Annotated in this window: 46 protein-coding genes, 1 tRNA gene and 1 pseudogene (2 of these 48 cut by a window edge); 18 read left to right on the plus strand and 30 right to left on the minus strand. The window is 34.4% G+C overall.

Annotation, left to right across the window (positions count from 1 at the left end; all coding sequences use genetic code 11):
• From Q0K76_RS01720 to vgrG, 3 genes are all read right to left on the minus strand, one after another.
• On the minus strand, positions 1-240 hold the 5' end (the start) of the coding sequence (locus Q0K76_RS01720; protein ID WP_294610297.1) for a hypothetical protein. Its footprint begins 1,566 nt before the window's first position; 240 of the gene's 1,806 nt are visible here — the first part of the coding sequence; it begins with the start codon at positions 238-240; the stop codon falls past the left edge of the window.
• Between the two features lie 11 nt (positions 241-251).
• The gene (locus Q0K76_RS01725) at positions 252-1,373 is read right to left on the minus strand and encodes a hypothetical protein (RefSeq protein WP_294610300.1); all 1,122 of its coding nucleotides are present in this window, start codon (positions 1,371-1,373) and stop codon (positions 252-254) included.
• Positions 1,374-1,439: 66 nt separating this feature from the next.
• The gene (vgrG, locus tag Q0K76_RS01730) at positions 1,440-3,968 is read right to left on the minus strand and encodes a type VI secretion system Vgr family protein (RefSeq protein ID WP_294610303.1); all 2,529 of its coding nucleotides are present in this window, start codon (positions 3,966-3,968) and stop codon (positions 1,440-1,442) included.
• A 336-nt stretch (positions 3,969-4,304) separates the two neighbouring features.
• On the opposite strand from vgrG, the gene Q0K76_RS01735 reads away from it, so the two are divergent.
• Both Q0K76_RS01735 and folA read left to right on the plus strand, forming a co-directional pair.
• Entirely contained in the window at positions 4,305-5,369 is a 1,065-nt protein-coding gene (locus Q0K76_RS01735) for an MJ1255/VC2487 family glycosyltransferase (RefSeq protein ID WP_294610306.1), read from the plus strand.
• A gap of 9 nt (positions 5,370-5,378) precedes the next feature.
• A complete protein-coding gene (gene folA, locus Q0K76_RS01740; RefSeq protein ID WP_363322367.1) occupies positions 5,379-5,873 on the plus strand; it encodes a type 3 dihydrofolate reductase in 495 nt (164 codons plus the stop codon).
• 51 nt (positions 5,874-5,924) lie between these two features.
• On the opposite strand, the gene relA is transcribed toward folA, so the two are convergent.
• The 3 genes from relA to coaD are packed head-to-tail and all read right to left on the minus strand — an operon-like array spanning position 5,925 to position 10,025.
• Complete coding sequence (gene relA / locus Q0K76_RS01745; protein ID WP_294610309.1) at positions 5,925-8,180, minus strand: GTP diphosphokinase; 2,256 nt, start codon at positions 8,178-8,180, stop codon at positions 5,925-5,927.
• A gap of 6 nt (positions 8,181-8,186) precedes the next feature.
• Positions 8,187-9,521: a 23S rRNA (uracil(1939)-C(5))-methyltransferase RlmD gene (rlmD, locus tag Q0K76_RS01750; protein WP_294610314.1), complete on the minus strand. Its 1,335-nt coding sequence runs from the start codon at positions 9,519-9,521 to the stop codon at positions 8,187-8,189.
• 15 nt (positions 9,522-9,536) lie between these two features.
• Positions 9,537-10,025 (minus strand): pantetheine-phosphate adenylyltransferase, encoded by a 489-nt coding sequence (gene coaD / locus Q0K76_RS01755; protein ID WP_294610318.1) that lies wholly within the window; start codon positions 10,023-10,025, stop codon positions 9,537-9,539.
• A 367-nt stretch (positions 10,026-10,392) separates the two neighbouring features.
• Here coaD and Q0K76_RS01760 point away from each other — a divergent pair, with 367 nt between their 5' ends.
• Together Q0K76_RS01760 and Q0K76_RS01765 are read left to right on the plus strand one after the other, a co-directional pair.
• The gene (locus Q0K76_RS01760; RefSeq protein WP_294610322.1) at positions 10,393-11,262 is read left to right on the plus strand and encodes a hypothetical protein; all 870 of its coding nucleotides are present in this window, start codon (positions 10,393-10,395) and stop codon (positions 11,260-11,262) included.
• Positions 11,263-11,551: 289 nt separating this feature from the next.
• A complete protein-coding gene (locus Q0K76_RS01765) occupies positions 11,552-12,382 on the plus strand; it encodes a hypothetical protein (protein WP_294610326.1) in 831 nt (276 codons plus the stop codon).
• Between the two features lie 633 nt (positions 12,383-13,015).
• On the opposite strand, the gene yedE is transcribed toward Q0K76_RS01765, so the two are convergent.
• The 14 genes from yedE to Q0K76_RS01835 form a co-directional block, all read right to left on the minus strand.
• Positions 13,016-14,092: a YedE family putative selenium transporter gene (gene yedE / locus Q0K76_RS01770; protein WP_294610329.1), complete on the minus strand. Its 1,077-nt coding sequence runs from the start codon at positions 14,090-14,092 to the stop codon at positions 13,016-13,018.
• 405 nt (positions 14,093-14,497) lie between these two features.
• Positions 14,498-16,711, minus strand: a complete 2,214-nt coding sequence (gene fdhF / locus Q0K76_RS01775) for a formate dehydrogenase subunit alpha (protein ID WP_294610332.1) — start codon at positions 16,709-16,711, stop codon at positions 14,498-14,500.
• A gap of 99 nt (positions 16,712-16,810) precedes the next feature.
• Positions 16,811-17,311, minus strand: a complete 501-nt coding sequence (locus tag Q0K76_RS01780; RefSeq protein WP_294610335.1) for a 4Fe-4S dicluster domain-containing protein — start codon at positions 17,309-17,311, stop codon at positions 16,811-16,813.
• The gene (hycI, locus tag Q0K76_RS01785) at positions 17,289-17,798 is read right to left on the minus strand and encodes a hydrogenase maturation peptidase HycI (protein WP_294610338.1); all 510 of its coding nucleotides are present in this window, start codon (positions 17,796-17,798) and stop codon (positions 17,289-17,291) included. The genes Q0K76_RS01780 and hycI overlap by 23 nt, the downstream gene beginning before the upstream one ends.
• 1 nt (position 17,799) lies before the next feature.
• Entirely contained in the window at positions 17,800-18,207 is a 408-nt protein-coding gene (locus tag Q0K76_RS01790) for a formate hydrogenlyase maturation HycH family protein (protein WP_294610342.1), read from the minus strand.
• Positions 18,200-19,003, minus strand: a complete 804-nt coding sequence (locus Q0K76_RS01795; protein ID WP_294610345.1) for an NADH-quinone oxidoreductase subunit B family protein — start codon at positions 19,001-19,003, stop codon at positions 18,200-18,202. The genes Q0K76_RS01790 and Q0K76_RS01795 overlap by 8 nt, the downstream gene beginning before the upstream one ends.
• The gene (gene hyfH / locus Q0K76_RS01800; RefSeq protein ID WP_294610348.1) at positions 18,987-19,553 is read right to left on the minus strand and encodes a hydrogenase 4 subunit H; all 567 of its coding nucleotides are present in this window, start codon (positions 19,551-19,553) and stop codon (positions 18,987-18,989) included. The genes Q0K76_RS01795 and hyfH overlap by 17 nt, the downstream gene beginning before the upstream one ends.
• 11 nt (positions 19,554-19,564) lie before the next feature.
• Positions 19,565-21,310, minus strand: a complete 1,746-nt coding sequence (locus Q0K76_RS01805; protein WP_294610351.1) for a hydrogenase large subunit — start codon at positions 21,308-21,310, stop codon at positions 19,565-19,567.
• Positions 21,307-22,929: a hydrogenase 4 subunit F gene (locus Q0K76_RS01810; RefSeq protein WP_363322373.1), complete on the minus strand. Its 1,623-nt coding sequence runs from the start codon at positions 22,927-22,929 to the stop codon at positions 21,307-21,309. Before Q0K76_RS01810 ends, Q0K76_RS01805 begins: the two co-directional genes overlap by 4 nt.
• A 6-nt stretch (positions 22,930-22,935) precedes the next feature.
• Positions 22,936-23,586 carry a hydrogenase 4 membrane subunit gene (hyfE, locus tag Q0K76_RS01815; protein WP_294610359.1) on the minus strand — a complete coding sequence of 217 codons (651 nt, stop codon included), beginning with the start codon at positions 23,584-23,586 and terminating at the stop codon, positions 22,936-22,938.
• 11 nt (positions 23,587-23,597) lie between these two features.
• On the minus strand, positions 23,598-25,052 hold the full coding sequence (locus Q0K76_RS01820) for a hydrogenase 4 subunit D (protein WP_363322375.1): 1,455 nt from the start codon (positions 25,050-25,052) through the stop codon (positions 23,598-23,600).
• A gap of 18 nt (positions 25,053-25,070) precedes the next feature.
• A complete protein-coding gene (locus tag Q0K76_RS01825; protein WP_294610367.1) occupies positions 25,071-26,009 on the minus strand; it encodes a respiratory chain complex I subunit 1 family protein in 939 nt (312 codons plus the stop codon).
• Between the two features lie 8 nt (positions 26,010-26,017).
• Entirely contained in the window at positions 26,018-28,048 is a 2,031-nt protein-coding gene (gene hyfB / locus Q0K76_RS01830) for a hydrogenase 4 subunit B (protein ID WP_294610370.1), read from the minus strand.
• Positions 28,048-28,662 (minus strand): 4Fe-4S dicluster domain-containing protein, encoded by a 615-nt coding sequence (locus tag Q0K76_RS01835; RefSeq protein WP_294610372.1) that lies wholly within the window; start codon positions 28,660-28,662, stop codon positions 28,048-28,050. The genes hyfB and Q0K76_RS01835 overlap by 1 nt, the downstream gene beginning before the upstream one ends.
• A 645-nt stretch (positions 28,663-29,307) precedes the next feature.
• Here Q0K76_RS01835 and hypA point away from each other — a divergent pair.
• From hypA to selB, 10 genes are all read left to right on the plus strand, one after another.
• Positions 29,308-29,655, plus strand: a complete 348-nt coding sequence (gene hypA, locus Q0K76_RS01840) for a hydrogenase maturation nickel metallochaperone HypA (RefSeq protein WP_294610375.1) — start codon at positions 29,308-29,310, stop codon at positions 29,653-29,655.
• A 227-nt stretch (positions 29,656-29,882) separates the two neighbouring features.
• Positions 29,883-30,770: a hydrogenase nickel incorporation protein HypB gene (gene hypB, locus Q0K76_RS01845; protein ID WP_294610378.1), complete on the plus strand. Its 888-nt coding sequence runs from the start codon at positions 29,883-29,885 to the stop codon at positions 30,768-30,770.
• Positions 30,761-31,039: a HypC/HybG/HupF family hydrogenase formation chaperone gene (gene hypC / locus Q0K76_RS01850; RefSeq protein ID WP_294610381.1), complete on the plus strand. Its 279-nt coding sequence runs from the start codon at positions 30,761-30,763 to the stop codon at positions 31,037-31,039. The genes hypB and hypC overlap by 10 nt, the downstream gene beginning before the upstream one ends.
• Before the next feature lie 3 nt (positions 31,040-31,042).
• Positions 31,043-32,158, plus strand: a complete 1,116-nt coding sequence (gene hypD, locus Q0K76_RS01855) for a hydrogenase formation protein HypD (protein WP_294610385.1) — start codon at positions 31,043-31,045, stop codon at positions 32,156-32,158.
• Between the two features lie 2 nt (positions 32,159-32,160).
• Complete coding sequence (gene hypE, locus Q0K76_RS01860) at positions 32,161-33,171, plus strand: hydrogenase expression/formation protein HypE (protein WP_363322377.1); 1,011 nt, start codon at positions 32,161-32,163, stop codon at positions 33,169-33,171.
• A gap of 33 nt (positions 33,172-33,204) precedes the next feature.
• Positions 33,205-35,508 (plus strand): carbamoyltransferase HypF, encoded by a 2,304-nt coding sequence (hypF, locus tag Q0K76_RS01865; protein WP_294610391.1) that lies wholly within the window; start codon positions 33,205-33,207, stop codon positions 35,506-35,508.
• 275 nt (positions 35,509-35,783) lie between these two features.
• Complete coding sequence (locus Q0K76_RS01870; protein ID WP_294610876.1) at positions 35,784-37,868, plus strand: sigma 54-interacting transcriptional regulator; 2,085 nt, start codon at positions 35,784-35,786, stop codon at positions 37,866-37,868.
• A 13-nt stretch (positions 37,869-37,881) separates the two neighbouring features.
• Positions 37,882-39,234 carry an L-seryl-tRNA(Sec) selenium transferase gene (gene selA / locus Q0K76_RS01875; RefSeq protein ID WP_294610394.1) on the plus strand — a complete coding sequence of 451 codons (1,353 nt, stop codon included), beginning with the start codon at positions 37,882-37,884 and terminating at the stop codon, positions 39,232-39,234.
• Positions 39,235-39,280: 46 nt separating this feature from the next.
• Positions 39,281-40,330 (plus strand): selenide, water dikinase SelD, encoded by a 1,050-nt coding sequence (selD, locus tag Q0K76_RS01880; protein ID WP_294610397.1) that lies wholly within the window; start codon positions 39,281-39,283, stop codon positions 40,328-40,330.
• 61 nt (positions 40,331-40,391) lie between these two features.
• Positions 40,392-42,179, plus strand: coding sequence for a selenocysteine-specific translation elongation factor (gene selB / locus Q0K76_RS01885; protein WP_294610400.1), 1,788 nt, complete (start codon positions 40,392-40,394; stop codon positions 42,177-42,179).
• Positions 42,180-42,257: 78 nt separating this feature from the next.
• Here the strand turns inward: selB and Q0K76_RS01890 are convergent.
• The 3 genes from Q0K76_RS01890 to Q0K76_RS01900 all read right to left on the minus strand — a co-directional run bounded on the left by Q0K76_RS01890 (position 42,258) and on the right by Q0K76_RS01900 (position 44,345).
• Positions 42,258-42,348: transfer RNA gene (locus Q0K76_RS01890), tRNA-Sec, on the minus strand.
• A gap of 105 nt (positions 42,349-42,453) precedes the next feature.
• Positions 42,454-43,233, minus strand: coding sequence for a class I SAM-dependent methyltransferase (locus tag Q0K76_RS01895; protein ID WP_294610403.1), 780 nt, complete (start codon positions 43,231-43,233; stop codon positions 42,454-42,456).
• A 266-nt stretch (positions 43,234-43,499) separates the two neighbouring features.
• The gene (locus tag Q0K76_RS01900) at positions 43,500-44,345 is read right to left on the minus strand and encodes a flagellin (RefSeq protein WP_294610406.1); all 846 of its coding nucleotides are present in this window, start codon (positions 44,343-44,345) and stop codon (positions 43,500-43,502) included.
• A gap of 684 nt (positions 44,346-45,029) precedes the next feature.
• Between Q0K76_RS01900 and glnD the strand changes: the two genes are divergently transcribed.
• Together glnD and Q0K76_RS01910 are read left to right on the plus strand one after the other, a co-directional pair.
• Positions 45,030-47,684 carry a bifunctional uridylyltransferase/uridylyl-removing protein GlnD gene (gene glnD / locus Q0K76_RS01905; protein WP_294610409.1) on the plus strand — a complete coding sequence of 885 codons (2,655 nt, stop codon included), beginning with the start codon at positions 45,030-45,032 and terminating at the stop codon, positions 47,682-47,684.
• 24 nt (positions 47,685-47,708) lie between these two features.
• Positions 47,709-48,632: an AEC family transporter gene (locus tag Q0K76_RS01910; protein ID WP_294610411.1), complete on the plus strand. Its 924-nt coding sequence runs from the start codon at positions 47,709-47,711 to the stop codon at positions 48,630-48,632.
• A gap of 43 nt (positions 48,633-48,675) precedes the next feature.
• Here Q0K76_RS01910 and Q0K76_RS01915 read toward each other — a convergent pair whose 3' ends face one another.
• The 7 genes and pseudogenes from Q0K76_RS01915 to Q0K76_RS01945 form a co-directional block, all read right to left on the minus strand.
• Entirely contained in the window at positions 48,676-49,518 is an 843-nt protein-coding gene (locus Q0K76_RS01915; protein ID WP_294610414.1) for an aldo/keto reductase, read from the minus strand.
• Positions 49,519-49,594: 76 nt separating this feature from the next.
• Entirely contained in the window at positions 49,595-50,275 is a 681-nt protein-coding gene (locus Q0K76_RS01920; protein WP_294610417.1) for an HD domain-containing protein, read from the minus strand.
• Between the two features lie 299 nt (positions 50,276-50,574).
• Positions 50,575-51,471, minus strand: a complete 897-nt coding sequence (locus tag Q0K76_RS01925; protein WP_294610420.1) for a DMT family transporter — start codon at positions 51,469-51,471, stop codon at positions 50,575-50,577.
• A 1,008-nt stretch (positions 51,472-52,479) separates the two neighbouring features.
• Positions 52,480-52,632: pseudogene (locus tag Q0K76_RS01930) on the minus strand (IS3 family transposase); the annotation flags it as partial.
• Between the two features lie 18 nt (positions 52,633-52,650).
• Complete coding sequence (gene rimL, locus Q0K76_RS01935; protein WP_294610423.1) at positions 52,651-53,202, minus strand: 50S ribosomal protein L7/L12-serine acetyltransferase; 552 nt, start codon at positions 53,200-53,202, stop codon at positions 52,651-52,653.
• A gap of 232 nt (positions 53,203-53,434) precedes the next feature.
• Positions 53,435-54,136 carry a response regulator gene (locus Q0K76_RS01940; protein WP_294610424.1) on the minus strand — a complete coding sequence of 234 codons (702 nt, stop codon included), beginning with the start codon at positions 54,134-54,136 and terminating at the stop codon, positions 53,435-53,437.
• Between the two features lie 17 nt (positions 54,137-54,153).
• Complete coding sequence (locus Q0K76_RS01945; RefSeq protein ID WP_294610427.1) at positions 54,154-55,743, minus strand: sensor histidine kinase; 1,590 nt, start codon at positions 55,741-55,743, stop codon at positions 54,154-54,156.
• 234 nt (positions 55,744-55,977) lie between these two features.
• On the opposite strand from Q0K76_RS01945, the gene Q0K76_RS01950 reads away from it, so the two are divergent.
• Complete coding sequence (locus tag Q0K76_RS01950; RefSeq protein ID WP_363322379.1) at positions 55,978-57,315, plus strand: 2-hydroxycarboxylate transporter family protein; 1,338 nt, start codon at positions 55,978-55,980, stop codon at positions 57,313-57,315.
• A gap of 104 nt (positions 57,316-57,419) precedes the next feature.
• Positions 57,420-57,671, plus strand: the 5' portion of a protein-coding gene (locus Q0K76_RS01955) for a fumarylacetoacetate hydrolase family protein (RefSeq protein ID WP_294610433.1). The gene runs 594 nt beyond the window's last position; the window shows 252 of its 846 coding nt (coding positions 1-252); it begins with the start codon at positions 57,420-57,422; its stop codon lies beyond the right edge, outside the window.

The raw sequence follows: 57,671 nt of genomic DNA on the forward strand, positions 1-57,671 counted from the left end.
ACCAGTTGGCCATACAAGCCAACGTAAAACACTAGTTTCAGAATCTAAACGCCAAACTTTGTCAGTATTTTCATCTTTACCTTCCTCAGGTTTAACTTTTAAATTACTTCCCATTACCCCAGGGATAAAAATGATAGGAACGACCAAACGCTCTTTTTCAATATGAAGAGTTTGCACATTATTTTGTGAAGTTGGTACGGTATTATATGAAAATTGTTGTTTATTATTGTAATCTGTCATTCTATTTATCCTCAAGTCAATTGTTGAAAAGTAACTAACTGTAAATAAACATTATTTTCATATTGGATAATGATTAGTTGATCTCGAAAATATGTATTTATACAAGCAGTGGCCATGCCTAAGGCAAAATAATGGGTGAATTTGGTTGGTTTAGCGAAGGTTAAATCTATATCATGTAGCAATTGTTCATTGTCTTTCCTTAGACTTAATTTATCTATTTCTATTGCTAATGCAACTCGATTTTTTTTATCTAATCCTGAAATCCAAATATCATTAACGCTTTGAACGGGAATTTGGGTATAGGAAAAAAGTTGATTTAAATCAGCAGCTAAATCATTATCCGAAACCATTAAGCGCCCTAGCCAAGATTTTGCCTTCAATTTTCTTGTGTTAATTAATGAATCAGTTCCGATTAACATAGCACTAATAAATTTGCTATGTTTATGATAAATTATGTCACTATATTGGCAAACTAATATTAGTGATAATTCAATGTTATCAGGCGTTTCATATAACATCGATATCCAAGTAGCATAGTCCATTATTGGCTCAGCACGTAAATCCCAATGTTTAAATATTGCATCAAGAAGTTCATCGTCATCCATAAACTCTTTTGGTAAATAAATATGGGTTAAATATTTGCGGTATTGAGGGCACTGTTGTTCTAAATTTTGCATCACTTCATCTAAAAACCAGTAAGGTTGTGTAGATGAAGTTACATTAAATAAGGGCCTTGCTTTTTCTGGATAAAGCGGAATATTTTCATCATTGCTGGTTAACGCTTTTATACCATTTTGTTCTGCACTAATGACATAACTACCAAAAATAGGTATTTGTTGTTTACTCCATTCTTGCCAGAAATGTATCGATTCTTGATTTACTTTGGTTATTTCATCGTTACCGGCATTGTCAGAAATATTTTTGACCAAACTGTAGGCAATAGCAAAAAGCCATAAAAACAATGGCAATACAATAGCAAAAAACCAAAATAACAGTTGATCTGCATCTGGGTAGATAAAAACCGTTAATATAAAACCGCTTAAAATTAACAGTACTAAGCTAATAGCCCATAATAAATAAGACGGTTTTTTTATTGGTTGCAAACTTAACAACTGCGGAACAGGCCATCCCATTATGTTTATCCTTATCATTAATTTACTAATTACATAATAATATTTAAAACAGCATAATTTATCTTTTTAGCTTTCCTGTTTTGGTTCAATAACAATGGTTATCGGTTCAATAAATTGGCTATACTGTTCTGGCAACATTCCATTTTCGTCGGTCATTGTTTCTATTTCGCTATTATCAGTACGGATAATTTTAACTTTTCTATTTTTCACAACTGAATCATCATGTTGCCAACGTAATTGAGAATTAAATTTATAGTTGCTACTTTTTAGTTTATTTGTCATTTGACTTAAACTATCAGCCCCTAATTTTTGCCAGGTAGCACATTTGTTAAGAATATTATCTGGCGCACCTATTTCTACAGATCCACCGGCAAGACGAATATAAGCCCCACCACAAGTTAAAATTAGCTCTTGTTTAGCCGAAATAACCGTGCGCCCTTGTTGACTTGCTATTGACATATCCTTTTGTGCACTTAATGACATTTCGTCACTTTGTGCTTGAATATCGACTTTGCCATGTGAAGCAAATAATTTAATTCCCAATTTTTGAGCAAATAAACTGATTATTTCACCTGCTGCTACCGTAAATTTCCTTAAAACATTAATGTCAGTGTGCTGATGACTGGCTAACATTAAATTTTCCCCAGCAGCTAATTGAATACTTTTAGGTGTTACTTGAGCAATACCTTTGGGCGATGAAAGCAGGATTGATGCTTCTTTTAATTCTTCAAGTGAATCCATTAATAAACATTTTTGTCGTTCTATATCAGCTAACTCCGCCTCAGCTTGTTTTGCTGCATCTTGTAATGCAGATACTAAATTAAAGGCTTTATCAAGTTGCTCTTTTGCTTGTTTCATATCCAATTGAATATCTTGGGCTTTATATTGTTCATCTGCAGTTATAAAAAGCCCTTTACCAGCACGTATTGCACCCCATTTATCAGTGCGCAGTTCAAATCCTTCTCCTCTTTGTACTTTTTCACTGTTAACTAAGTGACCTATATTAAGCTGAGTTTTACCATATTCAGTGGCGAGTTTAATATGCTCTTTTCCTCGTTTATCATCCATGCGTAATTTGTTATTAGCTGGCGTCCTTATTACATTGCGGTGCTTATTTGCTGTCGAAACAAGATCTGGTTTGTCACTATTATGCATGGCATGGGCAATATATGGTCGATCTGGATTTCCATTAGTAAAACCAACTGCAATCTCAGTGCCGTCAATGAGTGGAAAATGGAAACCATAAGTATCACCGGCATAAGGTTTAGCTAGCCTCATCCATAAGCTCTCTTCACCCGGCTTCCAACTTTTTAAGTCGAAATTTAACTTAACACGATATCGCCCTTTAGTATCAATATAACCATAAGTATCATTATCCGGGCTAGTTATTTTCCCTGGGAGTGTACCGCTGATTTGTGGCCATGATAGCGGCTCAGGACGATATGGTTTGAGAACCTCGAAAGGTATAGCGGTAAAATGAGTTTGGTAGGATTGAGTTCGGTCTGCATGGTTTTGTGTTGAAAGGATGATAATTCCGTCATTAATATTATTAATTGGACACCCTTCAATCAAAATATGTTGTCCGGGTGCAAGTCGGTAGTCATTACTTTCACCTGAGATAATCAGTTGGTCTGAAATGTGTTGTTGGTGACGGATATTGGCGTACCAATTGCCACTTTCAACCTGCTCTTTATCTCCTGACATTTTATAATGTTCAGCATAATGATAATCATCCCCTTGGGTTGTACTATCATTACTTTGACTATTAACGGTAGAATGAAGATTGCTACTAGCACTACGGTAATTATAATCATTGACACTGACTTGTTTTGGTTTAGTTTTACTACTAAATTGTAAATCCCAAACACTATTTTGTTGACCATCACTCATACCACTTGGTGGTTTAAGAATAATGTTACCTGTATTTTCATATCCTCGCTCATAATCACTTATAACCATAACATCACAATTATGCTTAGGATGAGTTTCAAAACGGAACCAAATGCCTACATCAGCCAATAATCTTTGAATAAAAGTCAGGTCACTTTCTTGCCACTGCGTGATAAATTCGCGAATGGGATAGGTTTGTTTTAGTTCTAACCGATAGTCAATGCCGGTAAAACCATGATTACGTAATACTTCTTCTACTACAGTAACCACACTTTGATTTTGAAAAATAGCACTTTGATGATGATTCGCAAGTAATGCTAAACGCGGTTCAAGTATTACCTGATATCGTGCTTCATCTTTATTCATTGATAACAAACTAAACTCAGTAATTACACCATAAAGTGTCTTAGCTTTTTCTGTTAGTGTTAATGAGCTAAGTTGCATGAGTTGTTTGGGTAAAGTTTGCGGATGAAATGTGAGTGAGGCAGGGTGGCTTAAAATCGTGTTAATATCGATTTGCTTATCTTGAGTAGTAAAATTAATACAATACTGCCAAGGCTGATTTAAAACCTCTTTCCCTTCAACAGATAAAACTGAAAGTTCAGATACTAAGCTAAATCCATCAATCGAAAGTGAAAAGTGATTAAGCATCTTATTGTTAACTAATGAAGAAACACTATTAACTATTGATTGTATCGAATCCATACACTATTCCTTTTTCCTTGTTTATTTTAAGCCATGATGATAATCAAAGCTATGTATAAAAATACGCGTGTTTATATAACAAGGCAATCGTTTTTTAATTTTTTATCGAGAGAATTAGATAATCACTTGAATTTTAATAATTTATATTTTATAAGTAGTTTTAGATCAAAAATAATAATAGCATTGAATAATCGGTGGTTGATATTTGTAATAATAAAATGTTTAAACTAGTAAAAAGCAATGTAATTATTTACTTTATCGACAATAAATAATTGAGATAATTATGATATGTTCTGTTATTATATTTTCTAACATAAATTTGCGAATAATAACGATATGAAAATTCTTTTTGGTGTACAAGGCACAGGAAATGGTCATGTCAGTCGTTGCAGAACTTTAGCCAAGGCTCTAAAAAAGGAAGGCGCTAATGTTGATTATATTTTTAGCGGACGTGACCCCAAAAACTATTTTGGTATGGAAGCTTTCGGAGATTATAAAACTTTCCGTGGAGTCACTTTTGCAATAGTAAATGGTAAAATTAATTTTCGTAAAACAGTCCAACGAATTCGAGCTTTTCGATTAATTAAGGATGTTCGAGAACTTGATCTGTCTGAATATGATTGCATCATTAGTGATTTTGAACCAGTAAGTGCTTGGGCTGCGCATTATCAGCATCGTGAATGTTTAGGTATAAGTAATCAGATGATTTGTCAATACCTAAAACCGAAAGAGTATGGTTTGATCGCTAATGTCATTATGAAATATTATGCTCCTGTCACAAAACCAGTTGGACTACATTGGTTTCATTTCGGACATAAATTAGTACCACCAATGATCGATTCATTCCAATTGTCCCCTAAAGAAGATGGTAGTATTGTTGTGTATTTACCTTTTGAAGGGATAGATGAAGTTATTACTCTGCTAAAATCTTTTCAAGATCATCAATTTATCTGTTTTCATCCTGAAATTAAACAAATTTCACAGCAAAAAAATATACTTTTGCACCCACTTAGTCGTGATAATTTTACGCAGGCCTTAATTAATTGTTCTGGTATCATTTCCAACACTGGTTTTGCACTTATTTCAGAGGCTTTAGTGTTAGGTAAAAAGATCCTAACTAAACCTGTCGCTGGGCAGTTTGAACAAATTTATAATGCTCAGTGTTTGCAATCACTTGATATGGCAACTGTTATGGAGAATTTAAATAAAATTAAGCTTAAAAATTGGCTTGATTTGCCTTCTCCAAAACCGATCATTTATCCCGATGTAGCGACTGAATTGGCTAAATGGATCGTATCTGGGCAAAAGGAACCATTACTTTCTTTGAGTGAAAGGCTTTGGAAACAAACAGTATTTCCACAGCAGGTGGAACAACGAATTAAATCTTTAGGTTATGTGTAAGGGAGTCAAATGATATTAAGTATTATTGTAGCCATGGCACATTCTCAAGTAATTGGTTTAAATAACCAGATGCCATGGCATTTACCCGCTGATTTGGCCTGGTTTAAAAGAAATACACTTAATAAGCCAGTGATTATGGGACGAAAAACTTTTGAATCTATAGGCAAGCCTTTGCCAAACAGACATAATATTGTTATTAGTAGACAATCTGCTGTTAATTCAAATCCCAATATTAGTTGGGTAAAATCGATTGATGAAGCAATACAGTTAACCAAAAAGCTAAACGCTAATGAAGTTTTTATTATCGGCGGAGGCAATATTTATAATCAAGTTTTACCATTGGTAAATCGCCTTTATTTAACGCATATTGATGCATATTTACAAGGTGATACCTATTTCCCAGATTATTTGCCAGAGCAATGGCAACTGATTTATCAAGAAGATCATAAAGCGGATGATAAAAATCCCTATCCCTATCAGTTTCAGATTTTAGAAAGAATATAACGTGACATAACAGTTTACGCCAGTGTAATAAGTGGCATTTTAATTAGCTAGTTACCCCAAGCGTTTTGCTTCAATAACATCAGGCAATTGTTTAATTTTATTTAGTACACGATTCAAAGAATCCTGATCGAAAATTTCCATATCCATATCAATGGTTGCTAATTGTTGTTTTATATCACTGCGGCTTGATAAACTAAGTACATTAACTTTTTCATTAGCTAAAATGGTAGTAATATCGCGCAATAAACCACTTCGATCGTTTGCTACAACCCGAGTTACCATCGTGTAACTTGATTGACGATTACCACTCCAAATTGCTTCAATGATACGTTCGGGAGCATGGTTTTTGAGTTCTTGTAACTGTTCACAATCTGCTCTATGGATTGAGATCCCACGACCTTGAGTAATAAACCCTATAATGGGATCACCCGGAATTGGGCGACAACAGTTTGCTATAGTGTGCATTAAATTACCCACACCCTCAATAATAATTTCACCACTTTTCTTATTGTTATTTTTAGGGGCATTTTTAGTTTGGCTATTTGATTTTTGTGCAATTTGTTTTAACGCGGCTTCATCTTCTTCTTCTGCTGTTGGTTTATTAAATTGAGCATTTATGAAGTTAACCAATTGATTTATCCTAACATCGCCACTACCAATGCCAGCCAAAACTTCATCAAATGAATGTGCGTTATATTTATTGATTAAAATTTTCTCGACGCTTTTTAAACTAATATTTAGTGGCTCAAGTTCTCCGATTAAAATTTGCTCACCAGCGGCAATATTTTTATCTCGATCTTGTTTTTTGAACCAGGCTTGGATTTTGGCTCGAGCACGGCTACTATTAATAAATCCAGTATTAGGGTTTAACCAATCTCGACTAGGATTAGGTTGTTTTTGGGTAATAACTTCAACTTGATCACCAGTTTTTAAAATATAAGTAAAAGGAACAATGCGCCCCCCCACTTTTGCCCCAATACAGCGGTGCCCCACATCACTGTGAATATGGTAAGCAAAGTCAAGCGGAGTAGAGCCTGCTGGTAAGTCAACCACATCACCTTTGGGCGTGAATACATAGACACGATCATCAAAAATTTGGCTACGTACTGTTTCTTGAATTTCACCACTTTCTGACATCTCTTGTTGCCAAGTTAATAATTTGCGTAACCATGAAATTCGCTGATCATAAGCTGTCATTTTATCGGTACTGCCTTCTTTGTATTTCCAATGTGCAGCAATACCTAATTCTGCATCGTTATGCATCTGTTCAGTACGAATTTGGATTTCAATCGTTTTATGTTGTGGTCCATAAACCACTGTATGGATAGATTGATAACCATTGGGTTTAGGATTAGCTACATAATCATCAAACTCTTTGGCAATGTGTTTGTAATGACTATGAACAATACCTAATGCATTATAACAATCTTCAATACGGTCACAGATTATACGTACAGCCCGAATATCATATAGATCTTCAAATTCCAAATGCTTTCGTTCCATTTTTCGCCATATACTGTAGATGTGTTTGGGGCGACCATAAACTTCGGCACGGATATGATCGGTATTCATCATATTTTGTAGATTTTCAACAAACTGATTGATATATAATTCACGATCAAGTCGTTTTTCATGTAGTTTTTTGGCGATAAATCGATATTCATCTGGATGTAAATAACGGAAGCAAAAATCTTCTAATTCCCATTTGAGTTGACCAATTCCCAAACGATTAGCTAGAGGTGCATAAATATTGAAACACTCTTTAGCTGCCAGCACTTGTTCCTCTTTGGGGGCATTCATTAAACTACGTAAGTAAGTAATTCGTTCAGCTAGTTTAATTACTACACTTCGAAAATCATTTACCATTGCCAGAAGCATTCTGCGGATACTATCAATTTGCTCTGTTGTTGCATGACCATTACGAATCGCTCGAAGTTGGCGAATCTCTTTCATCCTAATAATACTGGAAATGATATGGATAATTTCGCGATCAAAATCTTCTTGAATATCTTCACGGCGAATAATTTTGGCATCTAGAAACGGGAATAACAATGCAGCACATAGACTATTTACATCCATATTGAGAGTAGATAAAATCTCAACCATTTCAACTGCATTTTCAAAGCAATGTGCTTGTTCCATTGCGCCTGCGCTATTTTCGAAACAAAAATCCCATATATTTTTAAATTTTTGATAACAATCAGGATTAGTTAGCAATAGCTCTTCTTTTGCCCATTGTTCAACATCAAACTGTGCTAGTGAGTAGTGTTCTTCACTATGTTGGTGAGCGCCTCTAATTGATACCATAATTTGTTATCCTGATTTTGTTAACAACAGCATAGATTCAATATGCTTAGTTTGTGGAAACATATCTAAAATAGCAACTTTTGCGATGTGATAGCCCGCTTTAACAAGTAGTTTACTGTCTCTTGCTAACGTAGCTGGATTACACGATATATAAACAATTTTTGATGGTTCCATTTTTACAATTTCTGCTGTTACATTTAAAGCTCCAGCTCTTGCTGGATCTAGCAATACTTTATTAAATGTTGGTTGATTCCATTGTGAAAATTGCTCGCGATCTTCTAAGTTACTAGTCAAAAAATTAGTTTTAGCACAAAGGTTATTACTATTTAATATGGTGTTAAATTTTGCTTTTTCAACTAGTGCTTTAACTCCTTCTATACCAGTAACTGATTTACATAACCTTGCCATAGGTAATGAAAAATTACCCATTCCACAAAACAAATCTAACACTTTATCCGTTGACTTTAAGTTCAACCATTCTAATGCTTGTGCGATCATCTTTTGATTAACGTTGCTATTTACTTGTATAAAATCAAGGGGGCTAAAAGTCAATTTTAATTGGTTAATTAGATAATAATGTTCAGTATTACCAATAATATGCACTAAATCTGTACCATGTAAATAAAGGGATAAGTTGTTATTTTCAGCAAACTGTTTTAATAAGTTAGTATCAGTTTCAGAGAGAGGCATTGTGTGTCTTAAAACTAAAACAATCCCACTATCAACACACATTAATTCGATGTGTCCGAGTGCTTGTTTCTGTTTAATTTTACGTAAGCAATGTTGTAGTGGTGACAGTAATATATCCAATTGTTTGACTAAAACAGGACAATGGGTAATGTTAATTATTTGATTTGATTCAGCTTGACGAAAACCAATATATAATTCGCCTTTAATAATATTAATTGCAAGCCGGGCACGCCTTCTGTAATGATAGGGTTGATCTGCTATGATCTGTGGTGAGTGCTCAGCGATATGCAGCAAAGATGTACCACTTTCTTTTTGTAACAGTTTAATAAGTGAATTATATTTGGCTTGTTGCTGCAAATGTGATGAAATATGTTGCAATTCACAGCCACCACATTTTTGATAATAATCACACTGTGGTGTAACTCGATTTGTGCTTAGGTTATGGTATTTTATTACTTTAGCTTTAGCGTAATTTTTTTTGTCTTCAGTTAATTGAATATCAACCGTTTCACCAGGTAAAGCTGATTTAACAAAAATTGTTTTACCTTTATGATTAGCAACACCTTGCCCAAAAGCATCTATACTTGAGACAGTCAAAGTCAATTGCTGAGGAATGAACTTTTTTTTTGTTGGTGTGTAAAAATTAACCATATTAGTTTATTAAATTCAAGTTAATCGCTTTAGTAGTTCTGTTTTGACATGTATAGGTACTAAATTTGAAATATCGCCACCATGATAAGCAACATCTTTAACAATAGTTGATGATATAAAACCCATAGCAATTGATGGCATTAAAAATATCGTATCTAAATCAGATTTTAATGATCGATTCATTTCTGCTAGTTGCCTTTCGTATTCAAAATCATGAGTCGTTCTTACGCCACGCACAATAACTGTCGCACTATGCATTTGGGCAAAGTCTGCCATTAAATTATCAAAACCAATCACTTCAACATTCAGTAAATGTTCAACTGAAGTTGAGGCCAAATTAACACGTTCATCTAATGTAAATAATGTTTGTTTATTTGGATTTTCAGCAATAGCTATAATTAAGCGAGGAAAAAGTAGAGACGCTCGCGTAATAAGATCGATATGTCCATTAGTAATAGGATCGAAGGTGCCTGGAAAAATAGCGGTTAACGTATTGCTTTTCATTTATTATATTATCCATCTGCCAAGATATTTTACATCATACAGAATTTTGGTGTAAATTGTTAGTTTAAGCTGATTAAAATCTTTTCTGGCTTAAATTCAAACAATAACAGCGAATCTTACCAAAAAATAATAGTGACATTAAAAAAGAGAAGTCATTTATAATGATTTATCGATCACAACCAATTGAGATAGCCGCATTATAGGGATATTACTGTCTAATACATTGGTGAGGATCAGATGCTACGATTGAATTTCAAGATATAACTAATAGAGGAAATTTAGAATTAGACAAAATGGAATTCTGAAAATAATCTTTTTAATAATATCTAGAATGCATCAAATTATTTTTAATTAATAAAGGTAAAAAATGATAAATAAAAAAAAATATTTGCTCCTGTTATTAGTTTTTATTTTTATCGGAAATGTTTATGCTAAAAATATTTCAGAAGAAAAACATGAAGTTAATAGTACATGGTATTTTTTAAAGGTTTCCCAAAAAGATTTATTTGGGAATAGCTCAAAAGATACTTTACGGTCACTTAATACATTATATGACCAAGTTAAAATAACTGTAGACAATGAGAAATTAGCCGTTAATAACTTTTTACTTGAAGAACCTCAAATCTGTTTCATAGATTATATAAAAATTAATCAGACACCATTGTCTCATTTTTATTCACAGAAAACAGTTAATTTATATGAGGTATTATTTAAAGAAGAAAATATTCCATTAGCAAGTAATATAAATATATTAACGGCATCAAAACCTGAATCGGAATGCGAAGCACCTTATCGCGAAATTATTCAAAATGATGATTATTTAGTTGTTATCGACAAGTATCACGTAATTTTTTTCACAAAACAATCCGAGCAAGATAATAAAGTAGCGTCAAAAGAATATCAATTTAGCGATGACTTTCCTACCTATTGTCAGGATGTTAATAAAGGACAGATATTTGATGGTAGTAGCAAATATGAATGTCAGTATCCGAATATGTCAATATTAGAAACGTATGGCAGAATAAAAGAAATTATAAATGATGGTCAGTATATGAATAAATACTTACCTAACGAAAATACAAGTTATTCTGTTCAAGATATAAAAGTAACTTATCAATGGATGGCTCGTAATAGATTAAAAATGATTATTGATCAAGGTGCAGAAAAAACAACTTATCTTTTTGAAGAAAAAATGAATAATACTAAATTAGTTATAACCGTAGATACAGGGTATTAAATAAATATCATCTCTTAAATTCTAATGTGAATAATGGCAAATGAGCCATTCGTATCACAGAAACGGGGTAGAGTTATATTGTATATAAGCTTGAAAAGTAATGGAGTCGGGAGCAAATTAATTATTTTAGTGGTGTGAATCATGAACATAATTTAATTAGAAACAGATAATACCCAACAATATAAAGCTAATGGAGGAAATAAATGGTTAATCAATCGAAGAAAATCTAAAAATAATTTATTAACAATAAATTTAATATGGATCTTACTAACATAATAAAGGATTTAATATGAAAAATAGAAAATTACTTGGTTTTCTTTTGATAATTGGTGTAGTGGCTTTTTCTTTCAATAGCTTTGGTAAACAAATAAATCTTCCTGAAACTACCTATTTTTATAGTAAAATCTCGAAAAATGATGTACTACATGATAATAGTTATCCTAGAGAAGATTTATATTATTTATATAAAGATATTCAGATTAAAATAATCGGTGATACTCTCGAAATACCTAATGTTTGTTCTACAAAAGTTCATAAAATAGAGCAGAAACCTATTGTTTATTGGAGTTCTTTCGAAACAGAAAAACTTTATAATACCCTGTTTAATGAAGAGAACTTACCTGTAAAAGAACAACTAAATATTATCACCGCTTTATATACCGATAAAATTTGTCCACAACCTTTTGATGAGCTAATTATGCAAGATCACCTGTTAATAGCAATAAAAGAAGGTTATTTAATTCTATTTTCAGATCAAATCTCTCCTTCTGCTATAGAACCGAATAAAGACGACTCTATATGTAAGAATTTAAACTTCGGTGATGCTAGTTATAAATCTGGAAATACTTGTTTTTTCCCTAATAAACAATTGTCTGCTACTTATGAGTTATATTGGAAAAAAGCTCAAGAAGATGAAGATAAAAAGCATCTAAGGCAAATTCTTGAACCAATGAAAAACTACAAAGATATTATTGAAAAAGGTTATTTGGAAATAAACTATCATTGGATTAATATTAAAGAACTTAATGTTGAATTATTATTTTCAGGTGGAGTAACAGAACTTATTTTTAAACAAAAAGATGACGGTACAGAGTTAACAACAATTTATAATGCGGATTAATTGATCCTAGCCAAAAAAGTAGACAGCATTCTCTTCTATGATGTAAATAAAAATCATAGGAGAAAGCGGCATGACCAAAAAATTTAGTTTAGTAATGCAATGATGACGAGACCAACTAATACCGGGAGATAGAACTAAACCAGTTTATAGCAGCTTTAATCGTTAAATGGATAGGCTATACTAATTAGTATCAGTTTTATAAGGTCGTTGTTATGATAGGTGAGGTGAGATGGGTGAATTCAACATACTGAAACGTATAGTTAACCTGAAACATCTTTACATAATCTAACCCATAACTATAACTAATAACATATTGCATAAAAACCTAACTATTAAATAGGTTTCTTTTGATAATAACTTCATACTTCAATTGGTAGCTATTATCAATATAGTAAAACTAATTATTTCTGATAATGAGCTTCAATACCATATTAAAAAAATGATAATTTCCATCCGATTACCGAATGGAAATAAATAATCAAAGCTGTTTTTTTATCAATATATATCCATAACAAATAATGATGAGTTTTTATTACTAATTAATGATTTATTGGTAAAAAAGGATAAATAAAATACAAATAAAAAAACCTGCTTTTGACAGGTTTTTTTAATTAAGTGATATTTTTATTTCACCTATGCTATCGCTTTAACATTGGTAAACAACTTGCAGTTAGATGCAGCGATAAGTGTCAATACCACAAAACCTATGCCAACAGCAATCTGGCCATTTACCGGAACACCTGCTGGCGATGCGGCGATGCCAAAGTTATGCGCAATTGCGCCAGCCACTAAAAATCCTAATACCGCAATGGCTGCATCAGAATTCCCTTCACCAGCCATGACTAACTGGCGCAAAGGGCAACCACCAATTAAAATGGAGCCATAACCGACCAAAGCCATACCTAGAAAGTTCCAGACAGAATCAGTATGAGCAATTGGCTGATTTGCAAATCCTAAATTAAAGTTACCAATAAATAAGTTAGCAATTAATGCAACAACAAAGATCGCAATATAGCCTGAAAACAATGTGCCGCTTCTTAGTAAGATTAGATTACGAATACCACCAGACATACATAAACGACTTTGTTGTACAAATGCCCCAATTATTAAGCCTGATGCTAACGAAATCCATATTGGTGCATGTAAAGATCCTGGACCTTTACTACTAAATAATATAAAAGCAGGACGAGCCACTAAAAAAACTAATAACATTACTGCAATAACTGGCATAACTAAGCCATTAGCTTTAGGTTGACTTACTGATGCACCTAATGAATATCCTTTAGTCAAAAACAGGCTACCTACGCCGATACCTACAATAAATCCAGCTAAGCCGATAAGCGCATTCAGATCTCCAGCAGCTAAACGTAACACCATTCGTAATGGGCAACCTAAAAAAACTAATGCGCCAATCATAACAAAAAAAGCGATAACAAAACGTAATAATGGCGCACTACCACCACTAGCTTGAAACTCTCTTTTCCCCATGGTTAGTATAAAAGCACCGAGTATAAATCCAATAATTTCAGGCCGAATATATTGAACAGCTGCTGCATTATCTAACCCTAATGCGCCTGCTGTATCGCGTAAAAAACACGCTGCACAAATTCCCATATTTGGGGGATTGCCTAACTTCATTAATACAATTGCAATAACACCAATGAGTCCACCCGTACTTATTAAAAGTAACAAACTTTTTTTATTTTCCATATAAATAATCCTATACCTACTAATTGTTAATGATAATTGAATGCAAAATTTCAATATTACTTGTCATGTATAGTTAATTTGTTCGTCATATTAAATAATAAAAATCGAAACTTTTAACTTAAAAATAAACTAAGCATAGAAAACAGGCTAATGCCTCCGACCAAACTTTTATATAACAAGTAACAAAACATCACTTCGTTGATCACACAAATAAATCAACTAAAGACAATTAATTACATTTTAATTTTTGAGTTGTTATAGTCAGGAAATGGTTAAAATAGAGAAGAGAATGTAAACTAAGTAGTAATAAATTTATTATTACTACTTAGTTGAGGATTATCAATACTTTAAAAAGTAGTGATAATTTTAAAATCACACAAATAACAAATTAATCTTACCTCCAAACTATTTAGTATTAGCAATTGCTAGTGGAGAAAGGTTTGTTTTTAATGTGCCATTCTCTGTTTCCTGACGTAAACGGTATTTAAGTTGACTGTACTCCTCTTTTACATAACGTTCTGCCGATATTTGATCTTCAATAGCTGTAACCCTTACAGGAACATATTTATACTCTGGTGTTTTGGTTATCTTGCTAAGATTTTCACCAACTAACTCATTACAAGCACCTATCCACCATTGGTAGGTCATATAAACTGCCCCTTTATTGGTTCTATCACTCACTGAAGCACGTGTTATTACTTTACCGTGATGAGACTCAACCCATACCAATTCTTCATTTTCAATATTCAGCTCTCTTGCATCGGCGGTGTTCATCTGAATATAGCCTGGTTCATCCGCTAATGCAGCCAGAGCTCGACAGTTACCTGTCATTGATCGGCAAGAATAATGACCAACTTCACGAACTGTTGCCAATACCAAAGGAAATTCACTACTGGTTTGTTCAACCGGCGGTACCCAGTCACAGGTAAAAAATTGTCCTTTACCATTTGGTGTATCAAATTTCGCTCCACCCTGACCATCATCATAGAGGTAAGGTGAACCCGGTGAATCTAAGGTTGGGCAAGGCCATTGAACATAACCTAATCCACCATTAGCATCGAGTTTTTCATAAGTCGCACCATAATATTTAGGACATAATTCACGCAATTCATCCCAAATTTCTTGAGTATTGTTATAATGCATCGGATAACCTAATTCTGTAGCTAACAAGCTAATAATTTGCCAGTCGACTTTAACATCACCTTCTGGTTCAACCGCTTTATAAAAGCGTTGGAATCCGCGATCCGCTGCAGAATAGACCCCTTCATGCTCACCCCAAGTTGTTGCTGGGAAAATAACATCCGCAGCAGCTGCAGTTTTGGTCATAAAGACATCTTGCACAATGAACAACTCAAGTTCACTAAATCCACGCCTTACTGCTGATAAATCAGGTTCAGTTTGTAGTGGATCTTCACCCATACAATAGAATGCCTTTAATTTACCTTTTTCAGCATTCATGGCAACTTCACTTAAATAAGCTCCCACTTTATTTGGTAATGACTCAACTCCCCAAGCCTTAGCAAATTTTGCTCTTATTTCATCATCGGTTACATTTTGATAACCTGGGAACTGATTTGGTAGTGCTCCCATATCACATGCACCTTGTACATTATTTTGACCACGCACCGGAGCTACGCCAGTATTAGGGCGTCCAATTTGACCGGTTAACAATGCTAAACTGGCCAATGCACGAACTGTTTCAACGCCTTGATAGAATTGGCAAACCCCCATTCCCCAGAATATTCCTGAAGCAGGTGAAGTGGCATACATTCTTGCTACCTGACGAATAACATCTGGTTCTATGCCTGTTATTTCTTGTACCGATTCTGGTGTATAACTTGCTACAATTTGTTTAAGTTCATCAAAACCATCCGTATATTTTTCAATAAAATTATGGTTGATCAAATCTTCTTCTATAAGTACGTGAGCAACTGCATTTAAGAAAGCAATATTACTACCATTTTTTAATGGTACGAAAAGATCAGCAATACGTGCTGTCTCAATCTTTCTTGGATCACATACTATTATTTTCGCCCCTTTCTCTTTAGCACGGACAATACGTCGTGCAATAATTGGATGGGACGTTGCTGGATTCCAGCCAAAAATAAAAATACATTTGGTATCCTCAATCTCAACAATTGAGTTACTCATGGCACCGCCACCTACTGAAAGTTGCAGACCTGCAACAGAAGGACCATGTCAGACCCTAGCACAGCAGTCAACGTTATTGGTACCAATTACCGCCCGAGCAAATTTTTGCATCACGTAATTAGTTTCATTACCAGTACTACGTGATGAACCAGAACACATAATTGAATCTGGTCCATATTTTTCTTTAATTGATTTTAATTTATTAGCAGTGAAACTAATCGCTTCTTGCCATGATACCGGTTCAAGTTTTCCACCTTTTTCTCGACGAATCATTGGATTACGTAAACGTGGGGTTAATATTTTAGTATCATGAATAAAATCCCAACCATATAGACCTTTTAAACATAATTCACCTTCATTAGTTAACCCTTTAGCACCTTCGGCACCAATCACTCGACCATTTTGAACTTGCAAATTAATTTTGCAACCTGATGCGCAGTATGGGCAAACCTCTATCACTTTTTTCATGTTAGACTCCTTAAAATTATTATGACCTAACAAAACGGTAATGGATCTTCCTGTTAGGATCTAATAAATTATGTCAGAGTGTATAATTGTCGATTAACGTCAATTGACACGCTCTTGTATTTCTTCCAATTTATTTGTTTTAGTAATCGATAATGCTTTGGTAGGACACGCATGCACACATGCTGGACCTGAAGCATTATTACTACATAAATCACACTTCATTATTTCGGCTTTATATTTTACTCCAAATTGGTAACCGTTTATGATAACAGGTACTTCACGCATCTTTATTTCTATTGCGCCATAAGGACAAGCTAAAACACAAGTTTTGCAGCCGATACATTTATTCTGTATTATTTTAACACAATTATCTTGTTCAATTAATGCACCATTTGGGCATGCTGCAACACATGCAGCATCATCACATTGGCGGCACATAACAGGAACAGTTACCTCTCTAGTGATTGTTACTTTTAACCGTGCATTAAAGTGCGCCGATTCTAGTGTGGTTAATTCTTCGTTGTGGGAAAGTACACAAGCCACTTCACAAGTTTTACAACCAATACAAGCATTAATATTAGCACTGATAAATTGATTCATAATTACTTTCCTTATTCAATGCAATAAATTCTGTCTTTAAACGATCTGATTTAAGTGCATCATAAATCTTGTCTATTCCTTGTTTTACCTTTTCAGTCATCGGATAATAAAAACCGACGATATCAGGTTGTATACCTAAAAAGTCAATTATTGGTATATCTTCTTTTAATTGCTCCACTAAAAAAGTTAACGGCATATTATGCGTATTCATCAAAAACATCTCTGCAATTAAATCAACATCAACAAAACGAACCTCACCAGGTGCAAGTCCCATTTCAGTCGCATCAACAATCAATAATTGTTTCGGTTTAAGTTGTCGAATATTATGTACCACATTTTCTGGTGTACTACCTCCATCAATAACAAACCACTGTTCTATCGGTTGTTGTTGTAATTTTTCTGCTAATAACGGCCCTGCACCATCATCCCCCATCATACTATTACCAACAGTGAGGATTATACCTGTATATTGATGATCAATATTCATTCTATATCACTCTTTTTATCATTAAATACATTGCTGGTTCTTTCGTCATTGCCTGCAATAACTCAAGTAATGTTTCAGTCCATTGTTTATAAGGTGATACCATTTTATCGCGCTGTTGTATGAAAGCATTAGCTAATAAATTTACATGGGTAATATCAACAGTAATTTCGCCAAACTTTAATAATCTAGCCAGTTTGGCATGAGCTTCTGGATTTACTGATATATAATCAACCCAATGCATATATTCATCAGTCGGACAGGTTAAAACACTTTTCAAACAATCAATCACACCAACATGATGACCAATCGCTAAAGAGTAATACATCACCTGCTCTGCCTGAGGCGGAATATCAGTTTCTTGCTCGACAAACTTCTGATTAAGTGAATAAAATAACACCTGATCAGCCATGATACTCTCCTTCGAGCATATTAAAAAATACGGTTTGCAATTGATTAACTACTTCATTTAAACGAAGATCTTGTTCTTTATCAAGCCACTGTTTTAATTTAATTTCGAATTCTGCTGGAGAATTGACTTCAATTAATGACAAAATTTTATCACTAATTTGCTTACCTTGATAATAACCAACTAGCTTTCTTGCTTCACGTTCTAATACGACTCTAGCCTCGACAGGGATGTGTGGATGTAACACTTTAACTTGTTCATTACTGGTTTGATCGTAAGATTGACCTTTTAGTTTTTGTTCTAATAAACCAAGTGCCAGAGCAAAACCATAAATTGTAGCTGCTGGGGTAGGAGGACAGCCAGGAATATAAACATCAATTGGTACGATCTTATCACTGCCTCCCCAAACACAATATAAATCATGGAATATGCCACCACCACAACCACAAGCGCCATATGAGATGCAAATTTTTGGATCGGGTGCACTATGGTATGCTCGTAAAGCAGGCATACGCATCGAGCGCGTTACGGCTCCAGTAAAAAGTAAAATATCTGCATGGCGTGGAGAAGGAACAACTTTGATCCCGAAACGTTCAGCATCAAAAAGAGGAGTAATGGCAGCAAAGATCTCTATCTCACAACCATTACATCCACCACAATCAACACGATAAACATAGGCAGAGCGCTTAATTTTTTTAAGTAATGTCTCTTTAAGTTTATTAATCTGTTCATCAACTACAATAGGTTTTGGCGTGTAATGCAAATGACTATTATCGTCAATATTATTTTTCAGATTCATGCTGTACTCCTGATTGTGCATACTTATCTAATTGCACATCACTTTTATTCACAATATTTTGGCGACGTTTACATTCTGGACAAGTTTCAAACTGTTCTTGTCGTGACAACACTTCTTGTTCATCTAACCCTGCATGGATTAATAATGCCATGACATAATCAATTTCTTTTTGTGGCGCAAAAAAACGCTCACAAACATGGCATTTAGCCAATGCAAACGTTGCTTGCTCATATAAGTCCGCTTTATTCATTACTGCTAATTCGAATTCCTGCGATAATTCAATGGCTCGTGTTGGGCAAACCTCTTCACAACGTCCACAAAAAATGCATCGTCCAACAAATAATTGCCATTCACGCTTGCCGGTTTTTGTATTTGTTTGCATAGTTAACGCATTAGCAGGACAAGCCGTAGTACAAGCGCCACAAGCTATACACTGTTCAGGATCATAATTAGGTTTACCCCGAAAACCCAAAGGAACCTCAAGTGGTTTAAACGGATATTTAACCGTTGTATCACCAACTTTGTGTATTATTTTCAACAGTTTTAACATCTTTTTGTCCTCTATGGTTTTACTGGTGAGTTAACACGCTCAATACCATAACGTTCAATCTCTTTATAAGGTACAGTAACGGATTTTTGTTTACGAACATCGACTAATGTCACACGGTCTGTACAGGAGTAACAAGGATCTAAACTACCAATAATTAATGGTGCATCTGATACAGTATTACCTCGTAACATATATCGCAAAACAGGCCAATTAGCATAAGTAGCTGCCCTACAACGCCAACGGAATAATTTCTGATTATTGCCAGTCATACTCCAATGCACATCTTCACCTCGTGGCGCTTCGGTAAAACCAAGTGCAAATTTATGTGGTTGGTAAGTAAATCCTTCAACTAATAAAGGACCACTCGGTAAATTATCTAGTGCATATTCACACATGGCTATCGAGTCAAGCGTTTCACCAACACGAACCATTACACGAGCCGCTACATCACATGAATCATAACTGATTAAATTTTTAGGTAGTAAATTATAACCCGCAAACGGGTGATCAAATCTCACATCTCGCTTAAAACCACTAGCGCGAATCATTGGTCCTACAGGGCTAAAATCTCGAGCAATTTTTTTATCTAAAATGCCTACCCCTTTAGTGCGTTGTTCAAAATTTGGGGTGCCGACTAACATTTCAACAAGTTCTATCACTTCTTTGCGCATTTCTTGTAATACTTGTATTGTTTTAATACGAGCATCTTTAAGAATATCTCGCCTAATACCACCAATAAGATTCATGCCATAGGTTTTCCTTGCCCCAGTAAGGAGTTCCGCCAACATCATGGCTTTTTCTCGTACTCTAAAAAATTGCTGAAATCCACCATCAAAACCAGTAAAGTGGCAACTTAATCCTAAATTTAATAAATGACTATGTAAGCGCTCTATTTCTAGCAAAATACTACGTATCATCTGCCCACGGGCAGGAACTTCAATGCCTAAAGCATTTTCAACTGAATTGGCATAAGCAACACTATGAGCATAACCACAAATACCGCATACCCTATCTGCTAGGAAGGTCACTTCATTATAACCCATACGATTTTCAGCTACTTTTTCCATACCTCTATGTACATAGAATAATCGATAATCAGCATCAATAATTTGTTCACCATCAACAAATAATCTAAAGTGTCCTGGTTCATCAGAGGTAATATGCATTGGGCCAATAGGAACTATACGGTTATCTTTATCGCCTAACTCATTTAAGAACGGATAAGTGTCATTATTGGTAGTTGGTGCCGGACGTTGACGATAATCCATGGTATCTTTACGTAATGGATAAAGTTCATCTGGCCAATCATCTGGTAATACAAGCCGGCGAGCATCAGGAATACCGACCGGTGTTAGGCCGTACATATCACGAATTTCACGCTCACCCCAAACCGCAGCGGGTACTAAAGGTGTAACTGATGGAAATTCAGCTCTAATTGGATCGACTAATGCTTTAACCACAATCCAACATTTTTCCCCTTCTTCCATTGATAAGGCATAATAAATTGCAAAATGACCATTTAAAGAGCGTTCATCATTACCAAAAAGTACGGGTAACCAGCCACCTAATTCATAATAAAGATAAGCTACAATTTGCGGTAAGCTATTTAAATCAATTGTTATTGTTAACTGATTATATGTTTGACGTTCTTCTTCTATTACCGCATGAGGAAAACGATTTCTAACCTGAGTAACATAATTATCACCCAGTAATTGCTGATTTTTAGACTGATTATTTAATACCGTTTCAAGTGTCACTTTATACTCTCCTGTTCTAATGAGTCTAAAACAATTCCAGATGTTTGAGTGATAATTTCTGATTGAAATGATTGATTTGGTTGTTCAGATAATACATCACTATGATTAACTGACGAGGATTGCACATTATGTGTAACTATGATTGTCGTTGCATTGTTTAATAATTGTTGTACCGGTTTAGGGATACAAATACCCATGACTAACATCATAATAAGTAACAAAGCCATTGGCATAGTCGTTAATAATCCTAATTCACCTTTTGCAACTTGTTCAGGAGCCTGACCAAAAGTAACTTTAGCCACCATTCTAACTAGACCCGCTAACACTACAGTTAATAGCAACAATAACAATAAAGCTAACCAAATAGAACTGGTTTTAAGAGTGGCAACCACTAACATAAATTCACTAACAAACACATTAAATGGAGGCATTCCACCTAAAGCTAAGGCACCACCAGCAAATAACACTGCGGTTAATGGCGCGACTTTTAATAAGCCACGGACGGCAAAAATATCGCGAGTACCATACTTCAATAATACATTACCTGAACCACAGAATAATAAAGTTTTGGCTAAACTATGATTGAGTGTATGCAACAAACCGGCAAAAATGCCAAAAGGACCACCAATACCAATTGCAATTGCAACAATGCCCATATTTTCCACACTTGAATAAGCTAGTAAACGCTTCATGTCACGCTGCACGATAATAAAAAATGCGGAAACACCTACTGATAAAAAACCAAATATTAATAGTAAATTACGAGGGAAGCTATCATCAATTGAACCACTAATAATAATGTAATAACGTAAAATCACTAATAATGCACAATTTAATAATACTGCTGATAATAATGCACTTGTTGGGCTAGGTGCTTCACTATGTGCATCTGGTAACCAAGCATGCATAGGAAATAATCCCATTTTGGTACCAAAACCAAGTAAAACAAATACAAACGCTAGATGCATCAAAGTATCATCTAAAATTTTTGGATATTTAACCACTTCAGTCCAATAGATAGCCATACTTGGATCTGCCATAACACTAGCAGCATTTGAATAAACCAGTATGGTGCCATATAAACCAAAGGCAACACCGATTGTACAAACTACTATATATTTCCATGCTGCTTCAAGGGATGATTTTTGCCCATATAATCCGACTAAAAAAGTAGAACTTAAAGTTGTCGCTTCTATCCCAACCCACATTAAGATTAAATTATTAGTAGTAATGGCAATTAACATGGTGAATAAAAACAAATGGAAAAAGCCATAATAATAACAAAGCGTTTTAGGTGAGACCTCACCATGTTTAACTTCATGACTCATATAACCAATTGAATAAAGACCAGTAATAAAACCAATGACGGCTAATATTGCTAAAAATAATGCTCCTAGCGTATCAATATGCCACCATAAATTATCTGATAAAATTTGACCTTCAAGATATATCTTAAATAATACACCAGCAGAAATTGAAACTAAGGCAATTAAACCCACTAAATTAATTCCATGTACAACTTTAACAAGACCGTTACTTGCTAAACTGCATAAAAAACAGATCACAGAAAAACATAACGGTATAATTAACAGTAAATATAACATTAATGTATCATTCATCATGATCTATCCTTTTAGTGTATTAAGTTTATTGGCATCAAGTGTATGAAGCACACAATAAATTCGCCTTGCAAAATAACACATCACAACAACAGCAAAAATTGCATCAGTTGTAATTCCAATTTCAACTAGTTTAGGAACTCTATTTGCTAGCAATGCTAACGTCAAACTTGCTCCATTTTCCATTAAACAATAGCCAAAAATTTGTTTAAGAATATTACGTTGGCTAATAATACACATTAACCCAATTAAAAAATGGCCTAAAGATACAGCTAAAACTGGCTTTAATTCACTTACTAAAGGCAGTTTTACTGGTTGAACGACAAAATGACAAGCGAACATAATCAACGCTGCAAAAATGACAATAACTGATACCGGCAAAATACCACCTTCAATTTTGGCTTTCTTCATTTTACGATATGTGAGATAGACTATCAGTGGTACCAATATTACTTTTGTTACAATTGCTGTCACTGCCCAACTATATAGCTCACTGGCTGCAAAATAATTACCAATTGCAAACATTATCATCACTAAGACTAAAGATTGAAAACCATACATCACAATTGAGGTAGGTATTGCTCGCACAATGGTCGTTAAAATAGAAGTAACTACCAGTAAACCTGCAAGATTATTGATAATAAAAGATCCCGTCATAGTAAACTCCATTAATTAAGCCAGAGAGCAGCTATTACACTGGAACATAGTGACATCAAAATTAAAATCACTAATACTATTTTCATAGCCAATGGTACTGCTGCCGCATTGGCAACATCTTCTGATGGTGTACCTAATACGCTTTTACCAAACCAATGTAAAAACCAAGCAAAACTTGCCACTGACTCAACCACAACAATAATAACTAATGTCATAACTAACCAACTGTCGGATGACAATGCAAAACCTGCGGCAAAGATAGGGTATTTGCTAAAAAAACCATTAAATGGCGGTACACCAGTAATTGCTAAAGAAGCAATGCAAAACCCTATACCTAACATCGGTAATGTACTTAATATTCCTTTTAGTTTTGGTAACATCCTTGTACCACAGGTATAACTTAACGCGCCTGCTACTAAGAAAAATAAGCTTTTGGCAAATGCGTGGTTGAATATATAAGCAATCCCTGCTTCAAAAGACATTGCTCCATATACTGTACCAAATCCATAGATAGCTAGAGATAATGCAAAGAAAATATAAGATAATTGGGTAATGGTTGAATAAGCCAATAACCGTTTTAAATCAGTTTGTGGTAAATACATAACAAAACCATATATCAATGTAATAACCGCCATTATCATTCCAATTTCACCAATGATAATTGGTATATTTCCAGCTGACATAATTGAACGAGCAAAAATATAAACTCCAACTTTTACCATTGAGGCAGCATGTAAATAAGCACTAACAGGTGTCGGCGCTTCCATTGCATCTGGCAACCAGACATGTAATGGTAACTGAGCCGATTTCCCCCATGCGGCAAATAACACACCACATAAAATTACTATTTTTGCTTCTGAACTTAACTCAGATAAAGCATTTAACGAGAATGTTCCTGATTCAATAAACAACCAAGCAGCAGCTATATATAATCCTAAAGAGGCGACATGAGTTACTAATAAGGCTTTCATCGCTGAATGCTGTGATTTAGTTGTTTGATAATAGCCAATTAATGCCCATGAACAACCACCGGTGATTTCAAAAAATAACAATTGCCCCAATAAAGTAGAAGACAATACCAAACCAGCCATTGCTCCGATAAATACCATCAAAAAAGCATAATAACGTGTGGTTCCTTCATGAGGGTGTTCGCGATTATTTTTACTTAAGTATGCAGTTGAATATAAACTAATTAGAAAACCTAAAAAGACCACCGCAAAACAAATAAGGGTACTAACTTTATCTATTACCAAACCAAAGATGACTGTGTCACCTATTTTCAATAACGCATATGTTTGGGTAACTTGACCTGCCTGAAAAAAATACCAACCAAGACACATGGTTCCTAACGAGGCTAGTAACGACACAATCACACTAAAAATACGTGCAAATGGGTAAGGTGAACAAGCAATAATTACTGCACCAATAAATGGAATCAGGATGGTCGCTAAAGCAATATATTCCATCATATTTTCCTGTTCTCCTTATAAACCTGTTAAATAAAACACATAAGCTAAAACCGATATACCAAATCCAGCCCATGTGACATTAGATGTCAATAAAAATCGCCCACGACATAAACAGTTTTCAAAGATACTAGCTAGAACAAATACTATGACTAATTTAACCAAATAACACAGTATGGCGAGCAAAAAGTTAGCGGGTGAAAAAGGAATAAAAATGGCAATAAATAAGCTAGCAAAAACGACTTGCTTAAGACTTATACTTAATTTAATTAACGCAAAACCAATACCTGAATATTCAGATAGCGGACCTTCTTGTAGCTCTTGTTCAGCTTCAGCATAATCAAATGGAATTTTACCCATTTCAATAAATACAGCAAAAGCACAAGCTAACATGGCTAATACTGCAGCAGTTGGTGTTGCTCCACCCCATTGAGTAATAAATTTTATGCCCATAAAACTAATATTGGTTGAACCAGCAATCAGAGCGATTACAATCAATCCTAAAATTAAAATAGGTTCAACCAAAATCCCTAACATAAGTTCACGACTAGCACCAAGACCAGCAAAAGGACTACCCGAATCAATACCTGAAAGAGAAAAGAAAAAACGGAATAATGCAAATAAGTAAATAATAACAATTAAATCACCTACCATAGACATTAGTGAACCATACGTCATAATAGGTAAAATCATAGCAACGAGTAACATGGTGCCAATTAATACAAGCGGAGTGATTCTAAAAATAATCCCTGCATTAATAGGTGACATCTCTTGCCGACAAAATAGCTTAACAATATCCCGATAATCTTGAAAAATACCTGGACCGCGACGAGATTGCATACGAGCACGAATCTGGCGCGAAATACCCGACATTAATGGTGATAATACAAGCAACAATACCGCTTGCAATAACCCTAGAATTACCCAAAATGGAGATAATGCATCAATACTTGGCATGTTTCCTCCTATATTACGGTCACGAAAAGTAAAACGACTAAAGCGATAATCACATATAAAGCATAAATTCGATAATCACCTAGTTGAATGCGCTGAACATTTCGACCTATAATTTGCATAAATTTAACTACATTATTCACAATTTTATCATCCCATACTGGCTCAATTCGCTTAGCCAATATAGTTGTTTTTTGTACCATAACTTGCATATAGTTTCCGATACTTAGTATTTTTCTTAAGGTGTAAAGTGGTGCAAACATAAATCGTAAAGGTTGAGTAAAATTACCTGCTGTTTGTGCCATATCAATCTCATATTCATAACCACACGCCCAAGGATCGTCATTATTTCTAAATGGTAAACGTTGCGGTTTAGTCAATAAGTAAATTAAAAAAGGTAAAATTATTAAGCCGATTAACAATATAAAGAGAAGAATAGGCGAAACCGTAGCCTGATAAGCATTACCTGCAACTAACATTGATCCATTACTTGTAACTTGATCTAAAACGGCTGAATTTAACTTACCTAATTGATTAGCAATAGATGAAATTAGTGGGATCATTAAAAAGGCACCGGCACCGAGGAAAACACATAATAGTGCTAATGCCAACATTGGTATTGTCATGGATAGTGGAACATCTTTAGCTTGCTCTGCCTGTGGGCTACGCGCTTTACCACAAAAGCAAATACCATAAACTTTGACAAAACACATAGCAGCTAGTGCGCCAGTAATGGCTAGCATAACAATAGCTATTGGTCCAGCTAAACGCAATATAATATTGCCATTCATACTCATGGAAAATAAAGATTGATAGGTATACCATTCACTAATAAAACCATTTAATGGTGGTAAAGCTGAAATTGCCATACAACCAATCAGAAAAGCGATAGCGGTTAATGGCATTACTTTAGCCAATCCACCCATTTTATCCATATCCTTAGTGTGCATACGATAGATAACAGCACCAGCACCCAAAAATAGTAACCCTTTAAATACTGCGTGATTTAATAGATGATAAAGTGCCCCAACAAAACCTAATATAACTAATAAAGGTAAATTGGTAGCTATGCCTATCATTCCTGCACCAACACCCATTAAAATGATGCCAACATTCTCAACGGTATGGTAGGCAAGTAATCGTTTGATATCATGTTCAGCTAGAGCATATAACACACCTAAAACGGCTGAAATTGCACCAAATGCTAATACTACAACACCCCACCATAGCTGAGTGGCACCAAGCAAATCAACTGAAACTTTAATAATTCCAAATACCCCGATTTTAACCATAACACCTGACATTAATGCGGAGGCATGAGAAGGTGCGGCTGGATGAGCCTTTGGTAACCAACCATGCAATGGAATCATACCGGCTTTAGCACCAAAGCCAAAGAAAGCCAATAAAAACACTAAAGATGATATTAGTGGTGATATAGTACTGGTTCTAAAGGTTTCAAAATCAAGGCTTTTTGTTTGTAAATATAGTAAGAAAAAGCCAACCATAATTAGCACAGAACCGATATGAGCAATTAAAAAGTAGAGTAACCCGGCATTAACTGCTTTTTCATCTTGTTCGGTAATAACCAAAAAGTAAGAAGCCAGAGACATAATCTCAAAAAAGATAATAAAATAAAAGGCATTATCAATCACCATCAATATGACCATGGCTGCAATAAATAGATTAGTAAAAAAGCCGATTCCATAAGCGCCTTTACCTTGATATTCTTGAACATAAGAAAATGAATAGCCTGATGAAGCAATCGCCAATACTGAGATTACAGCTATCATAAAAGCAGAAAGACCGTCCAACCTTAATGTACAATTAGCAAAAGAGAATGGAGTCCATAAGGTGTAAACGTGCATACCACCTTCAATCAAGACTGGCACTATAACCATCAACCCCATTAATCCAGCCAATATACCAGCTATACCTGAGACTATGATAGCGCAACGTTCTTGCTTGGCGAGTAATAGAGATAAAGCCCCACCAGCAACATAAATTAAAATTGAGATTAATAACAGATTAAAGGGATGTGGCATTATAACTCTCCTTCCGGTAAACCTGCATGACTAGTACTAATCAATGAATCTTCAAAAGCCTCACGTTTTAATCGAGACGCGACATTTAATGTTTTATCAGTAACTAAACAGAGAGCATCGGTTGGACAACTTCTGATGCAAGCAGGACCTGCTGGATCAAAAGAGCAAAGATCACATTTCACTGCAATCATTTTTCGACCGGCATTCCAAGCTAAATATGGATTCATTGATGGTGCACTAGTTGGTAAATTACTCAGTTGTGATTCTGGTACATAATTTTCATAGCACTCAGGTAGAGCTTCTGGTTCGCTTGCAGCTGGAGTAATAGCACCGAAAGGGCAGGCTAAACCACATAACTTGCAGCCAATGCAAAGACTTTCATTGAGTAGTACGGAATTATCTTTTTTAACAATGGCGTTAACAGGGCATACTTTAGCACATGGTGCATCTTCACAATGACGACATAAAACTGGAGCGGTACCATTATCATCACGCATAACAGTTAACCGTGCATGCGCAACTAGACCAACCTTTTCATGAGTCTGAATACAAGCAGCCATGCAAGTATTGCATCCAATACATTTTGTGGGCTCTGCGATCACAAAACGGTTCATGAACATTCTCCCGACGATATCATTAATATAAATATTAAATCTTATCTTGCAATAATCGTACCAAAATAAACCTAGTCATTCATATTTTATTTAACTTCAATAAAATCAATATATTGCCATTTAAATAGTAATAACGACTTAACGGCGTTATAAGTTATAAACCCAAATCATTAAATTCGTTTAATCCCTTTTTTTTATGTGGTTATAACTAGCAATAACCTTACAAAAAGTGTCGATATTATTTCGACATTTAACTGTCGATTTCGACAAAAATGTCGAAATGCCCGCAAAATTGATCGTCTATCATTGAGATTTGAGGAAATAATTTACATTTATTTGTTAATTAAATAATTACGAAACGAAGTAATATAATCGAATTTGTTAGTGAATTAATGGTAGTTAAATAATGAAAGCAGATGATAACGACTTTTAAATAAAACCTTTAATAATAAGATTAGTAATTTTTATTAATTATCAAGATAAATGTAATTATTAACCCTTATATAACAAAATTAGCAGCTCGCTAAAATGGTATATTTATTGCATAAAATTGAATAGATATAATTTAAATAAACAATTACTGCCTAAAACAATAAAGATACTGTTATTGTAGCCGTTACTATCAACATTTATAGAGCTAAAGCAATGCATGAACTAACTTTATGCCATCAAACCCATGAACTGATAATGCATGAAGCTAAATTACAAAAAGCTAAAAGCGTTACAGCAGTTTGGATAGAAATAGGTGCTTTATCATGTATTGAACCAGAAGCAATGCGTTTTTGTTTTGATCTTGTATGCCAAGGAAGTATTGCCGAAGGCTGTCAGTTACATCTTGAACAAAAAAGTGCTACTGCATGGTGTAGTTCATGCCAAAAGATTATTTTGGTAAAAAATGCATTTATTGCTGTTTGTTCACAGTGTAATTCACCGCTATCAAATGTTGATGTGGATGATAAAGTTTGGGTTAAAAAAATTCAAATTAAGGAGTAATTATGCAATTTCAAACTAATTGGCTATATACTCATGACACATTTAAGTTGCGCTTTTTAATACCCTATTATCTGTAAGTTTGTTTATAATGACGTGCAACAGTCCCCGATTGTTAGTTATTTGCTAAAAGTTAGCTAACTAAAGAACCTGCATAATAACAAGATAATAGCCAAAGCATACTAAAATGGATTAAAAATAAATCCTAAGATGATAAATAAGGAGAATTTATGTGTATTACTTGTGGATGTGAATCTCATCGCTCGTCTATGGGCGAAAACCAAAATCATGAGCATGAGCATCACCATGAGCAACATACTCATCACGAACCTCAGGTCATTCATCATCATTACTATCATAATGGTGATGTTCATCACCATTACCATATTACAGCACAAGAACCTATTGCTAAAACGTTTATACCAGCAGATGTGCAAAATCATCATGATAAACATAATGATAACCAGCAACGTTTAGTTGAAATTGAACAACATGTCCTAGCTAAGAATGACCATATTGCTGAGCACAATCGACAACATTTTGCTGAACGTCATATTGTTGCCCTTAATCTAGTTTCAAGTCCTGGTTCAGGTAAAACTACATTATTAACTCAAACGCTTGGTTATCTATCAACCAAATGTCCATGTGCTGTTATTGAAGGCGATCAACAAACCTCAAATGATGCAGAACGTATTGCCCAAACGGGTGTACCGGTTATTCAAGTTAATACAGGTAAAGGTTGCCACCTTGATGCCGACATGGTACATAAAGCAGCACATCAACTTACTTTGCCTGACAATGGCTTTCTGTTTATTGAAAATGTAGGTAATTTAGTTTGCCCTGCGAGTTTTGATCTAGGGGAAAAACTAAAAGTGGTAGTAATGTCAGTTACTGAAGGGGATGATAAACCACTTAAATACCCTCACATGTTCGCCGCAGCAGGATTGATGATTATTAATAAAGTTGATTTAATCAATTATGTTAATTTTGATATACAACAATGTATCATTAATGCCAGAAAAATTAATCCAAATTTAGCCATCATATCTTTATCTTGTGTTAGTGGTGAAGGATTATCAGACTGGTTTGAATGGCTGGAGGCCCAACAATGTGTATAGGAGTGCCTTGCTGCATTAAAACAATTGATCCTATTTATCACAATCAAGCGCAAGCAGAAGTTAATGGTATTATTTGTAATATAGATATATCACTTATTACTCAGGAATATGACGAAAGCTTAATTGGTCAGTGGGTACTTGTTCATACTGGTTTTGCTATGAGTAAATTAGATGAAGAAGAAGCACAAAATACACTTTTGATGTTAAATGAAATGCAAGAAGAGGAAGCCGATGTTGCAGTGTTATTCCAATCGCAAGACCGGTTTTAAATTATGCAATTTATTGATGAATTTCGTAATCCGCAGCAAGTTAAACAACTGTTAGCTAAGATTAACACATTAATTAATCAAACTCACTACTCAGTAGAAAGGCCATTACAAATTATGGAAGTATGTGGTGGTCATACCCATGCGATTTATAAATTTGGACTAGAAAAACTGTTACCGCAACAAATTGAATTCATCCATGGCCCTGGTTGCCCAGTTTGCGTTTTACCAATGGGGCGGATTGACAGTTGCATTGAAATTGCTAAAAAACCTGAAGTCATCTTTTGTACTTTTGGTGATGCAATCCGAGTGCCCGGACGTAATGGTTCATTATTGCAGGCCAGACAGCAAGGAGCCGACATTCGGCTTATCTATTCACCCCTTGATGCATTAAAACTGGCAAAAGAAAATATTGATAAACAAGTTGTTCTTTTTGGGTTAGGTTTTGAAACAACTATGCCGGGTATGGCATTAACGCTAAAACAAGCCAAACAGCAGCAATTAAAGAATTTCTCACTATTTTGCCAGCATATTACTATTATGCCAACACTGCGCTCATTGTTACAGCAACCAGATATTTTAATTGATGCTTTTTTAGCCCCTGGTCATGTTAGTATGGTGATTGGCATTGAGCCTTATGATTTTATTAGCCAAAATCATCATAAGCCGGTAGTTGTGAGTGGTTTTGAACCAATAGATATTTTACAAAGTATTGCTATGATTTTAGAACAAATCATTTCCCATAATATTAAAGTTGAAAACCAATATCGCCGAGTGGTGCATGATAACGGTAATGCTATTGCTCAAGCCGTCATTAATGAAGTGTTTACTCTGCAAGGCGATGATGAGTGGCGAGGGCTTGGTATTATTGCTAATTCAGGTGTTAGACTTAGTCAAGACTACTTGGAGTTTGATGCAGAGCGACGATTTGGTTTGCACCGAAAACAAGTTGCAGATAATCCTCAATCTCGCTGTGGTGACGTATTAACCGGGCGTTGTAAACCAATAAATTGTCCGTTATTTGGCAAACAGTGTACGCCTGACTCGGCATATGGTGCATTAATGGTTTCATCTGAAGGTGCTTGCGCGGCATATTATCAATATCGACAAGGTGAATTATGACAATAAACACAATTTCAATTATGCATGGTAGCGGAGGTTTAGCCAGCCAACAACTTATTGATAATATCTTTATGCAGGCTTTTAATAACGATAAATTAGCAAAACGAGAAGATCAAGCACGTCTTTTATTAAGTGATTTTAATCAACTAGGCGATAAGCTAGCCTTTAGTACTGATAGTTATGTCATTGACCCAATAATATTTCCTGGTGGGGATATCGGCAAACTGGCCGTTTGTGGGACGGTTAATGATTTAGCGGTTAGTGGGGCTTATCCCCGTTATTTATCTTGTGGTTTTATTATTGAAGAAGGCCTATCTATTGAATTACTCAAACAAATTGTTACCAGTATGGCTGCTACTGCAAAAATAGCCAATGTTGAAATGGTTACTGGCGATACCAAAGTGGTGCCAAAAGGAGCCGCTGACAAGCTATTTATTAATACTAGTGGTATTGGTGTGATTCCTTTTCATCTTGATTGGGGCATGCATAATATTTGCCCTGGCGATAATATTATCGTCAGTGGTACTTTAGGCGATCATGGTGCCACGATTCTTAACGAACGCGAAAAATTAGGTTTAATGGGGAACTTATCAAGTGACTGTGCGCCACTTAATCAGCTCATTGATCAACTGCGGTCAATTGATGGTATTCATGCGCTACGAGATGCTACTCGTGGTGGAGTTAATGCCGTACTCCATGAATTTTCACAAGCCTGCGGTTATGGCATGAAAATACAAGAAGCTGCTTTACCACTTAGTCCTGTGGTACGGGGTATTTGTGAGTTACTAGGGCTGGATGCGCTTAATTTTGCCAACGAAGGGAAATTAGTCATTATTGCTTCTGCATCAGCTACACCAACAGTATTATCAGCATTACGTTCTCATCCATTAGGTGTTAATGCTAACAGTATTGGCGTAGTTACACCACAGCAACAAATCATATTATGTGGTCTTTATGGTGTAGAGCGGTTACTTGATTTACCAAGTCAAGAACCCTTACCAAGAATATGTTAATCAACTGACTGTTGTTGGAATTTAAGGAAAAAAATGACACAAAATGGTAGTGAGATTCGGGTAAAAGGCAAAGTACAAGGTGTTGGTTTCCGTCCATTTGTCTGGCAATTAGCAACCAAATTAGGTTTATATGGTAATGTAAGTAATGATAGTCAAGGAGTATTGATTCATTTAGGGCACAACCCAAGTGAAATTGCCCTTTTTATTGAACAACTTAAGCAACAATGCCCACCTTTAGCTAAAATTGATAGCATTATTATTAATCCATATAATTGGCTACAACCACCTGAACAATTCACCATTATTACCAGTCAAAACGGAGAAATAGACACATTAATCGTACCAGATGCGGCAACTTGTGATAATTGCCTTCAAGAGTTAAATACAGCCAGTGATCGACGCTACCTATATCCTTTTATTAACTGCACTCATTGTGGGCCACGCTTTACCATTATTAAGCAAATTCCTTATGATCGCCCCAATACCACAATGGCTAAATTTAAGTTATGCCCATTATGTCAACGTGAATATGACAATCCCAATGACCGCCGGTTTCATGCTCAACCTACCGCCTGCCCAGCTTGCGGACCACATGTATGGGTTAGCTCAGCCAATGGGAATGTGTTAGCAGAAAAATCTAAATCAATTGATTTTATTGTAGAAAAATTGAAATATGGTCATATTATTGCAATAAAAGGAATGGGTGGTTTTCACCTTGCCTGTGATGCGTTGCAAGATCAGACAGTTCAACAATTGCGTCAACGAAAACAACGTCCACATAAACCTTTGGCCGTTATGTTACCCAATGAAAGCTGGCTAACTCAATGTATTCGCTCAGACATTGATATACCTAGATTAATTCAACAACTTAAAAGTCCAGCAGCACCAATTGTCCTGGTTCCGACTAATCCCAAAAGCCCGATAAGTCAGTATATCGCACCAGATTTAAATGAAATAGGCATTATGTTGCCATCAAACCCATTACATTATCTATTATTGCAGCACTATCAAAAGCCGTTAGTGATGACATCTGCCAATCTAAATGGCCAACCTCCGGCACTCACTAATGAACAAGCCTTAGTCACATTAAAAACTATTGCAGATTATTGGTTATTACATGACAGAGAAATTATGCAACGTGCCGATGACTCAGTAATAAGAATTACCACTAATAAGCTTGAAACACTGAGGCGAGCAAGAGGTTATGTACCTGATGTTGTTAATTTACCCAATGACTTTAAATCATCTTTATCGATTCTTGCTATGGGAGCAGATCGCAAAAATACCTTTTGTCTACTCAAATCATCACAAGCCATTGTCAGCCAATATTTTGGTAACCTTACTGCAGTTACAATTCAGCAGCAATTTCAAGATACACTTAATATTTGGTTGAATATTTATCAGCCAAAGTTAGATTTAATTGTAGTGGATGCACATCCTAACTATATTAGTCACCGCATTGGATTAGAACTTAGCCAACACTTGCATCTTCCCCTACTACCTATTTATCACCATCATGCACATATTGCCGCTTGTCTGGTTGAACATCACTATCCATTACATGGCAAGCCAGTTATTGGAATTGTGCTTGATGGGTTAGGCTATGGACCAAATCATCGTTTATGGGGCGGTGAATGCCTAATCGCAGATTATAAAAACTGTCAATATTTTGGTGGATTACCTGCTGTTCCGCTTCCGGGTGGAGATTTGGCCGCTAAACAACCATGGCGTAATCTACTTGCTCACTTAATCAAGTTTGTAGATAACTGGCAGCAAATACCTGAAGTGAAAAATATACCTGTTGAGAATATTGCTTTGCTCACTCAAGTGATTCAGCAAAAAATCAATTCACCGCTTGCTTCCTCAACTGGTCGCTTATTTGATGCGATAGCCGCAGCACTTGGTATTGCACCCACCCAAATTAGTTGGGAAGGAGAAGCTGCTTGTAAATTAGAAAGTCTTGCTTGCCAATATCATGGTCCTGCTCCTACTGTAAATATGCCTTTAAACAACGATATGACATTAGACCTCAAGACATTTTGGCAACAATGGCTTAGCCTTAAAGCTTCACCAGCTAAACGTGCTTATGCTTTTCATGTTGCTTTAGCCAATGGTATGGCAGAACTTGCCAAAGTAGCCGCACAACAACATCAGCTTTCAACAATCGTGTTAAGTGGTGGAGTGATGCACAATCAATTGCTCCGCCAGTTAATACAACAAGCGCTACCTGATTATCAATTACTATTTGCAAGCCAATTTCCTGCTAATGATGGTGGTATCGCTTTAGGTCAAGCCATTATTGCAGCAGCGTTAAACGATCCTCAAACGAATTATTGATTATTTGCTTACAAATTATGACGCAAAATTTAAAAAAATTACCAAAAATCATCATATAACGCATTAACTCTATCCTGATATTTTGGCAAGATACCTATGCTTTTAATCATATACTATATATGCCAACAAGACTTAAAAGCGCAATAATTAACCAGCCAATAAAGTGGAGCATAAAATAAACAAGTTCAATCATGATACGTTTATTCCCAAATAACCCTATTTTTTGTATACTATTAAGGTTTAAAGTGAATTAACATGGTTAGCGACAAGTGCAAATGGAACATCATTTTTTTGATTTAGCTTTGTTAAATCAGGCAGTTTTTGCTTGTCTGGATAATATTAACAAATTATGTAAAAATTTTGTTCATGTTGACCGCATTAATATCTTTATTGAAACGCTATCACCTTCAACATTAGCACTTTTTCACATTGATAGCCAAACTGAACAAAAAGGTGTATGGTCGCAAACATCCGCCACTGATGACAATACCTTCCATTGTGAACTCTCATCGATACCAATGCACTATAATCATACAACTTACCAACTTTTTTTAGCAGAGGTAATCCCAGCAAATTATTATCAGGATGTGCAAAATTGTTATCATTCCTCGTTATATTGGACAGATGATTGCCACTGTGCCTTACATTTTTTACGTACTAATGATAACAGCTTTACCGAGAGTGAAATTACAAAGCTGCAACAATTGGCAGAACTAGTAGCAAAAATTATTACGAATTTATTTACAATTGAACAAATTAATAGTGAAAAGACATTTTTTGAACATGAACACTTAAGAGACCATATTTTAGTTAATATTACCAATACCGCTATCTCGATTCGCGATTTAGACAAAATGTTGAAAAGGGTTGCTCAAGATATAATCGAATTTTTTCATATTGATTATATTGGATTAATTGTTCCTTCTAGTGAACAAGTCCAACAGCAACTTTACTCCACTTATCGTCTATCAGACACCAAGTTTAGTCAGCAATGTATATCACTTAATTTACCTCAATCTTTTATTAAAAAATTAGCCCTCTCCCCTACTTTAGATATTTATTCTATTGAAGAACTTCATGCACAATACAGTAAAAACAATATACTTAATACGATGTTAGATTTTGGATTAACTAGTTTATATTGCCTTCCTTTAACTTTAGCCAACCAACAAAAAGGTGCACTATTGTTGGCTCATCGTCATGCCGATATTTTTAGTTCAGACAATATAGATTTATTTAAACGTATTGCTGATCGTATCACTATTGCAGTCGATAATATTGAGGCATATCAGCATGTATCAAACTTAAATCATTCCTTAACTAACGAAAATCGTTATTTATCAGAGGAAATTCATTTAATTGACTCTTATCGGGAAATTGTTGGTCAAAGTAAAGCAATTCAAAAAGTACTCGAACAAGTAGAAATGGTAGCCGATAGTGCTAGCTCAGTTTTGCTACTAGGAGAAACTGGTACTGGTAAGGAGTTATTTGCTAAAGCAATTCATCAACGTAGTTCGCGACGTAATAAAAGGATGATTAAAATAAATTGTTCAGCCGTTCCAGCTAACTTGCTGGAAAGCGAATTATTTGGTCATGAACGTGGTGCTTTTACCAATGCTAATACACAACGAATTGGTCGATTTGAACTTGCTCATGGCAGTACCTTATTATTAGATGAAATTGGTGATATTCCACTTGAGTTACAACCTAAGCTATTACGAGTATTACAAGAAAAAGAAATAGAAAGGTTAGGAAGTAATAAAACTATTCCAGTTGATGCTCGGGTGATTGCTGCAACTAACTGTGATCTTGAAAAAATGGTTGCGGATAAAACATTTCGTGCTGATCTTTATTATCGCTTAAATGTTTTCCCCATTCATATTCCACCACTAAGACATCGCAAAGAGGATATTCCTGCGCTAGCGCAATTTTTTACCCAAAAATTTGCTCACCAAATGAAAAGAGATATAGACAGTATTGCTTCATCAACATTACAACAATTATGTGATTACGATTGGCCTGGTAATGTTAGAGAACTGGCTAATGTTATAGAACGCGCAGTTATTTTAACTAAAGGGGCTAGCTTGAATTTAAATATGCAATCTTTTCTGGTTAACGATCACTCTCTATTGCAAGTACCCATCATCAGCAAAGTGCAACCACCAGACATAAGCAACCACCATTTTAATCATAACGATTTAATACAACGAGAAAAAATTATTCAAGTATTAAAAGAAACCAATGGCATTATTGCCGGGCCCAAAGGAGCAGCCGTCAGATTAGGACTTAAGCGCACAACACTGCTATCGAGAATGCAAAAACTCAATATTTCAGCCAAAGAAGTTATACAAGAAGAATAAAAGGGACGTATTTATGAGGCAATTATCACAAATCCCACCAATTGAGAAACTACTTAATCTTCCTGAGATTGCAAGCTATCACACTATTTTAAGCCGTACTATAGTTGCCGAGATAGTAAAAAATCAAGTTAATCATTACCGCAATGAACTTGTTCAAACTCATCAATCTGTCGATTTTGAAGTACTCCTACAACAAATTTTAGTTAGTTTAGCCTACCATAATCAAATTCGCATACAACCAATTATTAACGCGACAGGTATTGTAGTCCATACTAATCTTGGCCGTTCACCATTACCTAAAGCTATTTGGCAAGAAGTGGGTGACATTGTTTGTAACTATTCAAACCTTGAATTAAATCTGCTTAACGGTAAACGTGGCAATCGAATGGGGATGTTAAGCCAAGTATTGAAAGCTTACTTTGGCGGTGAAGCCAATATTATTGTCAATAACAATGCAGCAGCATTGCATTTTATTTTAAAAACTTTTGCACAAGGTAAAGAAGTTATCGTCTCACGTGGTGAACAAATTCAAATTGGTGGCGGATTTCGTATACCCGATATTCTAGCTGATTCTGGCGCAATTCTTCGCGATGTCGGCACCACCAATATTACTACCATTGATGATTACTTAGAAGCCATTAATGATAATACTGCAATAGTACTAATTGTTCATCAATCTAACTACTACATTGAAGGATTTAGCCAACAAGTTGATATTAAACAGCTTGCTGCTCGGTTACCTGAGCATATTATGTTAGTTGTCGATCAAGGTTCAGGTAATCATCTTTCTGCAATACCGAGCGAATTATCTGTTAATAATTATCTCAAAATTGAGCCAGATTTGATCTGCTTTTCTGGTGATAAAATTCTTGGCGGTCCTCAATCCGGTATTATTTTAGGTCAAAAAGATAAAATCGAAAAACTTGCCAAACATCCTATGATGCGGGTATTAAGACCCGGTAAAGAAACTTATGCAATATTAGAAAAAATATTAATTCATCGCTTGAATCATGATGGCAAAGCAGATAATCCCGTAGAGTCACTGATTAATCAACCAATAGCATGGCATTTGGCAAGAGCCAAGCAACTAGCCGAGATTGCACCAGACAAATTACTCTTGAACGCAACCAAATTTATGATTGGTGGTGGCAGCACACCTCGAGCGCAATTTGATACTTGGGCTATCTCCTTAAATAGTCGCCTTAGTGCTAATGCCTTAATTGAGCGTTTACGAAAGCATAATCCCCCTATTATCGGAGTAATACAAAATGATCAGGTTCAACTTTATCCAGTAACCTTATCTGATGAAGAGTTATTAATAGTTAAGGATTGTTTAATAACCTTAACCGCTGAGACCGATTTTTAATTACGATAAAAAAAATCATTATTGCTAATAATCAAAGGAGTAAACAATGGAAGATATCAAACTAACTCAATTTTCACACGGTGGGGGATGTGGTTGTAAAATATCCCCAGCAGTACTAACTGAATTATTAGCTAAGGTTCCAGTCGGGCCAATTCCACCAGCATTACTTATTGGAACTGAAACATCTGACGATGCTGCCGTGTACCAGCTAAATGATACACAAGCAGTCATTGCTACTACCGATTTTTTTACGCCAATTGTTGATAATCCCTTTGATTTTGGTTGTATCGCTGCAACCAATGCGCTATCTGATATTTATGCAATGGGGGGAACACCAATCATGGCACTAGCAATAGTGGGAATGCCGCTGGATAAACTGCCCAAATCAGCCATAAGTGATATTTTAACTGGAGGTGCCAATATCTGCCGTCAGGCTGGTATTCCTATTGCGGGAGGGCATTCAATTGATATTCTTGAACCGGTTTATGGACTAGTAGCAATTGGTGTGATTAATCCAAAACAACTAAAAAGTAACGCCGCCGCCCAACCTAATGATGTATTGGTGTTAACTAAACCACTTGGTATAGGCATGTTATCAGCAGCTTTAAAAAAAGGTCAACTAACTAATAACGACTATGCTGAGTTAATAAAATGGACAACTACTTTGAATAAAGTCGGCGCAGAAATTGCCACAATTGAGGGAGTTCATGCCATGACAGATGTAACCGGCTTTGGTTTAGCCGGTCACTTACTTGAAATGTGTCGAGCAGCCAGATGTCAAGCTGAGATCAGTTTTACCCAATTACCATTTTTAACCAGTGCCATCAATATTGCTAAACAAGGAATAGCAACTGGCGCTTCTAATCGAAATTGGCAAAGTTATGGTGATGCCATCAATTTAGCTCATTCGTTTGAATTGTGGCAACGGAATTTATTGACCGATCCACAAACATCGGGAGGGTTATTGATTGCCTGTAATGAAAATGCTTTACCACAAGTACAAGCAACAATTGAACGTTCACAAGGTAATCAAGGTTTTGTGGTAGGTAAAATAGCTTACAGTAATGTTACAGGTGGAGTATTGGTTAACCATTAATTAACCATTTCAATCAATTGATAACAGATAACTAACAATTAATATTGGTAAAGGGGATTGTATGAATGCAGTTATTGGAACCGCAGGTCATGTTGATCATGGTAAATCATCTTTAATTGAAGCACTTACAGGTATTCATCCGTCCCATTTACCACAGGAAATTGCGCGATCGATGACCATTGATCTTGGTTTTGCTTATTTTACGACAGCTGATCAGCAAAAAATTGGTATTATCGATGTCCCTGGTCATGAACGTTTTATCCGTAATATGGTAAAAGCCGTATGGGGTTTAGACTTAGTATTATTTGTGGTAGCAGCCGATGATGGTTGGGCGGCATTATCGACTGAACATTTACGCGTTATTGCGGCAATGGCAATTAAATCGTGTATTTTAGTCATTAGTAAAGCAGATTTGGTCGATGAACAACGCTTAAAACAAGTTGAAAATGATGCATTAGAGCATTTTTTAACCGAAATGGATCTTATTCCTGACGTAGTAAACGTAAGTAGTTATACCGGCACAGGAATAGACAGCTTAAAGCAAATGATCATTGATAAAATCAACCAGCTACAACAAAGGGAAAATTTAGATGACCAAGCACATCTTTATGTAGACCGTGTTTTTTCAGTCAATGGTATTGGTACCACTGTTACAGGCACATTGCGTGGTGGCGAAATTAATGTTGGTGATGTATTAACACTATTCCCAGGTAATCATGCTGTAAAAGTTCGCTCTCTACAAAGTTATCATACGCAACTTAATAATGCTAAACCTTATAGCAGAACAGCAATTGGTTTAAAACAGCTTAATAGAAAGCTGGTAACCAAAGGGAGTTGCTTAGTTGCCAATCCACAAGCTATTACGATTAGCACTGATTGGATTGTGCAATTAAACCCAACGTTTAGTGCCTCACTCAAAAAACAAAGTATTGTAGAAGTTGCTCTAGGTACGGCTCATGTATTAGCTAAATGTTATGTTTATGCGGAAGGGAAACTGGCTAGGTTACAACTGGTTGAATCTATTCCGGCTTTTTGGGGACAGCCATTATTATTGATTCAACATGGTGGTAGCCATATCATTGGTGCTGGGCGTGTGGTTTGGCTACAAAGCATTGATAGTAAAAAACGCAACCAATTACAAACGATTCTTACACAACTTACAATTAATAGTGCAAACATGCCCAATGCACAAATTATGTTACAACTGGCGCTCAATGGCTATAGTCAACAAAAAACTGGCGCAACTCCTCCGCCTGATACTTTAAAGTTAGGGGGATGGTGGATCACTGCCGAAAGCCAAATCTCACTAAAACAGCAATGTGATAATTACTTAAATAGTGTCGTGCATACGGTCTCAGTGGATGAACTAGCTCGAATAACCGGCTTTCCAACTACCTTAATTGAACTTATTGCCGAAGAAGCCTGCCAAACTAAACAGTGGCAAAAAATTGACGGCAATTTCACTACAGTGAGCCAGTTACAAGAGAGCCAATTACCTGCCAACCAACAACAATTACTTGATGATATAACTCAAGCTGGCGAGCAAGGCTATGATGCAGCAAAAACAACTATTGTGGGAATACGCCGATTATTACGCAGTTTAACTGAAAAACAACTTATTATTCCTACCGAAAATGATCTGTTTTTTACGCAAGAGATCTATCAAAATATTGTTGACAAAATTATGTCCGGCCGTAAATTAGCCCAACGATTTTCAGTAGCTGATGCACGCGATTGTACTGGACTATCACGCAAGCAACTTATTCCTCTACTTAACCGTTTAGAGCGTGATGGTTGGGTAAAACGAGTTGATAACGAGCGGGAAGTAATAAAAGAGTTTTTATCATAACACATTAATATGCAAGATTATTCAAGATATAGCATTTTGCGATAATTATATAAAAAGAACAAATTAGACTCATTATGTTGGCGGAAGAGGCAGGAATCGAACCTACCCCAGCCGATAGGCTGACAACGGTTTTGAAGACCGCGAAGACCACCAGATCTCATCAACTTCCATAGCTATCAACCTGTTAATAATAGCATAGACTAGCCCAACATTGTCAATTAAATTAATATATTAGTCATAGCTAATTTTAATGTGATATATAGCGTTGTACTTGCTATTTCTCTGCTCTGATCATAAACATTGGTGTAGAATGATAATTAAGTAATTCAACTTGATCCCAAACCTGCTTAGAAATATCCGTGTCAAGATAAATCTTACTAAATCCTAAATCAATCAGTTTCTGCACATCCCATTGTGGTCTTAATTCATGACTTAATGGTAATAATTTAGCAATACGCTCCATCTCAATGGTATCAGTTAACAAATAATGATCTGCCACATTTTTGATACGAGTGTTATTACGATCACGTTGATATGCAATATAGCGAGAAGGATCATATAAAAACAAGTACCAATTAGCATCAAAGTTTAATAATCGTCCCCCTTTTTTTAATACTCGTAACCATTCTTTATAACCATCTAATGGCTTATCTAAATCCCAAGTTACATTTCGCATGACAACTAAATCAAAAGTATTATCAGCAAAAGGGAGCGATTGAACATCTGAAAGCACTAATTCAATGTCCACTTGATAATGTTGAGCATTTTTATTTGCTTGTTCCAACATAGCTTGTGTCACATCTACTGCTGTCACATTATGTCCAGCTAAAGCTAATGTAATAGCCATAAAACCTGGCCCGGTACCAATATCCAAGACGTTTAAAACATCTTTTTTAGGTGCATGAGATAAAATCAGATTTTGCCAAATGATACGTTTTTCTGTAGCTAGTTCTTCTTGATTAGTCTGACTATAACCTTGAGCACGCTTACTCCAATAAGCAACAATATCTTGTACCAGACTATTGTTGTGGCCGTTATCTTGTTTACTGCACACACCCTCTCCCAATATTTTTATTTATTATTAGCGTTATTTAATTGACATTATGACGCATTTTTTACTTATCGATAATAGTATAAATTGAAATTGTCAAAATCCATTAACATTACTGTAATCATTAGCCATTTATTTGTTAGCTAAATTAAAGCCCATAATTACGTCTATTTAAATTATCGTGATAGTAAAGCCATTAATTGTAAGTTGAAAGGAGGCGATAATTTGACATGTATAATGTGACCAGCGAAAAGCTGGTCACAATTACTTTATTGCATTAATTGTTGTAATAAAGATAACACGGTTTGTGGAGCTTGGTTAGCTTGAGCTAATACTGCGGTACTTGCTTGTTGTAGAATTTGTGCATGAATCATATTTGATATTTCGGTTGCATAATCAGTATCTTCAATACGGCTACGTGAAGCTGATAGATTATTAATTCGATCATTAAGCTCGGTGATTATTGCTTCAAAACGATTTTGGTTTGCGCCAAGTTGTCCTCGATAAGAGTCAACCGTACTTATGCTTTCATCTATTTTTCGTAAAAAATCCGGAACGAGCGTTATGTCGAGGTTAGCATTGGAAAAATCTGAGAGAAGAATGTCAACATCACGCCATACATTAGACATATCCCATAATTCAACAGTTACTGTTTCTCTATCTAATGCTCCGACTTGAAAATCACACCTTCTAGGTTGGTATAATACAGCTAAGCCATTAAAAGTAACTTGTTTTACAATGCGTTCAATTTCTGCATTATGGTCTCTCATCTCATTGTAAATAGAGTATTTATCACCTATAGAGTTAGTTCCATTTAATGCTTGTACTGATAATTCACGTATACGTTGTAAATTATCATTAATTTGACTTACTCCACTTTCAACGGTTTGTATTAGTGAAATGCCATCATTAGCATTACGGATTGCTTGGGTTAAGCCACGAATTTGTGAAGTAAAGCGGTTAGCAATACCTTGACCTGCGGCATCATCCTTAGCACTATTAATGCGATAACCAGTTGAAAGGCGTTGAATTGAATTATTTAAAGCGTTTTGAGATTTGTTTAGATTTTGTCGAGCCATTAAAGACATGATGTTAGTATTAATTACTTGTGCCATTTCTTTATCTCCTAAAAAATAGAATTAGTTAAAATTACAAAGAATTAATAAATGTAAAACATGAATGTACTTATTGATGGAACGGATATACCATACAGTAGTCTATAAAAAGCTTTAAAGATTTTTATAAATACCTTTATCAAACATAAAATTGTTCATGGTTAATCTATCTAAAGAATAGACTTAAATTCAAATACGCAGTGCAATAAAAGAATGGTGATAATAAAAAAGGTAAGTCATTTATAATAATTAATCTGTCACCGACCAAAGTTGAGATTGCATCATGAAATATAAATAACTTACCTGTACAGAAAGATACCATATTTTTTACCTTAAGCATAGTGTTTGAAGAAAAATCATTGCTCAAACACCAGCAAGGTATGTATCGACTATTTATCGCAAACTCAAACACAATAAAAACCATCAAGGCTATTCCTACCATAGCATAGTAAGGCGCATAATATAGGAAACTCGATTCGCAGTTAGCTTTTGAACCTGCAATTAAATTTTATACTGAAACGTATGGCACTCCTGAAACTTTTTGACAAAAGGAACATCATTATGTTCCTTTTGTGTTATTAAACCCATCATCAACTAATGTAAATTAATTTCTTGTAACTTGACAGTTATTTAAAATCGCGTAACGATATAGTTATTGAATTTACTTAATTTAATATTACTACTATGAATGAAACTCATTTGTTTTACCCTGTTTCTCCCCTTGATTTCAGTGATGAACAGATAAATATTAATTATCTCAAGCAACAACTTGATGAGTTTCAACAATGGTCAATAACCCAATTCAAACATGATGTTGATATTGACATATTAGTACATTTACGAAGTTCGTTTATTGATCAGCTACTAAAACGATTATGGTATTACCATCAAATTCCTGATCATGTTTCATCACTATTTAAACGTAATCACATCGCCTTAATTGCTGTTGGCGGTTATGGTCGAGCAGAACTTCATCCTTTATCTGATATTGATATTTTGATTTTAAGTGATTTCCCATTGACTAATGATCTTGAAAAAAAGATTGGTAATTTAGTCCGTTTACTTTGGGATCTGCATTTAGATATTGGTCACAGTGTAAGAACATTAAAAACCTGTCTGCAAGAAGCTAAAAATGATATCACTATCATGACCAATCTAATTGAGTCAAGGATCATTTCTGGTAATGAGTCATTATTAAATGAGCTTCGTAAGCAAATTTTCAGCGATAAAATTTGGCCGTCCCCGGCTTTTTATCAAGCAAAAATTAAGGAACAGGAAGAACGCCATAAACAATATCATAGCACCAGTTATAATCTTGAACCTGATTTAAAAAATAGCCTGGGTGGTTTACGTGATATCCAAATCATCCAATGGATTGCCATTCGTCACTTTGGTCGAGAATTTTTACAAAAAATAGCTAATTTTAACTTTTTGTTACCTGAAGAGATCGAAGAATTTAAGACATGTCGTAAATTTTTATGGCGCATCCGTTTTGCTCTTCATTGTGTAATTAACCGTTATGACAACCGATTACTATTTGATCGTCAACTTAGTATTGCTACTATGTTAGGTTATAGTGGGGAAGGTAATACACCCGTAGAAAAGATGATGCATGATTATTATCGCATTGCGCACAATATTACCGAACTTAATCAAATGTTATTACAACTGTTTGATGAATCAATACTTGAACTTAATCCCAAAAATAAACCTTATGATATTGATGAGCATTTTCAAATAAGGGAAAAATTAATTGATGTTAAAGATAATAATATCTTTAATAAAAATCCTGTCATGATTATGCAGCTTTTCTATACTATTTTACTTAATCCGCAAGTTATCGGTCTTTATTCTAACACGATAAGGCAATTACGATCAGCAAGGGCAAAATTACCTAAATTGCTTTGTGAAGATCCTAAAGCCAGAGAGCTTTTTATGTTGATCATCAAACACCCTGATGCCATTAAAAAAGCCATTTTACCGATGCACCAATATGGAATTCTAGCTACTTACATCCCAGGTTGGAAGAATATTACAGGAATGATGCAATTTGATCTTTTCCATGTCTATACTGTTGACGAGCATACTATCAGGTTACTACTTGAACTAGACAGCTTAAAAACAGAAAGTGGCAAACAAAAACATCCGAGTAGTTCTAAAGTATTTGCCAAATTATCCAAACCTGAATTATTAATTATCACCGGATTATTTCATGACATAGGTAAAGGTCGACATGGCGATCATTCCGAAATTGGTGCTCACTTGGTTGCAGATTTTTGTCATTTGCATCAATTGGATATTAAAGATATTGATTTAATTGTCTGGTTAGTCCGATCGCATTTACTTATGTCAATAACTGCTCAAAGTCGTGATTTGCAAGATCCGGATGTTATTCGGGAATTTATTCAACAGGTAAAAAGTAAACGTCGTTTACAGTATTTACTTTGTTTGACTGTAGCCGATGTTTGTGCCACCAACGAAACGCTATGGAATAGTTGGAAGCAAAGCCTAATGCGTCAACTTTATTTGACAGTAGAACATTCTTTTGATTCTGGTATTCATCAAATTCCAGAGCAACGAAGTATTGCACGGCAACATAAACAAGAGGCACTAGCAATATTGCTAGAACAAGGTTATAACGAGTTAAAAATTAAAAATTTTTGGCAAGATTATCGAGTTGACTATTTTCTACGTTATACAACTGAACAAATTGTTTGGCATGCACAAAATTTATTACAACATGATTTGATGCAAACATTAGTATTGGTCAATTCAGATCCTTATCATGGTGGAAGTGAGATCTTTATTTATTCGCCGGATAAGCCTTATCTATTTGCAACAACCTGTAATGTACTAAACATGCATAATTTAAATATCCATGACGCACTCATCATTACAAATAAAAAAGGGTTTGCTCTTGATACATTTATTGTATTAGAACCAAATGGGCGAACTGTGCAACAAGATCGTCATTATGGCATTGTAACAGCGCTTGAAAAAGCATTACAACATCCTATTTATAAAGGAAGTAGGATAAAACCCCCTAAGCAACGTTTACGCTCATTTTCAGTACCAACTCAGATCAATTTTTTATCTGCTTTTAATGATAACCAAACATATATGGAACTCATTGCACTTGATAGGCCAGGATTACTTGCTTGCGTCGGTGAAGTATTTGCTGATTTAGATTTATCATTAAGTAGTGCTAAAATTGCCACTATTGGTGAACATATTGAAGATTTATTTATTTTAACTGATAAAAACAGTAAAGCTCTCAATGATAATACTTGCCAAAAACTACGCGAATCAATAATAACTGCTATTGACTCAATGAATTAATTTAATTAACTAAAGATAAAACTTATGCAATTTTTTATTATTTTGTTCCCCATCTTTTGTATTTTTATTGTCGGATTTATTGCGCAAAAAGTGTTAAATTTTGATGTCGCTAATCTCTCCAAAATGTCACTGTATGTGCTATCACCATTTTTAGCTTTCAAGACATTTTACACACATACTTTAACTACAGACTATTTGTTGTATATTTTTTATATTTTTGGCTTGTGTTTTGCATTAGTGATCATTGTGTCTATTTGGTCATTTATCATGAAATATTCAAGTAAAGAGCGCTGTGCCATGATTTTAAGTTCCTGTTTTATGAATAATGGTAATTATGGTACACCAGTATTGTTAATATTTTTTGGCTCAGTTGGATTTGATCTTGGTGTAATTATGATGGTGTTACAGCAATTTGTAATGAGTACAGTCGGCATATATTATGCGGCTAAAGGCAGTGCACGTAATGATATTGTCGGTCAAAAAGATGTAATTAAGAAAGTTGTTCGTATGCCTGTTGCTTATGGTGCTTTTTTAGGAATTATTTTCCAGTTATGTCATATACCATTGACCAAATCAATTATGACTTCTATTGCTATGATAGGTGATGCATCAGTTGTTATTATAATGATTATTTTAGGAATGCAACTAGCTAAAATAAAAATCAAACAGATCAATTATTCAAAAGTTTCATTTGCATTATTAACTCGTATGGTACTTTCTCCTATTGTGGCGCTAGCTATGGTTTCTATAATGCCAATTGAGCCTATCTACAAACAAATTTTAATTGTACTTGCTGCTATGCCTACGGCAGCGAATACTACCCTTATGTCAGTTCAATTTGATACACATCCTGAATTAGTTTCTAGTGCCACCTTTATTAGTACAATAATAAGTTTGATAACGTTGCCAATTGTTTTATGGTTAGTTGGGGCACCCATACCATTTTAGCATTAAAAGATTATTCTCATTATAAAGAGCGATACAGGCAAATTTAAAAACCGTTCTTTTTATAAACCTCATCTGGGTTTTTTCCAGTACGCAGGTTTTTATTTAATCCATTAATTTGCTTCATCTCTTCAATTGTAAGTTCAAAGTCGAAGATGTTAGCATTTTCCGCAATGCGATCGGGATGACTTGATTTAGGAATAACAATATAACCATTTTGAAGATGCCAGCGTAGTGTTACTTGTGAGGCAGATTTATTGTAATTATCGCCTATCTCAACTAACAAAGGATCATTAATAACTTTATTACGCGCTAGTGGTGACCATGCCTCAATTGCAATCTTTTGCACACGTAAATAGTTTACTAATTCAACTTGTGTTAAATAAGGGTGAATTTCAATTTGATTAATCATCGGTTTGATATTGGCTTTAGTCGCTAGTAATTCCAAATGTGAAATATGAAAATTACATACACCAATAGCACGTACTCGTTTATCTTCATAAAGCGTTTCTAACGCTTTCCAAGTATTAAAAAAAGTATCACTTAAAGGCCAATGTACTAAAAATAAGTCCAGGTAATCAAGTTGTAAATCTTTTAATGATTGCTCAAAACTCGCTAATGTTTTTGCATAACCTTGATTACTATTATCAACTTTACTAGTAATGAACAATTGTTTACGATCCACACCACATTGCTTAAGTGCTTGTCCTAGTTGCTTTTCATTTTGATAAAGTTGAGCCGTATCAAAAGCACGATAACCAACTTTTATCGCTGCATTGATTGCTCTAGTTAACTCTTCTGTTTGGGTTAATTTATAAGTACCAAAACCGAACTGTTCCATAGATACATGATTAGTTAAAACAACTTTATTATTTATAGAAAAATTCATGATTAGCACCTTATATTTTATGTAAATAGAATTTGTTATCTATAAATATTATCAATAAATTGAATCAGGGTTAAGATTAATTTTCACCCAGCCATTCTTTTTCAAACTTTTTTACAAACTGCACTAAAAACTCATGCCTTTGTTGAGCTATTTTTTTACCTGTTGTTGTATTCATCATATCTTTAAGTAAAAACAGTTTTTCATAAAAATGATTAATTACGGTATTAGGTTGTTTATAGCTAGTTTCAGTAAGTTCAGTTCGGGGAGGGGTATTGGGATCATGCATGATATTATGTTTATGACCACCATAATAAAATGTACGACCTATGCCAATTGCGCCAAGCGCATCTAGGCGATCAGCATCTTGCACTATTTGCCCTTCTAAAGACAATTTTCGCTTATGGTTAAGATTTTTGCGGTAGGACATATTTTCAATAATATCAAAAATATGTTGAGTTTCATCGTCGCTTATATTTTGTAGTTGCAAAAAATCATGTAATTGAGCTATTGCCACCTCTACATCAAAAACAACTTTTTCATCAATGACATCGTGTAAATAAGCACTTAAAATAACAACAAAATAATTAGCATTTGGTTCATCTTCCAAAATTAACTGTGCTAATCTAACTACACGTTCGATATGGGCCATATCATGTCCGGAAAAGTCATTCGCTAATTTTTGTTTAACAAATGATTGGATATTTGATACGACCTTTTGTTGGTGTGTCGTCATTTTAGTATTTATTCTATTATTCATTTTATTTGCAGGTTCCAACTATAGATAAAATTTATGAAATATTGAGGCAACATCTATGCTAAGTGGTTACTAAATATATCTCAAGTAGCGTACCGGTATTTTCTTTCGATTTTTTTATTAAAAATGCAAGGTTAAGCATTTAAATTATCAGTAAGCCATGATTTTGATAAAACTACTCACGCCTAGGGTAAATTATTTTGGATATGATTGATAACGCCAGCAATAAACAATTAATCAATTCACCAATAAAAAATAAATAAAAAACGGTAAATACTCGGTTAAACCATCATCAAAAATGACTATTTTTTGCGGACACGGACTTTTCCTTCTGATAATAAAACTCCACATAAGGTAAATAACGTGCCAATGGCAGCAATCCAAGTGAAAGGTTCATGTAAAATAATCACTGCGGTAATAATGGTAAGAATAGGAACTAAATAGATATAAATACTGATTTTAACGGCACCCACTAGTTTTACCGCATAATTCCAAGACGCAAAACAGATGGCCGAAGCGCCAACCCCTAAAAATAGAATATTAAGTACATTGACTGGTTTGGTAAAACGCACTAAATCTAATTCAAAATTAAAAATATACAATGCTGGCAGCATTAACATTAAGCCATAAAAAAAGAAGCGCCGGGTTAATAAAATGATGTTGTAACCATAATTACTACTTTTTTTAGTCAGAATTGAGTAACAGGCCCAAAACACACAAGCGAAAACGGCAAGTAAATCGCCAAGTGGATTGACGGACAAAACAAATTTACCATTGAAGGTAATTAATGCGATACCAATAATAGCAAATATGCAACCAAAATAAAAACTTTTGCCTGGCTTTTCAGCTTTTAAAAAGAATATGGCTAAAATCGCAGTAAACACTGGCGCTAGCGTTGTAATAACACCCACGTTTGAGGCGGTGGTATAAGTTAATGCTATATTTTCACATAAAAAATAACAAGTTACGCCACAAAATCCTGCGCACATAAATAACAACTCTTGCCTAATTCCCCGCCAAACAAACAAGCGTGGAGATAAAATCCACAACGTGAGATAACCTAGTGTAAATCGTATAAACAAAATTTCAATTGGTTTAAAATCAGTCAATAATACTTTGGTGGCAATATAGGTTGTACCCCAAATAAACACGGTCATTAATGCAATAAGATGCCCTTGGGTTCGTTTAGATAATAACATGAAGGTTTTCTCTGCTCACATAAAAATTATATTACCAAGCATAAATCATTTTTTAATGCTCAACACACATTAATAATATCTTTTAAAACAAATTATAATAATATTTCTAAACAGACTTGATAATGGATAAAATAACGCTATTTTAAATAGAGAAATACTAACTTTCCATTTAGTTTTGTGCAATTATTTTTGCTACAATCAAGAAATTAAACTATTAAAAAATGAGTTAATACCTTTTAATATTTAAACCAAGACAAATTTAAGGCAAAAAAAATCCACTCAGAAAGTATGAGTGGAGGGCAAAAAAATGAAAAAACGTAATCTGTATATATAGACAAGCTAAATATTAAAAAGTTCAATTTAATTTGAAATATTTTTATATTTTTAATAGAAAAATATTCAACATGTTGATTTTATTAATTAATATATAGTTATTTTTTTATTGCAAATCTCAAGTTTAAATACTAAGTCAGAATTTTAACTGAAAATAAGAGTGACACTAAAAAAGGTCAGTCATTTCTTATGAGGAATAAGATATTGAATATTATTAATAAAAAGCTTGATGAATTACAGCCCGATAAGAACAAAAAAGCGCTTAAATTAAATGTTTAAAAAAATTATATCTATATTAAAAAATAATAATTTCATTAAAAGATTGGATAAATTTTAGTTGATTTATATAAGAGACACTATCAGTAAAACGACATGCCGGTAATGTTAACGGACAGCTAATACAGCTAAAACATCGTTCAAAAACACAGCTCAAGTATAAAACACCGTATTAAACCATTTACTAATTATATTCGCAGTTAGCTTTTGAACCTGCATTAAATTTTATACTAAAACGTATGGCACTCCTGAAACTTTTTGACAAAAATCTTATTTAAATTGCTTTGTTACTGCACATCTTAGAAAGTGTTCACCTGTTAGATAAAACACTGGATACCTCAGAGAGAATAAATATTTATTACTATTCAACTATTAATCACGCCGATCCTTGCCAAAATATTAGACAATGCCCACCGCTATATGCTTGGTATTTTGATAATATTGTTGTTCATATTGCTGTGGCGATATCCAACCATTGATAGAATGACGACGAACCCGATTATAATAAATTTCAATATATTCAAATAGTGCTTTATTCGCTAATTCCCTCGTTTTGTGGTAATAATCATGTCACAAATAAGAAGATATTAAAGCGTAAATGTTCTGATCATGATAAATTCCATTTAAATACTCAGCTTGTTTAAGTGTGCCTTCATAACTAAAGCCACATCTGTTAGCAACTTGATTACTTTTGTTATTATTAACCGAGCATTTAATCACAAAACGCTTAATAATTCGTTTTTCAGCATAATATCTGGTTAATGCGTTAATCGCTTGGGTCATAATACCTTTTCCTTGCAATCGACTATCTAACCAATAACCTATATAGGCCGTTTTATTGGTTTTATCTATCTGATTAAAAGAAAGTATGCCGATGGGATTATCATCAAGTAAAATTACATAAGTCTTGGTTAAGTCTTTTCGATGTCCAACTAAACAATTATCTAAAAAATTAGCTGTATCTGCTTCATTAGTCACATATTTTGGCCAAGCCATAAATTGACTAAAATAGTCTTGATTAAATTTTATAACATTATATAAGGTGCTATTATATTCTTTAGCCGGCGGTTTAAGCCTGATATGTTCATTTACGAAAATGCTTTCCGGGTTGATACTCTTCATATCTTCCTTTATCTTTTTGATATTCTGAGTTTATTAAAAATTAGTATAGGAAAACCATAAATAATATCAACTGTTAAAATTATATAATTTCAATTTAGTGCCATATGTCCAGGTTGAAGATATGATAACAGATGTTTATCTTTTTTTAAGACAAGATTAGTTTCTATACAAATTATAACTTTTTTATCATATTACATAAATAATTTAAGTTAGGTATACCAGCCTAACTTAATTATTTACCAAGTCGTTTATATAGTCTTTCCGGACGACCAATTTTTCCATGATTAAGTTCTACTGTTAATAATTTAGTTTGTACACAATATTCTAAATATCGCCTAGCTGTCGTTTTACTAATTTGCGCTTTTTCAACAATTTCATCAACTGTTTGAGCTTTATTTGTTTGCATAAACAAATCTTTAATTTTTTGTAAGGTGATTTCTTCAATTCCTTTTGAATGGCGATTAATATCAACAAAATCTTTTGTTTGCAAATTGAAAAGCTCATCAATTCGCCTTTGGTTAACATGTTTTTGTAAACTTTGACGATATAAAAAAAGTTCAAATCGTTCAAGTGAATGTTTTAACCGTTGATAAGATACTGGTTTAATCAAGTAGTCAAAGGCACCAAAGCGAATAGCTTTACTACAAGTGTCCATGTCACTAGCAGCAGTAATAAAAATTACATAACAATCAAGTTGATTATTAATAATATCCTCAAAAAGTTCTATCCCTTTACCATCAGGCAAATAGTTATCGAGTAAAACTAAAGTTGGTTTAAGTTTTTCCACCATTATTTTTGCTTCTGTTAGATTAGAGGCAATTCCAATGACTTCAATTTTTGTATCTCTCTGAATAAAATCCGCATTTAATTCTGCTAAAATGGGTTCGTCTTCAACAATAAGTGCTTTAATGGTATCTTCTTTTACATCGTTCATACTTTTACCTCTTGTTATTATTTTGGTATAAAAATAGAAAAAATCGTGCCGTAAGGTTCATTATCTTCAAATGTAATATAACCATTTGCTTTTTTCACATAGGTCGAGACTAAATGTAAACCTATGCCATGTTCTTTTGCATTTTGAGATGTAACACCAGGTTCGAATATTGAATCGCGAATGCTGTCATCCACCCCACATCCCTGATCACTAACTTCTAATACAATTTCATCAGTTGCATCATTAAGATATAAAAATATGGTTTTATCACCAAGACTATTTTTTAAACAGGCATTGAATGCATTATCCAGCAAATTACCTAAAATTGACATGAATTCAGTTTCAGTAATTGCTGCAGGTAAACTATTTAATTGACATGCAGGGTCAAATATCAGTTGTAAACCGATTTCATGTGCTTTCGAATACTTACCAATTAATAAACCACAAATAGCAGGGACTTTAAAATGTTCAGTAATAAAATCTAAATTTTTCTGATTATCTGCAGAATGCAGTGCTATAAATGCTTGTGCATCATCATAACGTTTCATATAAATTAATCCCGACAATGTAGCCATCCAATTAAGATGTTCGTGCCTTAATGCCCGTAAGTTATCTACATATTGGGTAATTTGTGTTAATTGCATACTTAATAAATTAATATCATTAAAATTACGAAAGGTAATAACCCACCCTTGAATTTGATCATCAATCATCACTCTAATTCGGTTGGCAATAACAATGATATTGTTGAAATAACATATATGATCGTGTATATCTTTGGTTTGATTTTCTCGACCATATAAAAAATCAGTTGATTTAATAAAATCACATAATTTATGATTAAGTAGTTTATCATCACTGATTTTGATATCTAACATCTGCCTAGCTGATTGATTAATATTGATAATTTTATAATTAAGATCAATTGCAATAATTCCCTCGAAAATAGATTCCATAATCGATTTTTGGCTTTTTACCAATAAGGCAATTTCTTTCGGTTCCAAATTGAACATTTGTTTCTTAATTTCTTTGGCAAACCAGAATGAAAAAATAAATAACGCAAAAAATAATAACGAACAAAAAGAAATGAATGGAATAAATTGTTTTTTATGTAATGCATATATGTCATCAATCATATAGCCGACTGATACAATACCAATAACTTTTCCTTGCTCTAGTATAGGAGCCTTACCACGTAATGCTAAACCAAGCGAACCTTTACTAATTGTTATGCTACTATTACCACTAAGTACTTCTTGATTATCGCCACCAATCATTGGCATATATAAAGGGCTTTTAGCTGTATGAAATAAACGATAAGCGCGATCATCACCAATAACAATATAACTAGCATCACTTTGTTCAAAAATATCGGAAACTAATTCAGCGATTTTATTAATATCTTTTTTTTCAACATATTCGATTAAACTTGGAATTACGGCTAACTCTTTAGCTTGAATCTCTGCTTTGTTTCCTAAACTTCGATATAACTCATTTTCTGTAGTATTCCAAATGTAGCTCTGCAAAAGCGCAAGGATTACTAACGAAAAAAGTAACAAAGATAAAAATAATTTAGTAGTAAATGAGACCGGAACTTTTTTTCGCATTCTTACTCTTGTTTTTTGGCTTTATATTTGTGCAAGAGTGTATCACAGCATTAAAAAACATAGAGCCTTTAAAACCATAAAAACCACAGTTAAATTATGATTTATATCACAAAAATTGTATTTGTATTTTGTCACCATATGGGCCATTCAAATCAAACAAACAATTTTGGAGATATATAAAATATGGTTGATCTAAACCCAACAACAAAGGCACAGGAAACCCAAAAAGTGAATATGGCGGATGATACTTATCTAAAAAGTAACCATTGGCCTTATGGATGGTGGAAGCTCATGGATAATTATAAAATAGGGGTGATTCCTTTACCACTATTTATTATAGCCGGTATTATGATTTTCACTGAAGTGTTAGTAACAGGTAAATTACCTAGTGAAATCGTAGTAATGGTGGTAACGTGTGCTTTTTTTGGTTTCCTATGTGGGGAAATCGGCAAAAGGTTACCTATTGTAGGTAAAATGGGCGCGGCGGCGATTTGTGCAACATTTATTCCGTCAGCATTAGTATATTATGGTATTTTACCAACCCCAATCGTACAGGCGACAACAAAATTCTATAAAGATACCCATATTCTTTATTTATATATTTGCTGTATTATCGTTGGTAGTATCATGAACATGGATAAGAAAACGCTTATTCAAGGGTTTTTAAAAATATTTGCGCCAATGGTATGTGGTGAAATTGTTGGTATGTTAGTTGGTGTTGGCATAGGTTATATTTTAGGTTTATCGCCATTTGAGACTTTCTTTTTCCTAGTATTACCAATTATGGCTGGTGGTGTTGGTGAAGGCGCAATTCCGTTATCAATTGGTTATGCTTCTATTTTAGGTATGGAGCAAGGTGATGCTCTTGGTCGTGTTTTACCGATTGTAATGTTAGGTGGCTTAACGGGTATTATTTGTGGTGGGGTACTTAACCGTTTAGGTAAAGCCTATCCTCATTTGACAGGGAATGGTAGATTGTTACCCGCTTCTGAAGAAAATGAAATCACTAATAACAAAACTACTAAAGCTGATTCAGTTATTGATGTAACTACTTTTGCTTCAGGTGTATTGTTAGCAGCTATCCTTTATATGATTGGTATGATTGGACACAAATTAACGGGTATTCCCGCACCTGTTGGAATGTTATTTGCTGCCGTAATTGTTAAATTGGCTTCTGCGGTTTCACCAAAAGTATTAAGTGGTTCACAAGTTGTGTACAAATTCTTCCAAACTTCAGTAACTTACCCAATTCTATTTGCGGTAGGTGTAGCAATTACCCCTTGGGAGAAAATTGTTGCCGCATTTACTATTGTAAATCTAATAGTAATTATTTGTACTGTAGTTAGCTTGGTTACAACTGGTTTTTTTGTAGCTAAAAAACTTGGTATGTATCCAATTGATGCAGCCGTAATTTCATGTTGTCAAAGTGGTCAAGGTGGAACTGGTGATGTAGCAATTTTAACTGCTGCCGAACGTATGGAACTTATGCCATTTGCGCAAATTGCAACACGTATTGGTGGTGCAATTAATGTATCAGTTTCGTTACTGATTCTTGGTAATTTCTTAGTTTAATTCGTTATGTTTTATAAGACAATCTTAGTTAATAACTAAGATTGTTGATTTTATTTATACAATCGCAATTCATACAATAAGCTTTTAACTTTTAAGGAGTTTTTATGAAGCTGGTCAGTTATCTTATCTCAGGAAAGGCTAGTTTTGGTCTATTAACTAACAATGGCATTGTTGATTTAGGCCAAAAATTAAGCAATAAATATGTAGATTTAAAATCGTTTCTTGCAGATAAAGATGGGTTATCTATTGCCAAGACCTATTTAAATGAGCCTAGTGATATTAATGAACAACAAATTACTTATTTACCGGTTATACCTAACCCAAATAAAATTTTATGTGTCGGAATGAATTATGCA

The sequence above is a fragment of the uncultured Gilliamella sp. genome (assembly GCA_945271295.1).
GTDB lineage: Bacteria > Pseudomonadota > Gammaproteobacteria > Enterobacterales > Orbaceae > Gilliamella.

Bases quoted from the DNA above. Each gene is read 5' to 3' on its own strand.
- Q0K76_RS01725 (WP_294610300.1), bottom strand. From the start codon at position 1,373: ATGGGATGGCCTGTTCCGCAGTTGTTAAGTTTGCAACCAATAAAAAAA.
- vgrG (WP_294610303.1), bottom strand. From the start codon at position 3,968: ATGGATTCGATACAATCAATAGTTAATAGTGTTTCTTCATTAGTTAAC.
- Q0K76_RS01735 (WP_294610306.1), top strand. From the start codon at position 4,305: ATGAAAATTCTTTTTGGTGTACAAGGCACAGGAAATGGTCATGTCAGT.
- folA (WP_363322367.1), top strand. From the start codon at position 5,379: ATGATATTAAGTATTATTGTAGCCATGGCACATTCTCAAGTAATTGGT.
- relA (WP_294610309.1), bottom strand. From the start codon at position 8,180: ATGGTATCAATTAGAGGCGCTCACCAACATAGTGAAGAACACTACTCA.
- rlmD (WP_294610314.1), bottom strand. From the start codon at position 9,521: ATGGTTAATTTTTACACACCAACAAAAAAAAAGTTCATTCCTCAGCAA.
- coaD (WP_294610318.1), bottom strand. From the start codon at position 10,025: ATGAAAAGCAATACGTTAACCGCTATTTTTCCAGGCACCTTCGATCCT.
- Q0K76_RS01760 (WP_294610322.1), top strand. From the start codon at position 10,393: ATGATAAATAAAAAAAAATATTTGCTCCTGTTATTAGTTTTTATTTTT.
- Q0K76_RS01765 (WP_294610326.1), top strand. From the start codon at position 11,552: ATGAAAAATAGAAAATTACTTGGTTTTCTTTTGATAATTGGTGTAGTG.
- yedE (WP_294610329.1), bottom strand. From the start codon at position 14,092: ATGGAAAATAAAAAAAGTTTGTTACTTTTAATAAGTACGGGTGGACTC.
- Q0K76_RS01780 (WP_294610335.1), bottom strand. From the start codon at position 17,311: ATGAATCAATTTATCAGTGCTAATATTAATGCTTGTATTGGTTGTAAA.
- hycI (WP_294610338.1), bottom strand. From the start codon at position 17,798: ATGAATATTGATCATCAATATACAGGTATAATCCTCACTGTTGGTAAT.
- Q0K76_RS01790 (WP_294610342.1), bottom strand. From the start codon at position 18,207: ATGGCTGATCAGGTGTTATTTTATTCACTTAATCAGAAGTTTGTCGAG.
- Q0K76_RS01795 (WP_294610345.1), bottom strand. From the start codon at position 19,003: ATGAATCTGAAAAATAATATTGACGATAATAGTCATTTGCATTACACG.
- hyfH (WP_294610348.1), bottom strand. From the start codon at position 19,553: ATGTTAAAACTGTTGAAAATAATACACAAAGTTGGTGATACAACGGTT.
- Q0K76_RS01810 (WP_363322373.1), bottom strand. From the start codon at position 22,929: ATGAATGATACATTAATGTTATATTTACTGTTAATTATACCGTTATGT.
- hyfE (WP_294610359.1), bottom strand. From the start codon at position 23,586: ATGACGGGATCTTTTATTATCAATAATCTTGCAGGTTTACTGGTAGTT.
- Q0K76_RS01820 (WP_363322375.1), bottom strand. From the start codon at position 25,052: ATGGAATATATTGCTTTAGCGACCATCCTGATTCCATTTATTGGTGCA.
- Q0K76_RS01825 (WP_294610367.1), bottom strand. From the start codon at position 26,009: ATGCCAAGTATTGATGCATTATCTCCATTTTGGGTAATTCTAGGGTTA.
- hyfB (WP_294610370.1), bottom strand. From the start codon at position 28,048: ATGCCACATCCCTTTAATCTGTTATTAATCTCAATTTTAATTTATGTT.
- Q0K76_RS01835 (WP_294610372.1), bottom strand. From the start codon at position 28,662: ATGAACCGTTTTGTGATCGCAGAGCCCACAAAATGTATTGGATGCAAT.
- hypA (WP_294610375.1), top strand. From the start codon at position 29,308: ATGCATGAACTAACTTTATGCCATCAAACCCATGAACTGATAATGCAT.
- hypB (WP_294610378.1), top strand. From the start codon at position 29,883: ATGTGTATTACTTGTGGATGTGAATCTCATCGCTCGTCTATGGGCGAA.
- hypC (WP_294610381.1), top strand. From the start codon at position 30,761: ATGTGTATAGGAGTGCCTTGCTGCATTAAAACAATTGATCCTATTTAT.
- hypD (WP_294610385.1), top strand. From the start codon at position 31,043: ATGCAATTTATTGATGAATTTCGTAATCCGCAGCAAGTTAAACAACTG.
- hypF (WP_294610391.1), top strand. From the start codon at position 33,205: ATGACACAAAATGGTAGTGAGATTCGGGTAAAAGGCAAAGTACAAGGT.
- Q0K76_RS01870 (WP_294610876.1), top strand. From the start codon at position 35,784: ATGGAACATCATTTTTTTGATTTAGCTTTGTTAAATCAGGCAGTTTTT.
- selA (WP_294610394.1), top strand. From the start codon at position 37,882: ATGAGGCAATTATCACAAATCCCACCAATTGAGAAACTACTTAATCTT.
- selD (WP_294610397.1), top strand. From the start codon at position 39,281: ATGGAAGATATCAAACTAACTCAATTTTCACACGGTGGGGGATGTGGT.
- selB (WP_294610400.1), top strand. From the start codon at position 40,392: ATGAATGCAGTTATTGGAACCGCAGGTCATGTTGATCATGGTAAATCA.
- Q0K76_RS01900 (WP_294610406.1), bottom strand. From the start codon at position 44,345: ATGGCACAAGTAATTAATACTAACATCATGTCTTTAATGGCTCGACAA.
- glnD (WP_294610409.1), top strand. From the start codon at position 45,030: ATGAATGAAACTCATTTGTTTTACCCTGTTTCTCCCCTTGATTTCAGT.
- Q0K76_RS01910 (WP_294610411.1), top strand. From the start codon at position 47,709: ATGCAATTTTTTATTATTTTGTTCCCCATCTTTTGTATTTTTATTGTC.
- Q0K76_RS01915 (WP_294610414.1), bottom strand. From the start codon at position 49,518: ATGAATTTTTCTATAAATAATAAAGTTGTTTTAACTAATCATGTATCT.
- Q0K76_RS01920 (WP_294610417.1), bottom strand. From the start codon at position 50,275: ATGAATAATAGAATAAATACTAAAATGACGACACACCAACAAAAGGTC.
- Q0K76_RS01925 (WP_294610420.1), bottom strand. From the start codon at position 51,471: ATGTTATTATCTAAACGAACCCAAGGGCATCTTATTGCATTAATGACC.
- rimL (WP_294610423.1), bottom strand. From the start codon at position 53,202: ATGAAGAGTATCAACCCGGAAAGCATTTTCGTAAATGAACATATCAGG.
- Q0K76_RS01940 (WP_294610424.1), bottom strand. From the start codon at position 54,136: ATGAACGATGTAAAAGAAGATACCATTAAAGCACTTATTGTTGAAGAC.
- Q0K76_RS01945 (WP_294610427.1), bottom strand. From the start codon at position 55,743: ATGCGAAAAAAAGTTCCGGTCTCATTTACTACTAAATTATTTTTATCT.
- Q0K76_RS01950 (WP_363322379.1), top strand. From the start codon at position 55,978: ATGGCGGATGATACTTATCTAAAAAGTAACCATTGGCCTTATGGATGG.